At 67.8% G+C, this 56,613-nt stretch carries 52 protein-coding genes (2 of these 52 only partly in view); 24 read left to right on the top strand and 28 right to left on the bottom strand.

From position 1 onward, the window contains the following. Both ACWEGE_RS05925 and ACWEGE_RS05920 read right to left on the bottom strand, forming a co-directional pair. A protein-coding gene (locus ACWEGE_RS05925) for a hypothetical protein (protein ID WP_449659299.1) crosses the window boundary here: on the bottom strand, positions 1-1,884 show its 5' portion. It extends 732 nt beyond the left edge of the window; 1,884 of the gene's 2,616 nt are visible here — the first part of the coding sequence; its start codon is at positions 1,882-1,884; the stop codon falls past the left edge of the window. A gap of 161 nt (positions 1,885-2,045) precedes the next feature. Further along, on the bottom strand, positions 2,046-2,813 hold the full coding sequence (locus ACWEGE_RS05920; protein WP_449659298.1) for a hypothetical protein: 768 nt from the start codon (positions 2,811-2,813) through the stop codon (positions 2,046-2,048). A 935-nt stretch (positions 2,814-3,748) separates the two neighbouring features. Between ACWEGE_RS05920 and ACWEGE_RS05915 the strand changes: the two genes are divergently transcribed. From ACWEGE_RS05915 to ACWEGE_RS05900, 4 genes are all read left to right on the top strand, one after another. Continuing rightward, positions 3,749-4,129, top strand: a complete 381-nt coding sequence (locus ACWEGE_RS05915; protein ID WP_449659297.1) for a hypothetical protein — start codon at positions 3,749-3,751, stop codon at positions 4,127-4,129. Positions 4,130-4,347: 218 nt separating this feature from the next. Continuing rightward, positions 4,348-6,603 (top strand): tetratricopeptide repeat protein, encoded by a 2,256-nt coding sequence (locus ACWEGE_RS05910; RefSeq protein WP_449659296.1) that lies wholly within the window; start codon positions 4,348-4,350, stop codon positions 6,601-6,603. A 1,093-nt stretch (positions 6,604-7,696) separates the two neighbouring features. Beyond that, positions 7,697-8,062 carry a hypothetical protein gene (locus ACWEGE_RS05905; RefSeq protein ID WP_449659295.1) on the top strand — a complete coding sequence of 122 codons (366 nt, stop codon included), beginning with the start codon at positions 7,697-7,699 and terminating at the stop codon, positions 8,060-8,062. Between the two features lie 541 nt (positions 8,063-8,603). Then, positions 8,604-9,395: a tyrosine-type recombinase/integrase gene (locus ACWEGE_RS05900; protein WP_449659294.1), complete on the top strand. Its 792-nt coding sequence runs from the start codon at positions 8,604-8,606 to the stop codon at positions 9,393-9,395. Positions 9,396-9,438: 43 nt separating this feature from the next. Here ACWEGE_RS05900 and ACWEGE_RS05895 read toward each other — a convergent pair whose 3' ends face one another. Beyond that, positions 9,439-9,993, bottom strand: a complete 555-nt coding sequence (locus ACWEGE_RS05895) for a hypothetical protein (RefSeq protein ID WP_449659293.1) — start codon at positions 9,991-9,993, stop codon at positions 9,439-9,441. A 571-nt stretch (positions 9,994-10,564) separates the two neighbouring features. On the opposite strand from ACWEGE_RS05895, the gene ACWEGE_RS05890 reads away from it, so the two are divergent. Continuing rightward, positions 10,565-11,038: a hypothetical protein gene (locus ACWEGE_RS05890; protein WP_449659292.1), complete on the top strand. Its 474-nt coding sequence runs from the start codon at positions 10,565-10,567 to the stop codon at positions 11,036-11,038. A 151-nt stretch (positions 11,039-11,189) separates the two neighbouring features. Further along, positions 11,190-12,014, top strand: a complete 825-nt coding sequence (locus ACWEGE_RS05885) for a hypothetical protein (RefSeq protein ID WP_449659291.1) — start codon at positions 11,190-11,192, stop codon at positions 12,012-12,014. Here the strand turns inward: ACWEGE_RS05885 and ACWEGE_RS05880 are convergent. After that, entirely contained in the window at positions 11,953-12,261 is a 309-nt protein-coding gene (locus tag ACWEGE_RS05880) for a DEAD/DEAH box helicase family protein (RefSeq protein WP_449659290.1), read from the bottom strand. The two genes, ACWEGE_RS05885 and ACWEGE_RS05880, sit on opposite strands and share 62 nt — an antisense overlap. Before the next feature lie 560 nt (positions 12,262-12,821). On the opposite strand from ACWEGE_RS05880, the gene ACWEGE_RS05875 reads away from it, so the two are divergent. From ACWEGE_RS05875 to ACWEGE_RS05860, 4 genes are all read left to right on the top strand, one after another. Continuing rightward, a complete protein-coding gene (locus tag ACWEGE_RS05875) occupies positions 12,822-12,983 on the top strand; it encodes a hypothetical protein (protein ID WP_449659289.1) in 162 nt (53 codons plus the stop codon). Positions 12,984-13,232: 249 nt separating this feature from the next. Further along, on the top strand, positions 13,233-15,230 hold the full coding sequence (locus tag ACWEGE_RS05870; RefSeq protein ID WP_449659288.1) for a hypothetical protein: 1,998 nt from the start codon (positions 13,233-13,235) through the stop codon (positions 15,228-15,230). A gap of 67 nt (positions 15,231-15,297) precedes the next feature. Further along, the gene (locus ACWEGE_RS05865) at positions 15,298-15,783 is read left to right on the top strand and encodes an SMI1/KNR4 family protein (protein ID WP_449659287.1); all 486 of its coding nucleotides are present in this window, start codon (positions 15,298-15,300) and stop codon (positions 15,781-15,783) included. 442 nt (positions 15,784-16,225) lie between these two features. Further along, positions 16,226-16,936 (top strand): hypothetical protein, encoded by a 711-nt coding sequence (locus ACWEGE_RS05860; RefSeq protein WP_449659286.1) that lies wholly within the window; start codon positions 16,226-16,228, stop codon positions 16,934-16,936. A gap of 996 nt (positions 16,937-17,932) precedes the next feature. Here the strand turns inward: ACWEGE_RS05860 and ACWEGE_RS05855 are convergent. Continuing rightward, a complete protein-coding gene (locus ACWEGE_RS05855) occupies positions 17,933-18,343 on the bottom strand; it encodes a histone-like nucleoid-structuring protein Lsr2 (protein ID WP_449659285.1) in 411 nt (136 codons plus the stop codon). Between the two features lie 1,374 nt (positions 18,344-19,717). Between ACWEGE_RS05855 and ACWEGE_RS05850 the strand changes: the two genes are divergently transcribed. From ACWEGE_RS05850 to ACWEGE_RS05830, 5 genes are all read left to right on the top strand, one after another. Further along, positions 19,718-20,164: a YbaB/EbfC family nucleoid-associated protein gene (locus ACWEGE_RS05850; protein ID WP_449659284.1), complete on the top strand. Its 447-nt coding sequence runs from the start codon at positions 19,718-19,720 to the stop codon at positions 20,162-20,164. Continuing rightward, positions 20,161-20,538, top strand: a complete 378-nt coding sequence (locus ACWEGE_RS05845; RefSeq protein ID WP_449659283.1) for a hypothetical protein — start codon at positions 20,161-20,163, stop codon at positions 20,536-20,538. Before ACWEGE_RS05850 ends, ACWEGE_RS05845 begins: the two co-directional genes overlap by 4 nt. 627 nt (positions 20,539-21,165) lie before the next feature. Further along, positions 21,166-21,906, top strand: a complete 741-nt coding sequence (locus ACWEGE_RS05840) for a hypothetical protein (RefSeq protein WP_449659282.1) — start codon at positions 21,166-21,168, stop codon at positions 21,904-21,906. A 20-nt stretch (positions 21,907-21,926) separates the two neighbouring features. Continuing rightward, positions 21,927-22,064 carry a hypothetical protein gene (locus ACWEGE_RS05835; protein ID WP_449659281.1) on the top strand — a complete coding sequence of 46 codons (138 nt, stop codon included), beginning with the start codon at positions 21,927-21,929 and terminating at the stop codon, positions 22,062-22,064. Between the two features lie 616 nt (positions 22,065-22,680). Beyond that, on the top strand, positions 22,681-22,827 hold the full coding sequence (locus ACWEGE_RS05830) for a hypothetical protein (RefSeq protein ID WP_449659280.1): 147 nt from the start codon (positions 22,681-22,683) through the stop codon (positions 22,825-22,827). Positions 22,828-22,873: 46 nt separating this feature from the next. On the opposite strand, the gene ACWEGE_RS05825 is transcribed toward ACWEGE_RS05830, so the two are convergent. Beyond that, on the bottom strand, positions 22,874-23,623 hold the full coding sequence (locus tag ACWEGE_RS05825) for a hypothetical protein (protein ID WP_449659279.1): 750 nt from the start codon (positions 23,621-23,623) through the stop codon (positions 22,874-22,876). Positions 23,624-23,775: 152 nt separating this feature from the next. Between ACWEGE_RS05825 and ACWEGE_RS05820 the strand changes: the two genes are divergently transcribed. Then, complete coding sequence (locus ACWEGE_RS05820; RefSeq protein WP_449659278.1) at positions 23,776-24,696, top strand: hypothetical protein; 921 nt, start codon at positions 23,776-23,778, stop codon at positions 24,694-24,696. Between the two features lie 401 nt (positions 24,697-25,097). Here ACWEGE_RS05820 and ACWEGE_RS05815 read toward each other — a convergent pair whose 3' ends face one another. The 18 genes from ACWEGE_RS05815 to ACWEGE_RS05730 form a co-directional block, all read right to left on the bottom strand. Further along, a complete protein-coding gene (locus tag ACWEGE_RS05815; protein ID WP_449659277.1) occupies positions 25,098-27,998 on the bottom strand; it encodes a BTAD domain-containing putative transcriptional regulator in 2,901 nt (966 codons plus the stop codon). Between the two features lie 282 nt (positions 27,999-28,280). Continuing rightward, entirely contained in the window at positions 28,281-28,559 is a 279-nt protein-coding gene (locus ACWEGE_RS05810; protein WP_449659276.1) for a hypothetical protein, read from the bottom strand. An 842-nt stretch (positions 28,560-29,401) separates the two neighbouring features. Further along, on the bottom strand, positions 29,402-30,535 hold the full coding sequence (locus tag ACWEGE_RS05805; RefSeq protein ID WP_449659275.1) for a hypothetical protein: 1,134 nt from the start codon (positions 30,533-30,535) through the stop codon (positions 29,402-29,404). 597 nt (positions 30,536-31,132) lie between these two features. Then, positions 31,133-31,612, bottom strand: a complete 480-nt coding sequence (locus ACWEGE_RS05800) for a hypothetical protein (RefSeq protein WP_449659274.1) — start codon at positions 31,610-31,612, stop codon at positions 31,133-31,135. Further along, positions 31,609-32,652, bottom strand: a complete 1,044-nt coding sequence (locus ACWEGE_RS05795) for a hypothetical protein (RefSeq protein WP_449659273.1) — start codon at positions 32,650-32,652, stop codon at positions 31,609-31,611. The genes ACWEGE_RS05800 and ACWEGE_RS05795 overlap by 4 nt, the downstream gene beginning before the upstream one ends. Before the next feature lie 333 nt (positions 32,653-32,985). Continuing rightward, complete coding sequence (locus ACWEGE_RS05790; RefSeq protein ID WP_449659272.1) at positions 32,986-33,306, bottom strand: hypothetical protein; 321 nt, start codon at positions 33,304-33,306, stop codon at positions 32,986-32,988. 244 nt (positions 33,307-33,550) lie between these two features. Then, a complete protein-coding gene (locus ACWEGE_RS05785; protein WP_449659271.1) occupies positions 33,551-34,057 on the bottom strand; it encodes a hypothetical protein in 507 nt (168 codons plus the stop codon). 155 nt (positions 34,058-34,212) lie between these two features. Beyond that, on the bottom strand, positions 34,213-35,190 hold the full coding sequence (locus ACWEGE_RS05780) for an NADPH:quinone reductase (protein WP_449659270.1): 978 nt from the start codon (positions 35,188-35,190) through the stop codon (positions 34,213-34,215). Between the two features lie 154 nt (positions 35,191-35,344). After that, the gene (locus tag ACWEGE_RS05775; RefSeq protein WP_449659269.1) at positions 35,345-36,352 is read right to left on the bottom strand and encodes a right-handed parallel beta-helix repeat-containing protein; all 1,008 of its coding nucleotides are present in this window, start codon (positions 36,350-36,352) and stop codon (positions 35,345-35,347) included. Between the two features lie 12 nt (positions 36,353-36,364). Further along, complete coding sequence (locus ACWEGE_RS05770) at positions 36,365-38,284, bottom strand: hypothetical protein (protein WP_449659268.1); 1,920 nt, start codon at positions 38,282-38,284, stop codon at positions 36,365-36,367. A gap of 543 nt (positions 38,285-38,827) precedes the next feature. Then, positions 38,828-40,225: an SMP-30/gluconolactonase/LRE family protein gene (locus tag ACWEGE_RS05765; protein ID WP_449659267.1), complete on the bottom strand. Its 1,398-nt coding sequence runs from the start codon at positions 40,223-40,225 to the stop codon at positions 38,828-38,830. Next, entirely contained in the window at positions 40,222-41,997 is a 1,776-nt protein-coding gene (locus ACWEGE_RS05760) for a ricin-type beta-trefoil lectin domain protein (RefSeq protein WP_449659266.1), read from the bottom strand. The genes ACWEGE_RS05765 and ACWEGE_RS05760 overlap by 4 nt, the downstream gene beginning before the upstream one ends. Positions 41,998-42,171: 174 nt before the next feature. Further along, a complete protein-coding gene (locus ACWEGE_RS05755; protein ID WP_449659265.1) occupies positions 42,172-43,062 on the bottom strand; it encodes an SLAC1 family transporter in 891 nt (296 codons plus the stop codon). 189 nt (positions 43,063-43,251) lie between these two features. Continuing rightward, the gene (locus tag ACWEGE_RS05750) at positions 43,252-43,959 is read right to left on the bottom strand and encodes an alpha/beta fold hydrolase (RefSeq protein WP_449659264.1); all 708 of its coding nucleotides are present in this window, start codon (positions 43,957-43,959) and stop codon (positions 43,252-43,254) included. A gap of 132 nt (positions 43,960-44,091) precedes the next feature. Further along, complete coding sequence (locus ACWEGE_RS05745) at positions 44,092-44,316, bottom strand: alpha/beta fold hydrolase (RefSeq protein ID WP_449659263.1); 225 nt, start codon at positions 44,314-44,316, stop codon at positions 44,092-44,094. 20 nt (positions 44,317-44,336) lie between these two features. Further along, positions 44,337-44,750: an alpha/beta fold hydrolase gene (locus tag ACWEGE_RS05740; protein WP_449659262.1), complete on the bottom strand. Its 414-nt coding sequence runs from the start codon at positions 44,748-44,750 to the stop codon at positions 44,337-44,339. A gap of 128 nt (positions 44,751-44,878) precedes the next feature. Further along, on the bottom strand, positions 44,879-45,334 hold the full coding sequence (locus ACWEGE_RS05735; RefSeq protein ID WP_449659261.1) for an SRPBCC family protein: 456 nt from the start codon (positions 45,332-45,334) through the stop codon (positions 44,879-44,881). 40 nt (positions 45,335-45,374) lie between these two features. Then, on the bottom strand, positions 45,375-48,137 hold the full coding sequence (locus ACWEGE_RS05730) for a helix-turn-helix transcriptional regulator (RefSeq protein ID WP_449659260.1): 2,763 nt from the start codon (positions 48,135-48,137) through the stop codon (positions 45,375-45,377). 125 nt (positions 48,138-48,262) lie between these two features. Between ACWEGE_RS05730 and ACWEGE_RS05725 the strand changes: the two genes are divergently transcribed. Beyond that, positions 48,263-48,748 (top strand): MarR family winged helix-turn-helix transcriptional regulator, encoded by a 486-nt coding sequence (locus ACWEGE_RS05725; protein ID WP_449659259.1) that lies wholly within the window; start codon positions 48,263-48,265, stop codon positions 48,746-48,748. A gap of 70 nt (positions 48,749-48,818) precedes the next feature. On the opposite strand, the gene ACWEGE_RS05720 is transcribed toward ACWEGE_RS05725, so the two are convergent. From ACWEGE_RS05720 to ACWEGE_RS05705, 4 genes are all read right to left on the bottom strand, one after another. Then, entirely contained in the window at positions 48,819-49,442 is a 624-nt protein-coding gene (locus tag ACWEGE_RS05720; RefSeq protein ID WP_449659258.1) for a hypothetical protein, read from the bottom strand. A 158-nt stretch (positions 49,443-49,600) separates the two neighbouring features. After that, on the bottom strand, positions 49,601-49,945 hold the full coding sequence (locus ACWEGE_RS05715) for a UBP-type zinc finger domain-containing protein (protein ID WP_449659257.1): 345 nt from the start codon (positions 49,943-49,945) through the stop codon (positions 49,601-49,603). Next, positions 49,942-50,541, bottom strand: coding sequence for an NADPH-dependent F420 reductase (locus tag ACWEGE_RS05710; protein WP_449659256.1), 600 nt, complete (start codon positions 50,539-50,541; stop codon positions 49,942-49,944). Before ACWEGE_RS05710 ends, ACWEGE_RS05715 begins: the two co-directional genes overlap by 4 nt. Positions 50,542-50,645: 104 nt before the next feature. Beyond that, positions 50,646-51,380 carry a GntR family transcriptional regulator gene (locus ACWEGE_RS05705; RefSeq protein WP_449659255.1) on the bottom strand — a complete coding sequence of 245 codons (735 nt, stop codon included), beginning with the start codon at positions 51,378-51,380 and terminating at the stop codon, positions 50,646-50,648. 311 nt (positions 51,381-51,691) lie between these two features. On the opposite strand from ACWEGE_RS05705, the gene ACWEGE_RS05700 reads away from it, so the two are divergent. The 7 genes in view from ACWEGE_RS05700 to ACWEGE_RS05670 are tightly spaced (at most 32 nt apart) and all read left to right on the top strand, a layout consistent with a single transcriptional unit that may run on beyond the window. Beyond that, positions 51,692-52,771 carry a quinone oxidoreductase family protein gene (locus ACWEGE_RS05700; RefSeq protein WP_449659501.1) on the top strand — a complete coding sequence of 360 codons (1,080 nt, stop codon included), beginning with the start codon at positions 51,692-51,694 and terminating at the stop codon, positions 52,769-52,771. After that, a complete protein-coding gene (locus ACWEGE_RS05695) occupies positions 52,768-53,673 on the top strand; it encodes a fumarylacetoacetate hydrolase family protein (RefSeq protein ID WP_449659254.1) in 906 nt (301 codons plus the stop codon). The genes ACWEGE_RS05700 and ACWEGE_RS05695 overlap by 4 nt, the downstream gene beginning before the upstream one ends. After that, the gene (locus ACWEGE_RS05690; RefSeq protein WP_449659253.1) at positions 53,670-54,410 is read left to right on the top strand and encodes an SDR family NAD(P)-dependent oxidoreductase; all 741 of its coding nucleotides are present in this window, start codon (positions 53,670-53,672) and stop codon (positions 54,408-54,410) included. The genes ACWEGE_RS05695 and ACWEGE_RS05690 overlap by 4 nt, the downstream gene beginning before the upstream one ends. Before the next feature lie 15 nt (positions 54,411-54,425). Then, positions 54,426-55,334: a VOC family protein gene (locus tag ACWEGE_RS05685; RefSeq protein WP_449659252.1), complete on the top strand. Its 909-nt coding sequence runs from the start codon at positions 54,426-54,428 to the stop codon at positions 55,332-55,334. A 32-nt stretch (positions 55,335-55,366) separates the two neighbouring features. Next, complete coding sequence (locus tag ACWEGE_RS05680; RefSeq protein WP_449659251.1) at positions 55,367-55,828, top strand: AtaL-like protein; 462 nt, start codon at positions 55,367-55,369, stop codon at positions 55,826-55,828. Beyond that, the gene (locus tag ACWEGE_RS05675; RefSeq protein WP_449659250.1) at positions 55,825-56,211 is read left to right on the top strand and encodes a nuclear transport factor 2 family protein; all 387 of its coding nucleotides are present in this window, start codon (positions 55,825-55,827) and stop codon (positions 56,209-56,211) included. The genes ACWEGE_RS05680 and ACWEGE_RS05675 overlap by 4 nt, the downstream gene beginning before the upstream one ends. Positions 56,212-56,214: 3 nt before the next feature. Beyond that, on the top strand, positions 56,215-56,613 hold the beginning of the coding sequence (locus tag ACWEGE_RS05670; protein WP_449659249.1) for an FAD-dependent monooxygenase. Its footprint extends 759 nt past the window's final position; only the first 399 of its 1,158 coding nucleotides appear in the window; the start codon lies at positions 56,215-56,217; the stop codon falls past the right edge of the window.

The following is a 56,613-nucleotide window of genomic DNA, read 5'->3' as shown; positions in this document are numbered from 1 at the left end:
TCTCTCATCGGCGCCCCATACCGCGGAGGCGAGCAGCACCAGGTAAGTGCGGGTGACGAGCATCCGTAGTTCGAGAGGGGGGCGCGGTGTGGCGGTCGCGGCGCGTGTCCACCGGCGAGCCCAGGACCGGTACTGAGCTCGCTGTGACGCGGGAATGTCGGGTGCAAGCCGTGCGGAGCCGGCTGAGGCGGCTTCGGTCAAGTCTTCGACCGCGTCGTCCCTCTCGCCCTCGGCCAGCTCTGTGTCGTTGACGTCGGTATCGACGGACCAGCTTGTGGTCGCCAGTGCGGGAGCGGCGAGTACGCCGGGAAATAGCAGTCCGGTGAGGTGCGGGCCGAGGCTGCGTTCCACGGACTCCAGCCACACACCCCACCGGTCGTCGGGCGGCAGCGCGGTTGCCGTCGTGCCGGCGACTGAACGCAAGGCCGAGGCCCCGGTGGTCACCTTGCGCTCGTGGACGTGGCTGAGCAGCCGGAGCAGGTCGGCGTTGAACCGGCGCGCGAGAACCTCGTCGGTCAGGACGGTGTCGTCCTCGGCGATGAACGTCATCCGCGGCTGGTTGGTGGTGTCGTCGCGGGGCTGGCATCGGGCTGTGTCGGTGAGGAAGACGACGGGGGAGACGAGACGTTCGCCTGGTTCTTCGGCTCGGGCGCGGACCGCGCCGCCGAGCGCTTCCGGTGCCGCGAAGCTGACGGCTTGGGCGGCTGTGCTGGTGGTGGTGAAGACGTGCAGGGGTGTCCAGGTGCCGGGGGTGCCGTCGGGTGAGGATTCGATGGTGATCGGCGCGCTTGTGGTGGTGACGAGCTCGACGAGGATCGTGTGCTGTATTCGTCGTGCGCCGAGCACGACGAGCGTGTGCTGCTGCGCGCGTGAGTCAACGGGGATCGTGTTGTTTCCGATGATGGTTGTGCGGTCGACGGCTGTGCCTTCTGGCAGCAGGGATGCGGGCACCGGCATCGTGGTGACGAGTTCGCAGTTGCCACCGTCTGCGGTGGTGGCGAGGAGCGCGGCGGCGCTGAGGTTGGCGCTGCCGGTCATGGCGATCGTCGTGTCGTCGACGGTCCATTCGACGAGCTTGCCGTGTCGGGTACGTCCCTCGTCCAGGTAGCGGAACCGGGTGAGGGCGACGGATGCGGTGGCCGCGGCGAGGGCTTCTCCCGAGTACTGGGTGATTCGCTTCTGAAGTGCCAGGTCGACCTCGCGCGGCTGCAGTCGGTCGATCAGCGACTGGACGCCGTGCCCGCGTGCGTCGAAGAACGGCGCTGTTATTCGCAGCGAGCGCACCGGCCCGGGCGGCAGTTGCCCGACTAGGGAATGCCGCAGGTTCCCGAAGATCCGCAGGTCAGGTAGGGAGCCGTCGAGCTCGCCCGGGGTGATCCAGTGTCCGACGTGCGTCACGGTGTCGGCGATCCAGGACGGCATCTTGACCACTTGGGGCAACTCGGTAAGCCATGCACCGAGATCGCGCATAGCTGCCGGCCCTCGGTGCCGGGAAGCCCGCAGGACGAGCCACAACTCGTGGTTGTGACCCCAGCCGGACATGGTCGGGTTCCCGGAGCCGATCGCCGCCCAGACGTTGTCGTCACCGGCCAAGATCACGACCTTCGGATGAAATGCACCGGTGCAGCCGACGTGGGCGTGTTGGTAGATCCGGCCCGCCTGTCGGACGTCGACCGCCTCGTGCACGGCGTTGCCCGCATCGCCCAGAACGGTGACACGAGCACCCAGCGCGCGAGCGGTCGGCACGCAGTGTCGCTCGAAGAAGCCCAGGTCGAGGGTGTAGCCGGTGACGAGGCACTCGCGCAGTGGTGCGCCGTCGGCTCGACCGTCCCACTCCTGCAGCAAGGTCAGCGGGGAATGGAACTGGTGTGCGGCCTTACTCATGCCGCCAGCTCCAGTACCTGCACTGCCAGTGGTGTGATCACGAGACCGGTGTCGTTGCGCTCGGCAAGTCCCAGCTGGCGGGCGATGAACTCGAACTGATCGACGCGCAGCCCGACGTTGCCGGCACCTTCCGTGCCGGCCGCGTAGTACTGGCCGTTGCGTTAGTGCAGCTTGGTGAACAGCTTCATCCGCCCCTGAGCGTCTAGCCGGAGTTTGCGGAGCGCGACTCGTCGGGACTGCGCGAGCATGTCGTCGACGAAGGCCCGCGCAAGCTCGGCCATCGGCTGGCCTTCGTGCTCGCGGTGCCGGTAGGACACCCAGTGCGGATCGAGGAACTGCTTCCGTTCGGGGTAACGGCCGAGGAAGGCGGCTTGGCTACGGCCCGTGAGCTGGTTCTTGCGCTGCCCCCCGAACAGCAGCGCTGCCAGGTCTGCCGTGATGGCGGTGTGGCCGTCGCGCACTTGCCGTTCGGCTGGATTCGGCTCTCCTTCGGCGTCGACGAGGCTCGGGCACCCTGCCAGGAAGGCTCGCACTGTCATGGTCGGCACTTCGGCGGAGATCCACTGGTAGAGGTCGTCCTTGGTCGCCGAGCCGTGCGTGGTGACCTGCTCGACCAGTGCTGCCCACAACCGCCGCCAGGCTCCGACGGACAGCCGCCGCAAGAGGGTGCCGCGCCACGCTTCTGCTCGGTCTTCGGCCGACAGGACGGGGTCGGTTCGGATCCGGTTACCGTAGGCGACGCAGTCGTGAAGGGCCTCCGACCAGCTGGAAGCACCTGGCTGGAGCATGGCCGAGCGAGCCAGGACCCGCAGCGTCGACAGTCGAGTTCGGTCGTTGCCCGTCCATTCCTGCGGGTCGTGCCGGCCGTCGCGGGAGGCAGTGATGAGGTCACGGAGCGGCCCGAGGTCCGCGGCTTCGTTCGCGTCCATCGCCAGTCCAGAGAGGCGAGCGACGTCGTCGGGGTGGACTGGACGGTCGTGTGCCAGCTCCAGCAGGGGCCGGAACATCTCCCTGACGGCGGGGGGGACACCCGCGGGGGCCGGGCCGCAGGGCGCCGCTTTCCACGGTGACCGTGCCCAAGACGGCGCTGGGCCCGTTGTACTGCGACCAGAAACCCCACGGGCGGGGTGAGTAGGAGGTGCGGCCGATTTCGGCGAGTTCGTCGATCTGTCCTCGGCTGACCATGGCTTCGACCCGGTCGGCTCCGTGCGCGGCGATCGTCTTGCCGCGGGAGACCAGGGCAAGAGCGACTTCCGACCGGCGGAGAACCGTCTGGCACGTGCGGGTATCCCAGTCCCGCCGCCCCGCGACGTCGGCGAGTGCCCAGTAGAGGGAGTAGTACCGAGCCAGTGTGGTCAGCGTCGACACGCCCGGTACCAGCGTGTCCACCATGCCCATCACCGGCGACTCGACCGAGAGAGGGTACCGCCCCCCCCTCAGATCCAGGCCTGGCTCGCACCAGACCGGGCCGGCAACCTCGGCTGACGTCATCGCAGCCACGGCAGCAGCCTGGATCGATCGCTCCTGAACATGATCTTACTGTCGCCGTTCGTCGCCGTTGTGTTTCAGTTGCGTGCTCCAAGACCGCTGGCCCTGGCCGTGCGTCCATTGGGATGAGCCACGCAGATGTAGTGGCCCGTGGGGCCGGAGACCTTGAGCCCACGGTGGGCGTCCACCGGCTTTCGATGCCGAGGGTCTACAAGCAGCGCAACGTGGTCGAACGCTGCTTCAACCGCCTCAAGCAATTCCGCAACCTGGCCACCCGCTACGCCTAACGCGCCGCCTACTACCAGGCCGAACTCGCCATCGCCGTGATCATCCTCTGGATCCGATGACTTACAGGACGGCTCCTAGGAGACCGTCGATGCCCTCAACCCGGTTCCGCCAGCTGGACAACCTCGACCAGCATCGCCAGGACATCGCGGCCCGTGTGCTGCCCGCGCTGCGCGAGGTGACGGTCGAGTGGATCGACCGCGGGAACGACATGGGCGTGCTGGTCATCAACATTCCGGTCCAGCCGCGATCGAACCACCTGTTCGCCGTTCCGGCTCCGAGTAAATATGCCGAGGTGAGCAAGATCGCCGTTGCCGTCCCGATCCGCAACGGCGACGGCACCGACTGGCTGCGGCAGCACGAGAATCGGCACTTCATCGGCCTGGGTTACGCCAAATCCGGCGACGGGGAGAACAAGTTGGCCGTCGCGCTCGCGGCCGTCCAGGGCCCGCGCGACGAGCAGTCGAAGTAGGACCGCCTGCCTGTGTCCAAGGCGCCCGTTGAGTAGCTTGGCGCGGCTCATGGCGGCGTCCCGCGCATGCCGTACTCCGGGACAGCGATGACATGTCGTCTGAACGGCGGCTACCTACCGGCCGCCGGCTCCCGCACTATCGGGTGTCCATGGGCGAGGCAAGATGGGTTGCCACTGTGATCTGGTTGAGGGATTGTGCGCGGCGAGCGAAAGGCTGGGTGCTGATCGGGTTCGCGGCCGTTCTCAGCGTGATGGTTGGTTTCACAGTGAGTAGGTGGCTCTCGGGTCCGGTCGCAGTAGCTATTGGTTCTACGTTGGCAGCGGCGCTGTTCGGCTTGGTCAGCGGGCGGGGGACGTCGGTACTCGAGAAACGAGCGCAGCATCGCGACGAGCTCCCTGGTCACGTCGCCACTGTCGCGCCGTCCGGACGGTTGCGGCGGGTACGAGAGTTCGACGACCCGGTTTCCCTTCGCATCCATCCGGCGGCAGCCCTCGTAGCGGACCGGGACGCAGGCGAACTGGACCGAGTGCCGCCCTACGTACCCCGCGACGTCCATGCTCGCCTCACCGACGTCGTCAAGCGGGGTGGTTTCGTCCTCGTCGTCGGTGAATCCACGGCAGGCAAGTCCCGTGCGGCATACGAGGCGATGCGAGCGTCCATCCCCGACCACGTCCTGATCGCGCCGGTCGCGCGGGAGTCCCTGAGCTCGGTCGTTCCGACAGTCGCCGAACAAAGGCGCTGCGTGGTGTGGCTGGACGACCTCGAGCGATTCCTCGGCGCGGGCGGGATCACCGCCGGCCTGGTGTCAAGAATGGTGGACTACCCGGCTCGAAACATCCTAATCCTGGCGACATTACGTACCGCTGAATTCGATCGCTTCAGCCTACGCGAGGAGCCGTCGCTGTCGAGCTCGGAGCGTGAGTCCTGGCACGTCGCACGCGATGTCCTGCAGCTGGCCGAGGTCGTGGACATGCAACGACGCTGGACCCGGGCAGAACTCGATCGCGCAAACGCGTTCGCCGACGACCCTCGTATCAGTGCCGCGCTCCGGCAGACCGCTCAGTTCGGGCTGGCGGAAGTTCTGGCAGCCGGTCCTCAACTGGCGAGGGAGTGGCATAACGCCTGGCGTCCTGGTGCGCACCCGCGTGCCGCGAGCTTGATTGCTGCTGCCGTCGACTGTCGGCGGGCGGGTATGCATGAGCCGGTGGCAATCGAGCTGCTTCGTGAGTTGTCGGAGATGTATCTGACGCGTCGTGGAGGTGCCCTCCTTCGACCGGAACCCATCGACGACGCGATCGCTTGGGCTACTTCGGCGAGCCACGGGGCGAGCAGCCTGCTCCTCCCGACCGGGAGCGATGGCTACTACCTCGCGTTCGACTACCTGATTGACCTGCCCGAACTCGACAGCGTGCCGCTCAGCACGTGGGAGACCATCGTCAAACACGCCACGCCAGAGCAGGCCCATCACATCGGCGAGGCAGCTCAACTGCGCGACCAGCCCGACGCCGCTGTCCTGGCCTACCGCAAAGCTGCAGATCACGCCGTCGAACATGCCGAGGAATCATGGGCGTGCGCAATCGGAAGTTCAGGCGACCACGCGTGCGCGGCGAGGATCATGGCGAAGCTGCTAGAGCGGTCCGCTGCGCAGCTCGGCCCGGAGCACGTCGACACCCTGCACCTTCGCCGCCACCACGCCCGACATGCATGGCTGGCCGGAGATCTGCCAAAAGCGGCGGAGCGGTTCCGGCAGCTGGTGGAGCACTACAGCGCGTCGCTGGGTAACAATAACCCCGATACATTGGAAGAACGATACTGGCACGCCCGCTGTATCGCAGAAATGGGCGACTTCTCTTCGGCCCAACGGTTGTTCGACGAGCTTCACGCCGATCAAGTGCAAGAGCTCGGAGCTGAACACCCGCATACCCTTGCGACGTTGCAGCAAGTCGCTACATCGATCGGCCATCACGGCGATGCCGCCGAGGCCCTCCAGCTTGCCGTTGACTTGCTCCCGCGCCGGGAGAAAGTGTTCGGTTCAGCCGATCCGAGGACGCTCCGGACCCGCCACCTCGTCGCGGAGTTCACCGGTCGCTCGGGTGACCCGGGACGGGCTGCCGAACTCTTCCAGCAGTTGGCGGACGATCGTGCGCGGATATTGGGCGCGGAACACAAGGTCACCCTGTTGACGCGGTTGCAGTTCGTCCGTTACACCGCCCTGGCCGGAGACCGCGACACTGCGGCGGACGTATTCAACCTGCTGCTCGACGAGAGGCAGCAAGCGCTGGGGAACTCGTCGGCAGCGACGATTGCGGAGGACCTGGTACTCAACTTTGGCATGCGAGCGCCCGTTCACACCAGGCTGGGCAGGCAAGACCTCAGCGAATCGCTTGAACTATGTGAACAACTGCTGGGGCCCGACCATCACATAACAGTGGCCGCGGAACGCATCGTGCGGCAGGCCCGAGTTGTCGATTAGAAGGTTCAAAGGGTCCGCCTGCCCCCGTGCGGGTTGCCAGCGGAGTACGGAGCAACACCCGGGTTCCGTCCTCGGTCCGCATGTGCTCGGCGACAGTGATCGCACCGCCCGAGGTCAGCAGCTCCCGCAGGTACTCGACAGGGTGGCTATCCAGGGACATTGCTGGTGGCCCAAAGGCCCGCCGCGGCTGCGCCAACGGCCCAGAGGTCCTGGTGCCGCCGAAGCCATCGAGCGCGCCCGCGGTGGGCAAAGCTTCGGCGGCATTCTTCTTCAGCTGCACCAGGCCAGTCAGGTGGCCGATGCTCGTGAAGGGCCGTTCACGTGGCGTTCGGGACGATCGCCTCGGCGACCAGGGTACTGTGCGCCATAGAAGCCCATTAGCCGGGCGCGCAGCAGGCCAGCGCAGAAGGCTGCGGGGTAATCGCGCTTGGACCATGCGGACGCGTAGATCACCTGCGCGAACGACATTGAGTGCCATTCGGGGAAGCCGCAGCCGGCGGCTCCCCTTGTAGCGCGCAGGCTTCGCATAGTAACGCGAAGTTGCGAATTTCTTGCGGAGTCACTCATTCGCGGTTTATGCACTGAAGCTATTCACTGCTGTAGACAGCTGAGGGGATAGGGCAAGTTCAACGCAGTACTTCATGGGCAGCGGGTTGTATGGAGATGGCTTCATGGGCCACCTCCGCGATACCGGTCAAGACGGTGCTTTGGTTACGATGTGTCGCTGGTCTCGGCGGGGCTCGGAGTAGGGCAGGGGGCAGATGACCTGGTGGCAAGTGGTGGTAACCGCTGCGGTGGGCCTGATTGCGACAACCGGCGGGTTCGTGGGTGCCCGGCTCGGAGTCCGCGCGAACGATCGGTCGACCTTTCAACGTGAGGACGCCGCTCGGCGCGAGGAGTGGTGGCGCAGGTTCACCTGGGCAGCTGAGCTTGCACTTGACGACTCGGCTGTGAAGCGTGCAGCTGGCCTTAAGCTCCTGGCCAAGCTGGGACGGTCCCGGCTTGCCACCCATGACGACCACCAGTTGCTCGATGTTTTCCATCACCATGCGCTCGATAGACTGGTTCGAGACGCGGATGGAGGTGGATCACTGTGAGCTGGCTGCATCACGTCACGGAAGAGGAGATCGCAGCAGCGCAGCTGCGCCTAGTCAGTGACGAGAACCTTGGTCGTTCGTCACCTGCGGTTGTCTACCGCCTCGCAGAGATGCTTCCTGGTGATCTTCTGGAGTTGCCTGGCGACCCACGGTTTGAAGGTACTGAAGCCCTCGGATCTCCTGGTGAGGCGCAACGTCTTCAGGAGAGTGATGTCCGCCAAGGCAGTTGGAATGAGACTGTTCAAAGGTATGCTGAAGACGTCACCCAATTCCAAGCAGCACTGCTTGGGCATCGACTGATGCCCGCCGCCGAAGAACCGTGGTTGCCTTCGGAGGATGAAGGACCAGCGGCCTTGTGGTAAACATCCGGATTCATGCATTCGCCTCTCCGATCAGCACGGTCAGGCGGTTCATCGACGTATCCGCTGCCTTGCTCGACGAGGTGAGAATGGTGGGGGCCAGCATGTGGAAGCGACGTGAACCCTGGGTGCGGTCGTCGTGAAGGGAAGGAGGGATGGTCAGCCGATCTCGAGGCGGCCGCAGATGGAGTGGCGGACGAGGGTGCGGGGGCGGGTAGTGAGTAGATACCTGACCCGTGATCCTCAAATTTGGGGCCGCCCCTCGGCATCGGCGCGCTCCGCCGTCCGTCATCGGCCGTGGCGGGCGAGCGGATCGAGCTCATGACTTTGGCCAGCTACCTGCCGCTGGCGCTCTCAGGCGTGGCAGCTCTGGCGGTGGAAACCTGTTGTTCACGTTCGCAATCGGTACCGTGGTGCTCAGGTCCTCATATCCGGCCGAGATCTGCACGACCCACGCCCGCGGGACGGCTGCCGTGATCGGCATCGGCCGCTTCGGCGGCGCGGAGGCGCCGCTTGTGGTCCCACGGCCACCGAGATCAAGGCGATGGCCGAGCACGTCCGCAGCACCGCGCGTGTCCGCCGCAACTCCCGCGGTGGCCGCAATGCGGCGGAGAATTTCGTCGCCGCCATGCGCTGTCTCTACAAGGACCTGGTCAACGACGGACGCCTCGACGAGCGGGCCAACCCCGCCATGCGGGTCACCAAGCCACGGCGCAACGCCTCCACCCGCCGCGCCCTCGCCTCCGATCGGATCAACGAACTCAATGACGTCGTGACCAGCACAGGCGACGACCCGGAGCTGGATGCGCTCCTCTGCCGGCTGCACGAGGAGAGCGCCTGTCGACGCGGCGGCGCGCTCGCCTTGCGCCGCCGCGACCTAGACCGCAGCCAATGCACGATCCTGCTGCGGGAGAAAGGCGAAACCGAACGCTGGCAACCGGTCTCACCCACGCTGATGCAGCATCTCCTCGCACACTTCGACGAGCGGGGCGACGGCCAGCCGGAGAGCCAGTTGCTGCGCTACGCCACCGGCAAGCCGATCACCAAGCGCCGCTACGACTACATCTTCGGTCGGGTCCAGAATGAGTTGGACTGGGCCAGAGCACTACAGGTCAGCGCCCACTGGCTGCGCCACACCACACTGACCTGGGTCGAACGCAACTTCGGCATCGGCGTCGCCCGCGCCTACGCAGGACATGCCGAGTCCGGCAGCGACCTGACAACCACCACCTACGTCAAAGCTGACATCAGCGAGGTGGCCGAAGCACTGGCCGCGCTCACCGGCGAGCCACATCCGTTGGCGCCAGCTCGTCCACAGAGGTCAGCAACGGAGTGAGTGGCAGCGGGCGCAGTCACGGAGACTGCGCCCGCTGCAGGCGTCAATTGCCGGGGTTCCCGGAAGTGGTGGTCAGCGTGTCGTGGTAGGTCGCGAGCATCGTGTGGAGGACGTGCTGCGGGTAGACGACCAGCAGGTTGTGCTCGACCACGGAGGCAAGCAAAACCTGGTCGCCGGCGCGAACGCGGCACCGCGACCGCAACCGCGCCGGCAGAGTGAGATTCATCGTCGGCAGCACGAATGCAGCCGTCGGCTTCTCTCCGGGCGCCACGATCAGCAGACCCGAGGACACCGAGAAGCGCAGCGCCTGCCCTGGAGGCCACGCCAGCTGCTGCGGTGCCATCCGCGCTGCCACGACGCCGTTTCCGCCGACCTTTACCAGGCTGAAGGCGATCGAACCACCGTCCATTAGCGGGCCGAGCTCAGCAACCGGCAACGGGATCACCGGCTCGGTGCTGCGCCTTCTCTCCGGAAGGAGCAGCGACGTGACGATCTTGTCGGCAGCCTTGTTCGATGTGGAAGGCCACGATTCAACGAACGCAGCACCGGCGGGATCTGTGAGGCCTGTCCCGGTTTGGCTCACTTGGCGGTCTGCCATGACTATTCCAAGAGCATCTCGCAGCGGGAGGGCGAGGCAGCGTTCAACGGCGTCTAGCGTGCCGAACTGAACATGATTGAGTCTAGCCGTGATCGATCACGAGGATGTGAGGACGGTAAGTGGTTGCCGTCGGGATATCGCTGGAGTCGCTCGTGACCCGGCTTGTCAAGGGCGTTCGCACGAAGCGCGCTGTGGAAGTGCGCCTGCGACTGTCCGAGGATCGGCGAGGCTGTGCTGGCCCAGCTCCGAAGACCAGCGGTATCTGAACCCGCTGATTAAGAGTCCGAACTTTGGTGTATCGGATGGTGTCGAGTGATGCCGGACAAGACCTTTTCGTCTGCTCAGAGCGTTCCGTCGTCGACCGTGGATGTCGGGGAGTGTCGTCGTGTCTGAGACCTCTCGGGCTCGTCTCGGGCTCGCAGGTGTCGGATTCTGTCGCTGAGTTCGCCGAGGTCATGAGCGTCTCCGGATGGGCGCGGACTAGCAGCTGCTTGACATGGCGACTGGGTTCTCGGGGCCGGCTGAGGTGCGTTAGTCGGGTGCCGTGGGCTCGGTGGCAGCGGTGACGTCTATGGGGGAGACGCGCGATCCGGTGGTGGGGACAGTGGCAACGATCGTGGGCGTGATCGTAGGGTTGACGTTCTTGTTCGGTTTCGGGAACGTTTTTGCTCTTGCGGTGCCTCTGGGTGTCCCGGTGTGGTTCGCGCCGTTGGTTGCTCCGGCGGTCGACTTGTCGGTGGGGGCGTTGTTGGTCGCGATCCGGCACTTGACGACGCAGAGCGCCAGCGCTGAGGTGATCCGGCTGGCTCGTCGCTTGCTGATCTTCGTGAGCGTGGTGACCCTCGCGTTGAACGTGGCAGAGCCTCTTGTCGCGGGCCAGTCCGGGAAGGCAGCGTTCGACGCCGTTGGGCCGCTGTTGCTGATCGGCTGGGCGGAGGTCGGTCCGGGTCTGCTGCAGGCGGTCGGCGCGACGAGGCTCGCGTCGGCCGGGTCCTCCGCTGAGGTGCCTGGGGTGGCTGGTCGCGTGGTCGTGCAGGGCACGTAGGACCTGCCACAGCGTGGTCCACTCGCCGGTACTGCCGACCTCGGTCAGCTCCTGAGCATCGTCGGGCAGCAGGATCGGCACCAGCACGATCGCCGTTCCGCTGCCGCCGGCGTGGCGGCGAAGCGCCCGGCCGACCGCTTGCACGACCCGGATGGTCGACTTCGACGGCCGGGCGAAAGGCGACCGCGTCGACGTCGACCCCTTCGCTGAGGCAGCGGGCGTTGGCCAGCACGGTCCACCCGCCTTGCGGTGGCTCGGCCAGGTGCTGCAGGTGCAGCCGGCGTTGCTGCCCGCTCATCCGCCCCGATACGTGCCCGGCGGTCAGCCGCCCCGGCGGGCGGTCCCGGGCGGGGAGCAGGTCCAGCACGTGCGGCAGGGTGCGGGCGAAGTCCGCGGCCTCGGCGATCAACCCGGTGAACACCAGGATCCGGCACAGCTCGTACCGCCGGGCAGCCTGCGCCAGCGCGGCCCACTGCAGGAAACGCAGCGACTCGTGCCGTCGGATCCCGACCACCGCCAGGCGGTAGTCGTCGACCCAGCCCTCCGCGATCGCCCGGGCCAGCGGGTAGGTCGCCAGGACCGGGCCGAACACCGCGTCGTCCATCGACAGCAGCGTGTCGACGTCCTCGGCGCTGCCGGTGATTTTCGCGGTGGCGGTCGCGTACAGCCGCCGCCGCGCCGGGAACCCGTCCTCGTCGTGGACCAGGGCGACCTGTTTGTCGCCGCGTCCGGCGGTGTTGTGCGCCTCGTCCACCACCAGCAGCTCGGCCCGCGTGCCGGTGGCGCGCAACGCCTGCGCGACACGCTCGGCGGATCGGTGCGTCCCCATGATCACCCGGCGGCGGGAATGGTGCGCGGTCAGGGTCAGCCATGCTGCGACCTCGCCGACCTGGGTCGTGGCGGCGCAGCCCAGTTCATCGGGGCGAGGAATACGCGGCGGCGACGTCGTCATCACTGCACACCGCGATCGCGGTGACCGCGAGATGACGGCTCCACACCCGCAACGTCTGCCCAAGAAGATCCAGTGTCGGGCACAGCACAACCACCACAGCGCCCGCGGCGATGAGCCGCTGCGCGGCCGCCACTGTCACGAACGTCTTCCCCGTGGCACACGCCATGCGCAACTGGCCACGGCCGCCCTCGCCCAGACCGTCCACGATCCGCTCCACCGCGTCGCGCTGGTAGTCCCGCAACGTGATCGGCTGAACGGTGAAAGCAGGCACGGCAGCCAACCTTCAGCACAACTCAGCGCGCGATCAACCTCGGCAATCCGCCTCTAGACGCGCGACAAAGCCGCACCCCACACCAGCTCTGACCAGCAACGACCGCCGATCACGCACGGACCGACTGCTTGCCTGTTGGGGGCTGCCGATAGACCCGATCGTGCGAACAGCGCCCCAGGCTCAGGGACGCGTGCAGGGCAGCGAACCTACCTCCGCTTGTAGATAGGTCCATGCCGGGCCGACTGGGAGGAGGTAGCGATCCGGGGAGGCCAGCACCGTTCCACCCAGGCGGGCATATTTCGGTGGAAAATCACCGATGTAAAGGACAGCGACCGTGCAGCCACCGGTGCCGGCATTGCAGTGCCAACGCCTCGCAGGACCGCAAGGGACAAGATCGAAACTGTCGCTGTCAAGCGCGGTCCGGCATTCACGTCGATCAGCCGCTGCTCTACGCCAGCTCTGGGATCGTCGCCACGGCTGAAGACTTCGTCAAGCCGCCCCTCGGTGTCGTTTTCCCGTGGTGCCTCTCCTCCGGATTCGCCCACGGCCGCCGGTGGGCAATGCTCGCGTTCGCCGACCGCATGCAGCAGACATCTACCCACGGAACGATGCAGATCAAAATGGAGAACGATCACACACGCGCGTTGCCCGTCGGTCTCGCCGCGACAGGCGTGGTCAAGAAGGCGGACCAGCTGTTCGACCGGCGCAGCGCCCGACCGTGATATGCGCGTGAGTGTCACCCGGCTGATCATCTGAAGCTGGGTGATTGTTTTCCTGAGGGGGGTTTGCGAGGGCACCCTGTGCTGCCCGCAAGAACGGCTTTACGAACGTTGTCTACCTCGGTGACGGCTGGCATATTCGGCGCAATGGAGGCGCGCATTGAGGCTCCTGCGGCGCAACAACCCGTACAGGGCCGGTGCGCTGCCGAGAGGCAGCGATCACCGCGGGAATGTCCGGCGAGCATTGCTGCGGTGCTGCGGCTCCAAGCATTGGCGGGCAATCGAGCCGTGGCAGCGACGATTGCGCAGCGGAACACCAATCAGTCTGGAGCATCGGCGGGCGTCGTCCAGCGCACGATAATGTCGGCAGACGAGATCACCGGACTCACGCTGCAGCAGGTCACAGCTCGGTTGGCTGCCAACGAGCGGGAGGCGGCTCCACTGGTCCTCAACGAAGACTACCGAGCTGCGCTGGGGGTAGAGAATATCCGGCTTAAGCAGCGCTACGTCGACCTGGTTCGTGGCGAGCGGGAGGATCCGCGTCAGCAGACCAGCGTGCAGGACGACCCAGTAGCCTCGATCACCGAGGAACTTGCCGAGGTGGAGCAGCTGGTAGCGCGAATGGTTGCCGAAGTTCCGGCACACCCGCGCGATCAGGCGTTGAATGTGGTGCGAGGCGTCGCCGACCGACTGCGACTGGACCAGGAACTCATAGCTCAGTTCACCGCCCGTGGCGGAGCGCAACGGACGACCATGACAGCTGCCTTGGCACGGATTCGGCAACTGCACACAATGTTCACGCCCGTTCTTGCGCAGGCTGAGCAATGGCACACGACCAACCCGGCTGGGGACAGTCTCGGCATGATGAATGAGGCAGCGGGCACGCAGCTGGCCGGTCATGGGCTGGCGCATTGGGCCCGCGGCGGGTGGTACTACATCAGTGGCACCGTGGCGTTCATCGCCGCCGGCGCGGTCGCGGTGGTCGACGCCGGGGAGCAGATGTTGTCCTTCGGATTCCATGACGCTGCCACGGCCGTTTCCCGCGCCTACACGCGTGGTGACATCTCCTGGAACGAGGGCGAGAGCATTCTGCGAAGTGCTGCCTGGCGAGCGCTGTTGACGGCGGCGATTACCCGCGGCGCGGGATCGGCGGTCAGCAAGCTCAGTGGAGCCGCGGTGCGAGGCATCGGTCTCGCACCACAGTCGGTCAACGCCGGACTGGTCACGGGAGCCATCGCCGGTGGCGCCAACGCCGCCGTGTCGTTGGGTGCGCAGTCGTTGCTGACTCTGCTGTTACGCAGCCATTTTCACAGTCCCCAGGCCAGGATGATCTGGCGTCGCGGATTGCCTTCGGGCAGCGATTGGGCCTTGGCGATACCGCTGGGGATGTTGCTCGGCGCTCGTAGCGGAGCGAGGACGGTGCGGCTGGGCAACGCCGAGCTCGTCGGTTCGACGTTCGAAACCTCCGACGGTGCCACATTCCGCATCGTGGCCATCACACCCGACGGACAGGTTGTCGTCGCGCCGGTGGGCAGTGTACGAGCGCCGCCCCCACCCCCGCCGGCAGTCATCGAGATGGTGTTCGACCCGGCGACCGATTCGTGGGGGCCGACGGACGCCTCGACCACGAGCTTGCCGCCTGGGAGGACGTCGGGTACTCCAGGTCCGGCCGGGCACACCGGTGCTGCGGCGCCGCTCCTTCTGGGCGGTTCGGCACCGAGGACGCTGCCTGCGCCAGCGATGACGAGTAGACCCGCCGTCGGCGTCACTGGCCAGGTCTCCGGCGCCGAGGAAGGCTGGTCCCCCTCCCGCAGTTGGAATGGTCCGGTCAATCACGGCCGCTGGACGGGGGTTCGCGGTAACTCTGGTTGGATTGACGACCGGCCGGAGGTGATGCGCGTGGTCGGACGCTCCAATACCGGCGAGGCCAACGCGATCTTCTTCAACGGGGGCGTCGTGGACTTCAGCCCGTGGTCACAGGGCGAGATCGTGGTATCAGGCCTGACCGGTGTACACGCCCAGGACATGATCAAGATTCGGGTAGCGATCGCCGAGCGGCAGAATCTGCTTCCGGGCGGTAGCCGCACCGCGCGCGCCAATGCTGCCCTGGAGTGGCTGCGCGAAGCGCCGGACGGGTTCGGCGGGGTCGGGCTTCGACCGCATCACGCCGGCGGCAACCGGATCCAGCTCATCCCGCGAGACCTGCACAAGGTGCAGCACACCGACCTTGCCATCTATCCCCGCGAATAGAATGCGTAGATTACGGACACACCGAGCGTTGTGCTGCCCACCACGGGCCTAGGCTGAGGAGCTGCACATGGAGTACGAGCAGATCGAGGCACACCTCGCTGACCTGGGCATCACATCGCTCGGCGACAGTGCCCCTGCGCCGACGGACAAGCAGGTGTGGCGCGAGATCAGCGAACGCACCGGGGGCGAGACGCCGGATATGCTGAGCCGCCTGTCCCAGCGCTACAACGGGTTCCGCTTCCCGAACGGGGCGTTCTACCATGACCCATGCTACGGCCACGACGTTATGGTGGGCTGGTTCCTCGACAGTGCAGAACTGCTACAGACTTTCGAGGATACCCGCGACACCCTCCCCGACGACGTAGTACCCATTGCCAACGATGGCAGTGACAACCACCTTGCCATCGGCGTCGGGCCGTCCAACTCGGGTGTCATATACTTCCATATACATGACGCACCGACTGATTCCCATCTCTACCGCCTAAGTGATTCCGTCGAGCACTTTCTGCTGTCTCTACACCGTGAGGACGGCGACGGCGTCCACGTGGACTAACTGTGGCCTGCCAGATAGTCACCATTGAGTGAACAGCCTGCTTCGCGACCTCCGCCTTCACCATAGACAGCTTGCCCATCGGCAAGTGGTCAGGCACATTGGGCATCGGCCCCGCAGCAAACCGGCCGGTTCCTCGACTACACGGTCAACGATCCGCTCTACCCGTTGCTCCATCTGATCGCCCATGTCGGCCTGCGTCGCGGGGAGGCGTGCGGGCAGCGGCGGGCTGACACGTATCTGGATTCGGCGGCGCTGGGGACGCTGTCTGGGAGTGGGCGGGTGACTGCATCTCCTGTAGCTCGCGATCCCGCAGTGTTGATCTTTGGTCCGCGTGTCCTTCGCGGTCATTCAGGGATGTGAGCCAGGCCGGGCAGGAGCCATTCGGTCTTGCTCTGGCGGCCGAGGTGAACTTCGGCGCCAGTGTCGGATGTGTGGACTCATCGTGACTGCCAACACTCAGACGGTATCTAGATTCGTCACGGTCGTCATGGGCCTGGTCATCGGGCTTACGTTCCTGTTCGGGTTTGGGAACGTCTTGCACCTGGCGCTGAAGCTCCAGGTGCCGGTGTTTGTAGCGCCGTTGGTGGCGCCGGCTGTCGACCTGACGGTGCTGGGGTTGCTGGTGGGTACGCGGCATCTTGCGCTGTCCGGAGCCGACGATGACATTGTGCGGCCGGCGCGGCGGTTGCTGCTGGCGGCCAGCATCGTGACCCTGCTGTTGAACGTCGCCGATCCGGTGTGTGATGGCCAGTGGGGTAAGGCGGCATTCGACTCGATCGGCCCACTGCTGCTGATCGGTTGGGCTGAGACGGGGCCTGGTCTTCTTCGAGCACTGACTGCTGTGAATGCCGATTCCGAGTCGGTCCGGTCAGCCGCGGCTTCCTCAGACGTCCAGCCTGACAGCGCCAACCGGGAGATGCGCGGGCGGGTGGTCCAGCCGGGTTTCGAGGAGTTGGAGACTGCGATGGCGCGTGTCTCGTGTCTCGATGAGGAGCTCGTGGAGCGGGCGCTACGTGCGGACGCCGAGCATTGGAGACGGCACGGCCGTCCCATCTCCGCGGAGACGTTGCGGAAGCAGCTTCGGGTCGGCGCGACGACATCGCGGACATTGGTGGCGCGGGTCCGCGCCCAAAACGGGCCATCGCATACGTAACGCCCTCGGCTTCGCTGGAGTCCAATCGCAGGGCTGGGCACCACGTTGGCAGTGACGCGCCGGCGTGGTGCCGGGGCCCACGTAGAAGGCCCTGACAAACGATGTGGCCGCCGGTTGGCCGATGTCGAGGCTTTATGGTCGGTCGGTGTCGCACCGCCGACGCTGGCGAACCTGGTGATCAGGATCATTACCCGGCCAGCGAGTTGCTGCATGACCGCTGGAAGTACGTCTCAACTCATTGAGGCTGAGGCGGCTTCCGACTCCAATGCTGGCCGGCGAAGTCGTCGCGGTTGTCCACCCCTCGCCAGTGCTGCTTGGGCAAGTCGCCTCGAAAGTCACATCCAGGGCACACGTCCTCACCCGGGATGTGGCCTTCGTACCAGGCATGCACCGCTGCGTGCGTCACGGCGACCCGGACATCCGCTTCGCCCGACTCATACGCCGCCACGGCACCTTCGATGATCATGCCCAGGACCGGCGAGTCCGGAGCAGGAAAGGCGGTGACGGGAACCTCTCAACTTCCATAGCCGTCCAGACTACTGGAGTTCAGGTACTCCTCCGCGCCCTTTCCCTCCTGCGGGCACTCCCCGACAGCTGCTTACCACTCGCTCCGCTGGCCCTCACCGCGTGAGATCGACCGCGCCGGCGTGGATGCAGCGCTGACCAGGTCGGCGCATGGCGATCCGGGCTCGGAACGACTGCGCCACCGGGCCGTCCGGTAGCGGCGCCGTCCACCGGTAGGACGGGGCACGAGCTACCGCAGCCGCCACCAGTGTCCGGCCGAAGCCCAAGCGCCGACACCCGGCGGCGACATGGACGTAGTCGAGGGTGGCCGTCCGGCAGCTCGCGCACGGGCTCGCGGTGACGGCGCCGACCTCGGTACCGTCGAGATGGAGTTCGATTCGACCGGCCAGCGTCCCCGCGGCCGGTGGACAGGCGACCAGGCCGACCGAGTAACCACGGCGATCTCTCCCCAGCGGTCGGCTGTCATGGGCGCTACTTCTTCGCGGCGGCGACCTTCCTGCGCGGTGCGCGCTTGCGGGCCGGCGCCGGGGCTGGTTCGGCTGCTTGCTGCTGTGCTTCGTCGTAGGCGGTGACGATCTCGGAGGAGAGACGGCCCCGTTCGGAGACCTCGTAGCCGTTCTCGCTGGCCCAGGCGCGGATCGCGCGTGAGCGTTCGCGGTCCGTGGTGCCGACTGTTGCCTGGCCGGTTGCGACGCGCAGCTTGCGGCCGCCGGTCCTGCGTCCTGCGCTGATGAAGCGGGCGAGCGCGTCGCGCAGGGCGGCGGCGTTGTCGTCGGACAGGTCGATCTCGTAGCTGATGCCGTCGAGACCAAACGGAACAGTGTGGGTCGCGGGGCTGGCGTCGAGGTCGTCCAGCATCTCGACGGAAACCTTCTGGGCCATGGGAATTCTCCAACTGGTTGGCTGTGCGACTGCTGTGAACAAGCTCACGATCTGCAGGAATCCACTGTGGATCATACATACCGGTCGGTATTGTGGTAATTGTCCTCTCCGGCGCTGAATAATATGCCCGCCGCGGGTGCATGAACGTCGGGCGACACGTTGTGGCGATCGTGCAGACGACAAGCCGCCGGACACACGGAACACTACGTGCAGCGACGGAAGGTCAGCGTTATCTCGACAGGTCGCACGTGCTGAACTTCGCACTCATGGGGCCGGCGCACGTGCCACTGCAGGCGCTGCGGGCCAGTCCGTACGATCCGTTGCGGGCCAGGGGAGAACGTCCTCGGTGACGTTCCACCTGGCCTTGGTGAGACCGACCACTGTCTTGACTGGTGTCACTCCCCGAACGTATTCGCCGCCACGCGCTTCGTGCCGAATGCGAAATCTTGGCCGCGACATCGGGGGACTGGTCTGTTCGGCGTAATCGCTGAACGGTCTTCCGAAATCACCGATGAGTTTCTGCTCATCGCTCGCGGCACCGGCGGGCGGCGGCCGGCTGGGCGGGGAGAAGCCTGGAGGGCGGTGAACAAGTTCGTGACCGACAAGGTGGGCTTCGCTGTTCGAATCTGCCTGTAGTGTGAGTCTGAAATCGGGACGAGCTGAGGCGCATCGGCGGAGCCTGACCGGTGCGTTCGACGTCCGCTGGAGGGCGTGAAGTACTGGCGTGTGCGTCGCTCTGGGAGGCCCTGAAGTCCAGTCATCGGCAGGTCCGCCCCGACAGACCGATTGGAGCCCGTCCGGCCGGGCGGAGTTGCGGCCGAACTGGGCGACCGGCTTCTCCGTCCGGCACGACGGGTACCGCTTCGCCGTCCGGACGATCCGCGGTCCGCTGGCCGCCTCGGCCGCGCGGAGCCAGCGAGCTACCGCGTGCCGGAACACGACGGCGTGCTCGCGCTCGGCCGGGTCGGTGCCGCACTCCGGTGACGAGAACTCCTACAGCAAGGACCCCCGTCGAGAATGCCGTGAAGAAGGCGGTGTGCGCCGGTCAGGTCACCCTGGCTGCGGGGTAGGCGGCGATGCTGGACGCTGGACCACCGCGAAGTCGATGCTCGGCATCGGCTGACCGAACCCGGGTCGGCCCGACATCGATTGAGAGAAGCGCTGACGCCGTCGGAGCATCTTATTCGCCGCGAAGGTAGATGGTGGCGTCGAGGCCGCCTCCGGGCGCACGGGCGGCGGTTGATTTCGCTGCCGGCGGCGCGCGGGCGGGTGGCACGCGGTCCTTGGTGCGGGTTGTGGTTGCGTGGTCTCCGGGGCGCAGTAGGGTGCCGGGTGGGGCACGTTCCGTTACGTTGACGGGACCTGGAGTAGGGGATGGATGCGTCGCTTCCTGATGCGGTCATGACGGCACCCAGGCGGGATGCGCGGCTGATGCAGCAGCAGGCCGGTGAGCTGGACGCCCGGCTTGCCGCCGCCCGGCACACCGCCGGCTCGGGCGACCGGCTGGTGACCGCTGTGGTCACGGGCCAGGGAAAGCTGCTCGACCTGCGGATCGACGACCGGGCGCTGCATGGCGCGCACGCGCAGAAGCTCGGGCTGAGCATCGTTGAAGCCGTCCGCGCGGCCCGCGCCGCGGCCAACGCCGCAGCACTTCCGCAGCTGAACGCCCTGTTCGGCAAGCAACCGCCACCGGCCACACCTGCGTGCCCGCCGGTCGCTGTGGTGCCGGTCCGGCGCGAGGCTCCGCCGGAGGATGAGGAGAACTTCGCGGAGCTGGACTTCCTGACCGACGAGCCGGAACCAGGAGGTGGACGCTGGTGACAAGCGAGTCGGCGATTCAGGCTGGAACTGTTTATGGCGGCGTCCACATTCGTCACCATGAGTGCACGCCAGTGGTGCCTCGGCAGCTGCCGACTGCGGTACCGCACTTCGTCGGACGGCATGCCGAGTTGGCCGCATTGACAGAGGCCGCAGGAATCGTGGTGATCTCCGCGATCAACGGCACGGCAGGAATTGGCAAGACCGCGTTGGTCGTGCATTGGGCTCAGCAGGCTGCGGAGCGTTACCCGGACGGCCAGTTATACGTCAACCTGCGAGGCTTCGACCCGACCGGCGAGCCGATGCACCCCGCAGAGGCCATACGCGGGTTCTTGGATGCCTTCGAGGTTCCGCCAGAACGAATTCCGGGCACCTGAACGCGCAGGCGGCCCTGTACCGAAGCCTGATGGCAGGCCGGAGAGTACTGGTGGTCCTGGACAACGCACGCGATGCCGAACATGTGCGGTTACTGCTTCCCGGCAGCCCGACCTGCCTGGCCCTGGTCACCAGTCGGGATCGCCTGTTGGGGCTAGTTGTAGCGTGTCTTCGACGAATTCCGCACATTCGAATATGTGCACTGCACCGGTAGCCGGGCAACCTCACCCCCGCCGCGCCGCTGCAGCGTAGGGTGCTCAGATCCATACCCGCTGTCACCGATCAGGGGTGTGGGTGCCGCTGGCCGACCGCTACGGCGTCGACCTGGACGCCTGTGGCCGAACGATTCGGTGTCGCCGGCGGCGACACCGACAGGTTCAGCCGCCCGCGCCTGGAGGCAGTACTGGCACACCAGGACGCGGCCAGCCTTACTTGACCTGTGGCCGAGCGACCTCGCCTCTGGGCAGTGAGCTGCGCGGTCGCTGCCGGCCCGGGCCGTAGCCCGGGCGCTGACGCGGAGACCTGCCGGCGACCGGCTGACGATGCCTTATCTGCATCCGTAGTCGCCGGACGTCGACCTCGGCGGTCGATCGTCAACGCTGCGGTCCTGAGTGCACTACGATCGTGAGATGGACTCCGGTGAACCATTGGATGCCCATGGCATGCGCTTGCGGGGGACGGCACAGTGGCAGCTGATCAGCAAAGGAGGGGTTCGAAACGACATCTTCATCCAGGTGGGTGGCTTGCCCGGCGGAAGGTGGTATGTCGATCATCTTGGCTTCGGTGCACGCCGGTTCGGCACCAAAAATGCAGCATGGCAGGCGATTCAGCGATTAATGTCCTACCATGTCGGCAAATGGGATCGAGTCAACATCGATCGACGCCCTTGGTTCAAACTGCGCCGGTCCGACGGTTCGCGACTGCTTTACGATACCGATGGAACGTGCCTATACGAATGCTGGGGAAAGCTCGCCGAGTCAATGTGGGATAAGTATCTACAAGCAATTAACTCTGGCACCGAGTTACGGTGCACAACGGGCCACGAGCCCTTCAATGCACGCTATGCAGTTACTGAATATGTTGCTCCGTCCGAATCGGTCAGGCGGTTTGTGCTGGAAATGTCGCGCGAGTCAGGTAGCGACTATCGGGTTATCGACTATCCCAACTTGGACCTGGCGACAGAACGCTATGAGCAAAGAGTACGTCGCGGCGCGAACGATCGATACCCTTACAAAGCCAGCGATGTAAAGAGCGTTCCTATTGGAACCGGCCCCGCGGTTCCCCCGGGGATACGCCGTCTCGCCAATGGCACCTACGTCGCCGCTGCCGACTTAGCCGAGTACGAGAAACTCTACGGTCCTTCGACCTGATAGGTAAATGATCGCCGCCGATGGTGCAGAGCACGAGCACCGGCGAAGCGACGCACTTGACCAACCCGCTCGTCCACTACCACATTATCTTCGGGCTCGCCCTCATCGTGCTCGCCGCCACCGCGACCGGGGACACCTGGAGGCTGGAACGGCGCTAGGCCGACACCGTCGGCGACCGCAAGTGGCTGATCGCGGCGCGCGCCCCTGGCCTCACCTGCACTTCAGCGAGACCGGACGGTAGAAGGCGGAGACGTACCCGAGGCGGTTTGCGAATTCTGGCCGGGACGCCGGCGGCCTGCTTGGCGCGGAGCCACTCGCGTAACCGGTCGCGGCTCATCTCGGTGAGCGGGTTGATGCCGGCCTGCTGGCACCAGGGGAAGAAGGTCAGCGGGTTCGGCGTGGCGGGGGCGCCAGGGGTGGGGTGCCGCACCAGCGCTGGTCGGCGCGGGGATGCCGAGGGCGTTGGCGGCGGTGGTGCGAGAGGACTCGCTGGTGTAGCGGGTGAGCAGCCAGTTCGCCGTCTCGTCGACCAGCGGCCGCGCCCACACCGGCGCCGCCAGCTCCTGCTCGTCCGCCCGGTCGCCGCCGTCCGGCGCGGCGAGCTCGGTGCCCGGGTGGTGTCGGTGAGCACGGTGCCCGCGGCCGCGACCCGTCCACCTCGCCCGCGGCCAGGTCATCGCCGGCGGCAACCGGGTCGACGACAGGCTTGGACCAGGCGAGCAGCTGGTCGGCGGGGTCGGGGTGCCGGGCGCTCCACTCGCGCAGGGCGGAGTCGTGGGCGCGGATCTGCACGGCCATCGCGGCCAGCGACACCGCGACCGGATCCGGATGCTGGAGCGCCATGGCGTCGGTCACGGCACCTTGGAGCAGGTCGGCGGCCTGGCGCAGCAGCGCGGAGTTGCAGGCGAGCCGGTGTGGTGAGATGTCGCGGGTGCCGGGTTCGGTGCGGGGGCGTCGGCGCGGGGGATCAGCTGCGCGGCCCCGGCGGCCAGCTGCCGGAGACGGGCGGTGAGGGCGTCGACTTCGGCGCGCCGCTCGGCCAGGAACCCGGGTTCGGCGCCGCGGTCCCCGGACCCTGGCGGGGCGACCGCGGCGCGCAGCAGCCACTGCAGCCGCCGGCCAGCTCGACGTCGGCGCCCGCAGCCGCGGCGAGCCGGCCGGGTTCGGTGGCCACGGTGGGGTCGGTGCCCAGCGCGGCCGCCAGCGCCCGGCACACCGCGGCGACCTCGGCCAGCCGCGCCCGCGCCCACACCAGGACCTCGCGGTCCCCGGTGAACCGCTCGCCCGCGGCCTCGTCCTCGCAGGCGGTCGCTGCCGCGCGCATCTGCTGCGTGATCTGCGGCTGGTCGGGTCCGGTCACGGCGGTGGTCGCGCGCCCCGGGCTCATCGCGACGTCACCGTCCGGCGCCGGGCGGGAAGGCTGGCGCCGAGGTCGCCCACGACCGCGGCCATCGCGGTTTCCCTCTCCTCCAGCGCGGCTTTCACCGCCAGGCGCCGGGTCGTCAGTTGCTCGGCGGTGCGGGCAACGTCCTGTACCGCGGGTGTCCACGGCGTAGACCGCGTCCACCGCGCGGTCGGTCTGCGGATGCAGCTGCGGGGCCAGCACCGTGAACTGCGCCTTCTTGACGATCTCGACCTCGCGCGCGTTCGGGAAGCGGACCCAGTCCGCTGCGGACCAGGGGTCGAGCTTGATCTTGTCGATGTAGCCGGCGACCATCTCCGGCCGAGAATTCGCTCTGGTGATGTTGGCGCCCGTGACGCGTCGTACATCGCGCGCATGGCAGCCATGCTGCACGCAAGGTGTCACCTCGACCTGTAACACCGCAGTCCTGGGGGTCGACTTAGATTCACCGGAGAAAGGACCCGACCATGGACGAGAAGAAAAGGTCGCAAGCAGAACACGCGAGACTACTTCATGAAATGCGCGAACTAAGCAGTGCCATCGACGGCCTGGAAAACATGGTATCCGATTACCACAAAATGGGTATTAGCTCAGTATCAGATCTCCTTCCAGAACTCGCCGACACGCTCGACCAAATGGCTGCATTTGTAAAATCTGTAGCCGGATTCTTCTCAGCGAGGCATGAAGTTAACTACTCGCTGATCGAAAACATAATTCGATCGTCGAAGTTGCAAAATGGATTCCGTTCCATGTTGCCCTTACCTGTGCACCTATACCGACAGCGTGGCATGCAGTTCAACCTCAGCAACCCTCCCGGCGCAGAGACTTCCACACTTCAACCCCCATCCGGGGATGATCGAATTAGCGTCGACGTGTACCTCGACACGGACGATCAAGACACCATAGACAACGTGCTACGCCACTTGGACGATATCGTTCTGGCGCTCGGCTATGGTAAGCCGGAAGGGGTTACGGTCGAGCGCGGTTCTATCTTTCGGCGCTCATTCTCAAAGGCGAAGGAGACCCTTACTTCGGCGGAGATGAAAGAGCGGCTCGAAAAAGTTGAGAGGGCAGTTGAAGTACAAGGACTCCTACTGCCCCAAGCCGAAGTTGACTTCAAGATATCGCAGGCTATCAGCGGAATCATCGCAAACCTGGCAAACACTCCGTCGGCCTGCATCCGCGCAGGATCCATTCTGCTTATTAAATATCAGACCAACGACGGTCCGGTGATCCTGACGCGAAATTTGTCAGTTCACGAGATTAGAACCCTGGAACGCTTCCCAGGAATAACAAAGGAGCCGTCGAAGGCACTCGACTTACTGGCCACGACGATCCAGTCGCTCGAAAGCGAAATCTCAGCCCAAGTTGACAGCCCCGACGCCTAGGGTATCAACTTGAATCTGCAGTGCCCCGGTGGTTCGGCCTCCAGATCCTCATTTGCGCCCCCGCATGCCGATGCCCGTCAGGGCCGGTGGCTGGTGGGGGTGAACTCCACGGTGGACAGCATTGACGTCTCCGAGGGGTTCGTCCGCCGCCGTCCGAAGACCAGGACCTTTCCGGTTCGACGGCGAAGACCGCGACGTCGTCGTGGTCGCCTTGCCGGAATCCGGTGTCGGTCGCCTCGTAAGCCCAGTGAGGGCGATGCAGCTGGCCGCCGCAGTCGTCATGAAGAATGCCGTGAATCCCAAGGGTGAGCTGACGTCAGGTATCCGGACGACGCATCGTGCTGAGCCACGCATAAGGTCCTATTTGGTGCATAAAAGCTCGACGTGCTCTAACACGCGGCCTAAAATTCCGGCAGACCCAACGTGGCGAACTCTGCTTCGGCGGCAGCTCTGTGCTCTTCGGCGCTTTCGTTTCTACCCATCGCGTGGAGCGTTTGCGCGAGACCGCGATGGGCTCGTGCTCGGTAGGCTCGGTTGCCGTCACGCGTAGCCAGTTCCAATGCAGCTTTGCACGCGGCAAGTGCGTCGCGCAAGGCGCCTCGGGCGAACGCGGTCGCGCTCCGGTCAAGGTAGAGCTGTGTCCGTAGGTCTGCATCGGGCAGGTTCGAGGCGATAGCCCTCGCCCGGTCTTGGTGGCGCACGGCTTCGTCTAGCATCCCGCGTTGCCGGTACACGTTGCCGATGTTATTCAGGGCGTACGCTTCGAGGCATAGGTCGCCGACTTGGGCTGCGTTTGCGTGGGCGTCGGTGTAACTGGCCAGGGCTTCCGAATATAGGCCCTGGCGTTCCTGTACGGACCCCAGATTGTTTAATGTGTGCGCCAGTCCTTGCACGTGCCCGAGTTTGCGCAGCATCTGCGCGGCTGCGAAGTGCTGCTTGAGAGCAAGATCAAGCTGGCCGTGCAGTTCGTTGAGGTAGCCGAGCATGCTCAACGCATGGGCTTCACCGCGCCGGTCTTCGGTCTGCTTGTACCTTGCTAACGCGGCTTTGAGGTGAGCCATAGCCTGTTCGTAGTGGCCCAGCTGCATGGTCGGGATCGCGAGCGCACACAACGTTGCCGCCTCGCCTTGGAGGTCACCGAGGCGCCACCACTTGGGAAGAGCCTGTGCGGCCAGTGCTAACGCTTCGGAGATTCGTCCGCGACGGTCGTTCGCCGTCGCCAGACGCAGCAGTATGTGCGCTTGCCCGTAGTCATTTCCCGGATCGGCTTTCACAGTCTCCCAAGCGAGTTCAAGGGTGCCGATCCAGTCTTCGAATCTGTTTGTTGTGTTTGCGTGTCGCCACAGCAGTACGGCCAGTCGCCATGTGTGCTCTGGAAGATTATTCCTGGCTGCAAAACGGATCGCTGCGACGAGATTATCCCATTCTGCTCCGATCCATCGCAGTGCCGAGTCGGCATCGGCGAACGTGGGTGCCACGGAGCAGAGGCGGTCAGTGGTGGGTAGTTGCGACCGGTCGAACGGGTAAGCGGCTCCCACTGCATTCGCCAGCGTCACGAGGTAGTAGTCGAGCAGTCGCGCCAGCGCCTCTGAGCCGCCGGACAGCTCAGCAGCGGCGAAATCCTTGAGCGGATCGAGCATTCGATACCGTTCCGGTGCTACTTCTTCGAGGAGACTGACCTCATGCAGGTCGTCCAGAAGAAGGCGGGCCTCGGAGATTTCGGCACCGAGGAGAGCGGCGCAACCGAAGACGTCGATTTCTGGGCCGGGCAGATCGCCGAGGAGCCGAAAGAAGGAGCGTTGCGGCTCGTCGAGTTGCTGGTAAGACACCTGGATGGCGGCCATTCCGGCGGCGTGGCCGCGGTCCGCCCCCCACGCCCCGCTCTGTTCGATCAGGCGGAGCAAGTGATCCAACGGCCAGAGGGGATGCCGGCGGAACAATGCGGCTGCGACGCGGATCGGCATCGGCAAATACCCGCAGCGTCTGACGATCGAGGCGGCTACGGCCTCCTGACCCCGGATCCGCGCCAGCCCTGCGAGCGTGTGGAACAGTTCGGCTGCGTCCTCAGGCGGTAGCGGGGAAAGCCGCATGCTTTCGCCGTCGGCCATGTCACCCATCCGCCGGCTGGTGATGACGGCCAAGCAGCCGTCCGCCTCGGGCAGCAGCGGCCGAATCTGCTCGGGCGACGCGGCGTTGTCCAGGACGACGAGCGTGCGCGTGCCCCACAGGGTCATCTGGTAGAGAGTGACCTTGCGGCCTACGGTCGCCGGGATCTGTTCCGCGGGTACACCAAGTTCGATCAGCAGTTCGCTGAGGGCATCGCCGACGTCGACCGGGTCGACGCCGGGGGTGAAGCCGTTGAGCCGGGCCAGCAGCTGGCCGTCGGGGAACCGGTCGCGGAGCCGGTGTGCAGCCTCAAGCGCCAGGCCGGTCTTGCCGACGCCGGGAGCGCCACTAATCCAGACTGCGCGTCGCCCGGCTGCTACGGCTGCCTCGATGGACGAGAGCTCCGCGTTGCGGCCGGTGAATCCACCCGGCCCGGACGGCAATGAGCTGGGTGGGTCGCCCTGCTTGGCGCGGACGGCGAGGTTGCGCAGCACGGGACTAGGTTCCAAGCCGAGCGCGGCGAGTGCGTCACGGGTGCCGTGGAAGACGCGCAGTGCCGCCACCCGGTCGCCGCCGGCCAGCAGCGCGCGGATGAGCAACTCTGCGAGCTTCTGGTTGCTTGGGTCGGTCTGGACGAGCAGCCGCAGCCGGTCGCGCGCCGGGCGGTGATCGCCGGCCTCGATTTCCAGCTCGGCCAGGTCGCCAACGACGTCGGGGTAGCTTTCATCGGGCGAGATGACCTCGGGCCCGCCGACGCGGTCGATGTCGATGTCTTCGAGGAACTTCCCCCGCCAGAGCCCGGCGGCCTCGCGCAGCAGCGCGATCGCCCGGCGCGGGTCGTCGGCGCGGACGTCGGCGGCTTCGGCGCGCAGCCGGTCGAAGCGCATGGTGTCGAGCTGGTCTTCGCCGATCCGCAGCAGGTAGCCGGTCGGGGTGGTCTCGATGGTGGCGTCCCCGACGACGTCCCGCAGCCGCTTGATGTAGCTGCGCACCAGGGTGGGTTTGACTTCGCGGTCGGCCCAGACGATCTCGGCGAGCCGCGCGGGCGTGACCGGCTTGTTGGCGTGCAGGAGCAGCACGACGAGGACGAACCGCTGCTGCTGGTCGCCCAGCGGCACCGGCACGCCGTCGTGCCACGCCTCCAGCGGGCCGAGTACCCGAAATTCCACCTCGTCACCTGCGAGCCGGTCGCGCACGCAACCGGTCCCATATGGTCAATACCCTTTGCACCTCTGCAGGTGTGAGGCCGCATATCGACACCAACGCGTCCACCTGTGTACGGATGCGGGGAAGCCGTGAACGCTCTGCCCGCGTCAGCCCGTGGATCTGACTCCGCCGTATACCGGTTTTGATCTTCGCCTGCCCCAGTGTGAGACCTGATTGCTGCCAGATTGCGCGTATCAGCTGGCAAAACTCCTTCTCGTTGGCGACTTCCACGGTCCACACGTTGACCTTCGCAGTCTCGTCGATGGGCGGGGTCACAGGAACTTATCTCCATGCGACGTCTGAGCGATGTCGCGGATGATTCGAAGCCTGACGATATCCAGGACGCGATGCGGCGCGGTGACCGCCAATGTCAGTGCGGCGACCGCTGATCCACATTTGACGATCGCCGAATCGACGTCAAACCCCCTGATCCAGAGGACGTTTGCCGACAGAAGGGCGGCGACTACCAGAAGGGCTTCAGGCAGCGTTACGCGGACGCTCGGCGTGATCTTGTTAATGTGCGCAGGGTCGCGCTCCGAAGGGTCGGGCACATGTCAACCTTTCCGCCCACGGTCCGAGGGGAAGCCAGGGCTAGCGAGCTGATCGCGGTGAGGCATTTGTACTGCTGCGTCGGACGGCCTGCTCCCGTGTTTACGGCTGGGGTCAGTTGGACTCCGTGTCGACGTTGGCTCTCAGGATGCCCGATGGTCTGCGCGTCCGGAAGGAGCCGACCCAGCGGCTCGCCGAAGAACTGTCCACGTAAGTGACCAAAGAAGGCCCGATGTGCACTCTGCGTGAGATCAGCCTCGGCGCGCCGTAACGCTTGCTGGGCGTTGAGGAGTCGCTTGTGTCGGCGAACACGACGATGCCCCGAGGGCTACCGCTCCCGGGGCATCGTGATGTTAGGCAGTTCCGTGTCCAAGCGGAGCTGCCAGCCCACGCTCACCGCGATCATCAGCTCGCCCGGGCGACCGGGCGAGTCTGACAGACGGACGTGCATAGCTTGTAGAAAGATTGTTGATCGGCTCCTCGGCCTGCGTGTGCGGAGGAACCCTCTGCGGATGCGGCGTTAACCTGGTTCCGACCGCCACCATTGGTGGCGTACAGCGCTGCGTCTGCCCTGTTCATCGCCGTGTCCAGGGTCGGCGCCATGGGGCGGGACTATAGCTGTGCCGATCGAGACAGTCACTTCGATCACCACGGGGATCGCCACCCTTGGCCCTCGTGACCGGGACGCTGGGCAACTCCACCTCGACACGGACCCGCTCCGCCACTAGCCGCCGACCTGCAGCGAGTCGGCGTACCCCGGTCTTCCTGCGAGCCCCGCATCGAGCCGGGGTTGCTTCAGCTCGATGCGGTGTGCGGTTCTGCCTCGTCTGTCAGACGGCGGCGGTCATGGACGCGGTTGCAGAGCCCAGTCCCGCACACCCCTGCCCTCGACGAAGTGCCATTCCGCATGGCACTTGTCGCAAGCGATCCACACATCGTGCTCGCGAAAGCCCGGAATGTTGTCGTGCTCTTCGATGATCGTCCCGTCGCCGCAGGGGCACAGGTACTCGTAGCGCTCCGTCGTTCCAGAACCGGCGCCCCATCCTCCGTGGTCGTGCGAATCGCCGCCGATCTGCTCGGTGCGAATGGACGCCGACGAGGGCTCCGTCCTTATCCACTCCGCGATCGCGGTGACCACGGCGTCGTAAGCCTCGGGCGAGTGCGAGACCTCATGGAAGATCGTTAGAAGCTCACCGGCGGTGCGCGCGATGCGGTGGTCACTGTCGCGGACGCCAGCGGAGTAGTCGCCCGCGAGGTCGCCCACGACGTCGTTGCGGCCGACCTGCCGGATCAGCCAGTCGTGGAACGGAGCAGGCTCGTCGACCGGCGCCGGCGGGACCCAAGCGTCGGTGATGGACTCGCCGGCTGCTGCCCGCGTGAGCACGGTGCGTAGATGCTCATATCCAGCAGGACAGTAGTGGTGGACTTGCGGTCGAGTCTGCCCGGAGCCGACCATCCGGTGCACGTAATCGTGCTCGCGCTCAGACACACCGATCAGGAGGTTCGGGCCCTCACCGTCCGGGCCTGCGATCGGAAGTCCGAGCGCGGCTGCCGCCCAGATCAGTCGGCCGTTGGACACGTAGGAGCAGTGCGGGCTGAGGAACCACTCTGCGCTGTGCTTCAAGGAGTAGCTACCGACCTCTGCAGCCTTGGCGCCCGAGGTGGGCGTAAACATCCGGAGCATGTCCGTGATGAGGGCGAGCTGGATGTAGTCGCTCTTGCCGTTGAAGTGCCACGGCGAGTCCGAACGGACCCCGTCCTCGCCGAGGAGGGGGGCGCCGCCGTGTGCGCCGATCACCTCGTGATCGCTGAGGATGGCGATGAGGCGTCGGGCGCTGACCCGCGGACCGAGGAGGCCTTGGGCAAGAGGGGAACTCACTTGCCGCAGCGCGGCGGTGTATTTCGTGCCGGTGAAGGTTGACCAAGCGCGCGCGTCTTGCTGTAGCGCGCGGCTCGGAGTGTTGTTGTTCGGAGTCATCTCGATCTCTTGTTCCGGGCTGTACGCCCCACGCCTGCCAGCCCTGTGACACGAGAGAGCTCAAACCAACAGGTACTGCTCCTCTGAAATCCGCCATTGGCGATTGTCCTCGGCGTCTTCGTCGCGTGGGCACTCAGACTCGGAGAAAGGCAGTCCAGGCTGCCTGCCTCAAACATAGCACGGAGACGGCCTCCGCAGGTTCGGATCGGCCGCGATACGAACAGGGCGCTGCGGATTCAGTCGAACAGCAACGTCCCTCTTCTCCGCGGCGGCGGAAGCTTCTAGTACTGCAAGGCAGTTAGGTGAGTGGGTAGCCTCGTCGTTTGTAGTGGCTGAGGCGGGCTTGGTGTTGCCGTCGGCGGCGCCAGCGGGACCAGGCCCAGATGTGTTCAGCCTCGCGGGTGTCGCCCTTGCGCTCGGCCTCGCTGATCTGGTCCGCGACCGAGACGCCGCCCCGCGCGCCCTGGCCCGCGTCGGGACTGGGGCTCGCGGCGACCGGTGGCCGCAGCTAGGTGAGGGCACTCCTTCAGCACGGCCGCGACGTCGGCGGCGATGGCCTTGACGTCGATCTCGCCGTCCTCGCCGACGTAGCGGTCCTTATCGTCGAGGTAGCGGGGCGAGTCGCCGGGCGTGGCCCAGCCGTGCGCGGGCGGCCCGGATCTCGGCGTTGACCGCGGCGGTCAGCGCCGTCTTGGCGCGGGCTTCGGCTTGCTCGGCGCGGGCCGCGTTCTTCTCGGTCTCGGTGCGGTTGGCTTCCTCGGCCGCGTCCCACTGCTTGGCCTTGGAGCTGTTCTCCTTGGCACGGGACTCCCACTTGCGGGACTGGGCTACCGCCTGCTCGTAGAGCTTCCGGTAGTCCTTGTCCTCCTGCCCGGATGTAGTGTCCGTGGTCTGGCCGTCGGCCCGCTCCTGCTGCTGCTCGGTGCTGTCCTGCTGTGTGGTGTCGCTGTTCCCGCCCGTCGGTGGGTGCGTCGGTGGTGGTGTCGGACATGGGTGTTCCTCCTGTGTGGGATCACCGGGCGGTGGCGTGCGCTGCCCGGATAGCGAGGTGGTGTGAGCCTGGCGGCGCAGGTTCACAGCAGGTAGCCGTAGCGGCGCAGTGCTGCGATCAGCTCCGCGCGCGACGCGCCGGAAATGTCGGTGATGAACTGCCCGGCCGTGGGCCGGGAGAGCTGGGACATCCGGTAGCGGCGGCCGGGTTGCGCGCGCAGCTGGCCCATGCGAGTTCCAGCGAGGCCGCGCGAGCTGGTGCCCTGCGTGGTGCTCCAGTGTCCGGCGACGGGCATCGCGCCCCGACGGGCGTTGACCACTTGGGACAGGTCGACCCCGGCGCGAATCGCGGCGGCGTTCCCAGCACCGAACCTCGAGGTTTGCTCGGCTGTGGTCATCGCGTCGAACAGCGCGCGCGGATGATTGTCGAGGTTCGCGTCGCGCCACTGCTCGCGGGTGACCGGCAGCATCGTGCAGTCACACGGCGGGTTTTGTCGGAAGCCCTGGGAGTACCGGTAGAGGCGTCCGGTGATGATGATGCAGCGGTCGCAGGCTGGGAGCTTGACGATGCGTTCGTAGCCGGCCACCCGTGTGTCGGCGATGAGCTGGACCTGGGGCGCGGTCCGGCCGGCGTCGGTGATCTCGGTGGCGGTGTAGGTCAGCGCCCGCCGCAGCCCGGTCAGCAGGACGTCGGTGGTGGACATGCCCGCGCCGATGTCGGCGGGCAGGCGGACCAACAGCAGGTCCGCCAGTGACGCCAGCGGCAGCCCGGTCGTCGTCACCCCGGCGAATGCGGACGGGACGACGGCAGGCGGCTGCGCGGGGGCGTGCTCGGCGGCCAGGACGTCGGAGACATACGGCGTGGCCAAGGCTGCGGCGTTGATCTGCCCGGTGCTGACCGCGGAGACGAGCACCGGGGCGACCCCGGTGGCGAAGCTCGTCCGCAGGCCGCCCGGGTTCAGGGCGGGCCGGGCGCATTGCACCTGCTCGACCTGCCGCCGGACGATCACCTGCGTGCTGCGGAGGTGGCCGGCGGCCTCAGCCGGCGCCGAACGAGTCTTGACACTCTTGATTTTCAAGAAATACTTGAGACGTTCGCCATCTGAAGAGAGCCGGGAGAGAGCCATGTCAGGGACCGCCGCCCCCCTCACGCCGACCGGTGAGTGCTTCTGCGGATGTGGGCGAGAGACGCCGCCGGGGGCCTTCTTTCGCACGGGTCATGACAAGAAGGCCAGTGCTGATCTTGATGCCCTCCATCACGACGGAAGCGTTGCGCAGCGCCTCGCGCACTTCGGGTTCGGACCAGGGCTACGCAACCTGCACGAAACTGCGATCGAGCGCGGCGTGAGGGAGCGGTGCGGGATCGACGGGTGCAATGTATCTGGCGTCCCGAACGGAATCGGCATGAGACGACACCGCGCTACACATGCCAAGGGAACGCCGTCGGAGCATGGCTCGAACTAAACACCAGCAGCTGCCGATCGCGGCGTGACTTCCTGTGGCTCTGCCGTCGGCTCTACGCCGTACGCGCTGGCCGGGTCGTACACAGCCCGAGTGACGTCCTCACGGCCTTCGCGCTCCATGTCGAGGATCTGGGCCTGGGTGAAGTTCAGCGTCCGGCGGGCCATCCGGCGCGGCACCAGCTTGTCGGCCTGGTAGAGCTTCACCACGGCGTCGGACTTCTGCGCGAACGTCGGCGTGGCCGCGTCCGCCCACACGGTTTCCATCCACCGCGCGGGCTCGGGCACCGAGCCGTCGCGCACCAGCAGGACCAGTCGCATCACCCGCTCCCACGCCGTCTCGAAGCCCTTGATCCGGCGCTCGGCACGCTCGGTGTAGGCCAGGCGTGAGTAGCCGTCGACGGTGGAGTGCAGGTAGGTATAGCAGGCCCGCTGGTCTCGGTTTTGGCGGGGGCGACTTGCCTGTCCTGGTCGCCGCTCTTGCGTCCGGCGTGACGAGTCATTTTTGCTGGGACCGCGCTCCGGCCCAGCAGGGTGCGGCCGTCGCCTGGTCGACGGGCGACGATCAGATGTCGACCTGGAAGTAGAGACCGTAGCGGGTCTCGAACTCGACGAGGCTCAGCTTGGGGTGCAGGCGCAGCCGATCGTCGGCGTGCTCGCGACGCAGGCGATCGACGACGCCTTCGACGAGGTCACCGATCTTCCGGAGGTTGACGAGGGTCTCGTGGCCTCGGACAACGCTGTAGTCGTTGGGCCATGGCTCCTCCGGGAACGTGACCAACGGGGTATGCTCGTCGTGGGCGAGTCTGAAGAGGTGCGTCCGCTCCGGACGTTTGGACGGGCTCGCCAGCGAGTAGTCGTTGTGCATCGCTGCCAGGACGCGGTGCCGGGCGCGGAGGACCTCGCGCTGTGACTGGGTGGCCAGCAGCAACACCAGTGCCCGGTGATCGTGGTTGCTCAAATCGATCGGCCCGGCTGTCTCGGGGGAGCCATAGCTGAATACGGTGCCGGTGAAGGCGCGTGCGTATGCACCGACCACGATGGCGGACTCCGGGCTGGAGGTCTCGGTCATGAGCCGCGCAGGCTGCGGTCGCTGGCGCCATGGGACGCGGCGTGAGGTGCCGACGTCGAAATAGGTGGCGACCACCTGGCCGTGGTCGGCGATTAACTCATTGGATGGGAGTTCCGGACGCCGTCGGCGGGGTGGTCGGCCCGAGGGGGAGCCGGTCACCCGTCCCGGAGGTCGATGACGACTTTCCCGGTTACCCCGGCCTCGACGGCCCGGTGGGCCTCGGCGACTCGCGAGAGACTGTAGGAGTGGATCGGCAGTGAGGTCAGGGCGCCGCGCGCTGCCGCGGCCGTGACCTCCTGCGCGGCTTGAACGACCGCGTTGCGGGGGGCGCGGTAGATCAGCAGGAAGCGGAGAGTGACGAGCGACGTCAGGCTCGGCAGCAGCGGTAGTTCGAGGGTCGGGCTGTCCACCGAGTACGCGACGATGCGCGCGCCGGTCGCGCACACGGCCGTGTTGAGCTGCCAGTTCGCGGCGGGTGCCACCTCCACGACTCGATCGATACCGCCGCTGAAGGTGCGGATTTCGGTGGCCGCGTCCTGGCTGCGGTAGTCGACGACGAGGTCGGCGCCGGCTTGCGAAGCGAGTTCGGCTTTCGCGGGGCTGCTCACCGTGGTCACCACGCGGGCCCCGGCCCACTTGGCGAGTTCGACCGCGAAATGGCCCACCGCTCCCGCGCCGCCGGCCACGAGGACGTCGGCGCCCTGGAGCGGCCCGTCCGGGAACAGGCACTGGTGCGCGGTCAGCGCGGGAACGCCAAGGCACGCGCCGAGCTCGTCGGGCACCTGGTCCGGGAGCGGGACCGCCTGTTCCTGCGGGACGACGCAGTATTCGGCGGCAGTTCCCCACGGGGACGACAGGGCTGCCATCCACAGCCATACCCGCTGCCCGATCCGGCCGGGTGACACGCCGGGACCCGCGGCGTCGATCCGGCCCACGCCGTCCATGTGGGGCACCTGGAACCCGGCGATCCGGCTCGGCGTCTGCCCGTCACGGCGTTTGACGTCGCTGGGGTTGATGCCGGAGAGGGCGATCCGGACGCGCACTTCGCCCTGTCCGGGCTCGGGTACCTCGAGATCGCGTATCCGGAGCACTTCGCCGGCCTCACCGGTCCGGGTGTACACAGCGGCACGCATCGGGGTTTTCGCCATGGTGATCAGAGTGCCGGAATCCGTCCGGCACAGTGCCCGTCAAACGACCGGACCAGTGACGGTCGCCGGGCACGGACGCCGGATATGGCGTTCGTGCCCGGCGGACGGCAGGCTGCTTAACCACCCGTCGTGGCGTCGGTCAGCTGCCCGGGGTCACGGGCGTTTTCGACACCCCCTTGCCGCCGGTGGCGGTGTTGGACGCGCCGATCACGTTCGGGGACTTCTGGGACGTGCAGCTGCTCTGGTTGGTCGAGTTGATTCCGTAGCCCTGCGAATTGGTCAGGGTGAACGTGTTGCCGCTGAACGTGTTGCCGCAGCCGGTCTTGCCCCAGACGTTGTGCGTCTGGAAGCCGTCGAGGTACGGGTTGGTCACCTTGTTGCCGGTGATCCGGTAGCCGTCACCCTTGACGTCGATGGTGGAGTCGCCGGAGTTCTGGTTCTTCTCGCCCGTTCCGTCGAGGGTGTTGCCCGAGATGACGCCGTCGTGGGTGCCTTCCTTGATGTCGATGCCTTCGGCCGCGACGCCGGGGCCGATCTTGTTGTCCAGGACCTGGACGTAGTTGCTCGCGTCGGGCGCGGTGCCGCCGCCGGTTCCGTAGCATTCCCAGTTGCTGTTGGCCGAGCCGAGGTAGATGCCTTCGCCGTAGCCGGGCTGCTCTTTGCCGGTGTTGTAGACCGTCGAGTTCTTGATGACGCTGTAGGCGCTGCTTTTGCGGAAATGCACACCTTCGTAGCCGATGTCGTGGACGGTGACGCCGTCGATGGTGACGTGGGAGGCGCCGTCGAGGACGATGCCCTTCTTCGAGTCCTTGACGGTGAAGCCCTTGAGGTTCCAGTAGCTCGCGCCCTGCAGCCACAGGCCGTAGCCGGTTTGGCCGGAGGGGCAGTCGGTGTCGCCGGGGTTGAACAGCGGGTCGTGCAGCACCGCCTTCGCGCTGCCGGTGAGGGTGATCGGCGCCGACGCCGTGCCGGGCTTGGTCGCCACGAACGCGCCGCTGTAGTCGCCGTCGGCCAGCACGATCGTGTCACCCGCCTGCGCCGCGGACAGCGCCGAGGTGAGCTGCGCCGCCGTCGAGACGGTGATCGTGGTGGCCGCGGGGTGCACGACCTGCCCCGCCAGGGCCAACGCTGCGAGGAGCTTGATCATCGGGGTGTCCTTTCAGCCGATGTTCTTCAGGAACAGGGACCTGGCGGTGCTGGTCTTCGTGTCGTCGACGCCGTGGCCGTGGGTGTAGTCGCGTTGTTCGTTGTGGGCCCAGTCCGTGATCGGCTTGCCGCCGGCGTCGAGGTGGTGGAACGCCGTGCCGTCCCAGCCGAACTGGTAGATCTTCGTGTGGTCGGCGTAGTACGGCGTGTAGGCCGCGTTCGCGGTGATCTGCTTGGTCATCGTGTTGTTGAAGAAGACGTTGCGGGGACCGGACGAGCCGGACCACTTGACCGCCTTCTGCCCGGTCGACCAGTAGATCGGGAACCAGCTCGAGTCGTCCGGGGCATCACCGCCTTCGTCGCCGCAGTGCGCGGTGCAGTTGCCGGAGCGGTGGGCGTAGGAGACCTTGTTCGTGTTGTTCTCGAACAGGTTGTTGCGCTCGTAGCCGCCGTGGATGTTGAAGTCGGAGTCGATGTCGTTGCCGATCACGACGTTGCCCGACGCCGACCACTGGAAGGTGAAGTGGCGCAGGTCGCGGGTGGTGTTGCCGGCGTAGAGCGAGTCCCACACGCGGGAGCCGCGGAAGTAGCCGTTGCCGCCCTTGCCCTTGTTCCACGAGCCGTCCAGCTCGTTGTTGACGATCTGGAGGTTCTTGGCTTCCTCGGTGACGATCGGGTGCGAGCCGGTCATGCTCGCGTGGATACCGCGGACCCAGGAGTTGGCTGCCCACTTGAAGACGATGCCGTGCATGGCCAGGCTCGGCGCGAGGTTGCCGTAGTTGTCCTTGGCCTGTTCCGGCGTCACGCCGGGCGGTGGCGCCTGGGTGAAGGAGAAGTCCTCGAAGCCGACGCCGACGATCGGGTCCACGATCGGCGCGGCCTTCGACGCGTACGTCGTGCCGTCGATCGGTGCCGATCCGTCCGAAGTGGAGCCGACCGGGACGTCGTACTCGAGCGGCTTGTCGATGGACACCGTGTGGTTCTTGGTGTCGACCGCGGTGATGGTGAACCACTGCTGGCGCATGTGCAGGTTCTGCAGCGGCCAGGTGGTCGGGTAGGCGTTCATCGACTTGTAGAAGCCGATCGAGTTGGCCGCGCGGATGTTGATGAAGCCGCCGACCTTCAGGTTCGTGGTCTTGGCGCTGGTGGCCAGGTAGACGGTCTTGTCGCCGGTGCGGGCGGCGAAGCCCTTGTCACCCGGCTTCTCGCGCAGCTTCGCACCCGCTTTCCAGTGCGCGTTGATCGTGCCTTCGAAGATGTCCTTGCGGTTGGCGGGAGCGGACGCGTACTCGCCGGCGTAGCCGGGATCCACTCCGCGGGACTGGACGCGGAAGAGGCCGCGGCCCGGCCACAGCCAGCCGCCGGTGCCGTCCTCGTAGGTCATCTCGTGCTGGTCCCACTGGTCGCCGTCGGGTGTCACGACGTCGTACTCGGTGTTCTTGTCCGGCTGGTAGACGAACTTCGTCCGGTCCATGCCCGCGCCGCGCAGGATCAGGTAGTTCGCGTCGACGTGGATTTCGCGGCTGACGTTCAGTGTGCCGGCCGGCAGCGTGATCAGGCTCAGCTTGCCGTAGCTCGCCGAGGGTGAGCACGAAGTGTGGATCTTGTCGATGGCCGCCTGGATGCCGGCGGTGTCGTCGACCCCGTCGTCCGGCTTCACCTGATAGGCCGACGCGAGCTGGGCGGCGGTGATCCGGCAGCTCGCGCTGGGGTTCACCGCGTTGGCGCCCGGCAGGTCCTGCCCGCCGCGGAAACCGGCCTTGCTCCAGTCGTAAAGCCCCGGCACCGGTGCCGCGCGGTTGCTCGCCGAGGTGTCGAGGGTGGTCAGCGCGCCCGGACCGGGCGCGGCGGCGGCGGACCACGACGGCCCGGTGACGCCGATGGTGGCGCAGACGAACACCGCGAGGGTCGCGGCTGTTTTGTGGCGTGACAAAGAGACCTCCGGAAGAGGGAGCCCGGGTGGTCAGTGCGGCCCGGGAAGGTGGGTGACAAGCGGGCTGAGACGTCAGCGGCTGCTGGATTTCCTGCCCGCGACGAGTGCGGGGGCGAAGGCCGGTCTGCTCAAAGCTCCTCCATGGCTGGCTGGTTTGCACCAGGACTGCGTGAAGGCGGCGTGAGTGAAACGCTACAGCGTGTCTCCGCGTTAGTAAAGTTACCTTCCAAACTAAGGCGGTGACCGTCGCACAGCCGGCATTTGGCGGGCGCTGGGCGCCGAAGCCTCGGGTGAAGGTCCGGGCATGCCCGCCGCGACCTCGTCGACTTCATCCAGACCGGAAACAGGGCACGAGCCGACGTCGGCCTTGAGCCCGAGCACCACACCACACCACGCCCTGGGGAACGGTCCACGAAGCCGCGACGGTCATCGCGTTCGCGTTGTCTCGGCGCGACGACGTCCTCGGCCCGCAGTACGGCCGGCGCCCGGCCGAACTGTCCGAACCGGACGCTGCGTCTGCCCTCGGCCTGACCCCGAACGGGTTCAATAAGGCCAGCCCGGCACGTTCAGCTGGACGCTGTAGAGCGCGAAGTTTCCGCTGTCGCCACCGCCGGACGGCGTACCGGAGGTGATGTAGAGCGTCTTCCCCTCCGGACCACCGAAGGCGGCGTTGGTCGCGTTCGGCCCGGCGGAGATCGTCCCGAGGGACTGCCCGGACGGGGAGTGGACGTGGACGAGCCCGTCGCCGTAGGTCACCTGGTAGACGTTGCCCGCGCAGTCGACCGTGCCGCCGTCGGTGCCGGCCAACGACGCGAAGTCGGCGCGAGGCCCGGTGCTGCCGTCGGCGTTCACCGGGTACCGGTAGATCCTGCCGGTGGCGTTCCCGCCCACGTACAGCGTCTTCCCGTCCGGAGACAGCTCGATCCCGTTCGGCTCGCGGATCGTGTCGTCGATCAACGAGACGACGCCGTCGCGCACCCGAAAGACGCTGGTCTTGCCGCCCATTTCGTCGGGCCGGTCGGCGCGCTGGAAGTCAGGGTCGGTGAAGTAGACGGTGCCGTCGGGGCCCTGGGTGAGATCGTTCGGCGAGTTGAACCGCCGGCCTTGGTAGCCGGCCGCGACCGTGGTCCGCTGTCCGGTTGCCACGTCGTACGCGGAGACGGTGCGCTGGTCGTGGGTGGCCGCGAGGACGGACTTGCCGTCGCGGCTGAGCGCGAGCCCGTTGCTGCCCGCGTCCGGGATCACCGTGGTGAACGTTCCCGTCGCGGGGGTGTAGCGCAGGATGTCCGATGGCTGGACGTTGTCCTCGCCTGTCCCGTCGTGCATGTTCGTCAGCAGCAGGCTCTGGGTTGCCTTGTCCCAGGTCGGTCCCTCGAGGAAGTTGTAGCCGTCCCGGATCTTGACCGCGGTGAGGTGTCCTGATGGCAGCGGCGGCCCGAACGGTCCCTCCGGGCAGAAACCGGTCGCGGGGACGGTCGTGCCGCCCGGCAGCGTCCACCGCTGGTTCGTCCCGGCGGTGCAGGTCCACAGCTGCAGCAGCGTGCCGTCTGCCGAGGACACGCCGGTGGCGTCCAGGCACTTCCCGGATGCGGTGTTGACGAGGGTGCCGTTCTGGGGTCGCCATTGCTGGGCGCCGGTGCCGTTGCAGTCGTAGACCTGGACCGCCGCGCCGTCGGCGCGGGAACCGCCGGCCACGTCGAGGCACTTGCCGGACGCCGCGGTGATCGTGCCGTCGGAGTGGACGGTCCACTGCTGTGCCGTGCCGCCGGTGCACGACCACAGCTGTACCGGCGTGCCGTTGGCGTCGCCCGGGGCGTCGAGGCATTTGCCGCCGATGCCGGTGACGGCACCGGTGGCCGCCTGCGCGGCCGGGGCGGCGAACGCCACCCCGGCCGCGAAGAGGGCGGCAACGGTCAACGCGCGTCCGGTGTGGATGGTCACGCCGGGACCGTCCACCGCTGGTTGGGGCCGCCCGTGCAGGTCCAGAGCTGGACCTTGGTGCCGTTGGCGGTGCCGCCGCCGGTCACGTCGAGGCACTTGCCGCTGCCGGCGTTGACCAGGGAGCCGTTCGCGCCGGTCGACCATTTCTGGTTCGGGCCGCCGAAGCAGTCCCACAGCTGGACCGCCGTGCCGTCGGCGGTGCCGCTGCCGGTGACGTCGAGGCACTTGCCGAGGCCGCGGACCGTTCCGTCGGTGCCCAGGGTCCACTGCTGGTTCGGGCCGGACGTGCAGTCCCACAGTTGCGGCCGGTTGCCGTTGGCGGTGGAGCCGTCGGTGACGTCGAGGCACTTGCCCAGCGCCGACACCGCGCCGGTGCGACCGGCAGGCGGGGGAGTGGTGCCGCCGGTGCCCGGCCAGGTGAACGTCGCCATCGAGCCGCCGGGCAGGGAGTAGCCGAACGACTGGCCGCCGTAGGAGACCTGGAAGTTCTGCGTGCCACCGCTGTTGAAGGCGACGAGCGCGATGGTGCCGTCGGGGTTGCGGAAGGCGACGTTCTGTATGCCGCCGTCGCCGTAGCCGGTGGAGTCGATCCGCACGGCGCCGGGCTGGACGAACTTGCTCAGGTGGCCGAGGACGTAGTACTCGGCGTTGTAGGTCACGTTCGATCCGCTGGTCGTCACGACGCCGGTGCAGTTGGTGCAGCTGCCGATGACCGGGCCGTGGTTGTTGTCCAGGGCCAGGTTCCAGAGCGCCACGGACTTGGCCCAGTTGCGGGTCGAGCCGATGGCGAGGTTGATCCCGTGCCAGCGCAACGTGTCCCGGAACGTGCTGGCCTCGTCGCCGGAGGAGGTGCCGGAGCACTCGGTGAAGAAGATGTCCTTGTTCGGCTGGGCGTTGTGCACGACCGACTGCCAGTTCGGGGTGTCACCGCCGTAGCAGTGCCAGGCCGAGCCGGCGACGTTGTTGCCGGCGCCGTTGTTGACCTGCTGGGGGTAGTCGACGTCGTCCCAGTTGTGGTCGTAGCCGAGGATCTTGGCGTTCTGCCCGGCCGCCCGCAGCTTGGGTGCGAGGGTGTTGATGACGTTGACCTGCTGGCTCGCCGACATCGGCATGCCGGGGTAGCCGGGTGGGGAGAACTTGGGTTCGTTCTGCACGCTCAGGTAGTCGATCGGTGCTCCGGCAGCGCCGTAGGCCTGGGTGAACTTGACCAGGTAGTCGGCGTAGGTGCCGATCTGGCTGTCGTTGAGGTTGCCGCCGATGAGGTTGTTGTTGTTCTTCATCCAGGCGGGCGCGCTCCACGGCGTGGCCATGATGGACAGTTTCGGGTTCAACGCCTTGGCCTGCTTCACCAGCGGCAGGATGTAGGCGTTGTCGTGCGCGACGGAGAACCGCGACAGGCTCGGGTCGGCGGCTCCATCGTCGTAGGTGTAGAAACTGCGGGAAAAGTCCGTCGCACCGATCGGCTGGCGCAGGAAGCTGAGCCCGACTCCGGTGCCCGGGTTGAACAGGGCGTTCATGATCTCGTCGCGCCGCGGCGAATTGAAGACGTTCCACGCGGCGGCGTCGGTGAACGACGCGCCGAACCCGACCATGGACTGGTAGGTCGTGTTCGGGTTGACGGTGATCACCGGTCCGCTGCCGCCGCTGCCGAAGGCGACGCTTCCCTGTTGCCGCAACAAGTTCGAGCGGTCGGCGGTGGTGAGCCAGACGTTGGCGCTGGCGGCGGCTTGCGCGGTGCCGGCCGGGAGGGCTAGCAGTGAGCCCGCTGTCATGGCGCTCACGACGGCCGTTGCCGCGGCCACCCTCCACCACTGTGTTGTCGACATACCGCTCCTTGGAAGCTGGAAGCGATCGCCGCGCGGATGCACGGGATCGGCTCGTCCGCTGCCACAGTGGCGGCTGTCAGGCAGTGCTCCGGTGAGCGTAAGGAAGCAATATTTGAACTGTCAAGCTTTCCGCAGGGAGCGAGCGGCGACGGCGCCGATGAAGATCGTGACGAACGCCAGCAGTGCACCGGTGACCGGTACCCACCCGGCCGGGCGGACCACTTCGAGCCACTCTTCGGCCAGCGCCACCGCGGCGGCCAGCGGAAAAGTGAAGGACCAGAAGCCGACGGTGAAGCGCAGCCTGCGATAGCGTGGCAGCATCGCGGCCTGCACCAGCACCAGCAGGACGCCGAGGCCGGCGATCGCCTGGGCGACGGGGTCTGCAACGTGCCCGTTGAGCGAAAACCAGGCGATTCCGGCGACCGCCGGTGGGGCCAGGAGAATCGCCGTGGTGGGGACGAGGGCATCCGGCAACGCGGAGCGGAACGTCAGGCGCAGGAGGACCATCGCCGTCAGGGTGACGGCGAAGAACGTGCCGACGCCGAACAGTGCCCACGCCAGACCGTGGTAGCCCACAGCGTGCGCCACATCGGCGCCGACCAGCCCCGGCGCCACCGTCGGCAGCAGGTAACCCGGGTGCAGTGACTCGAGTTCGAGCCGCCCTTCGAGCCACGAAGCGAACAGCCATGCGGCGAGGATTGCGGCGGCGGCCAAGGCGAGCAGGAACAACGTGCGTCCGCCGCCGGGTGACCACGTGAAGAGATCCGCGGCGAGCAGCATCGCGGTGACCGGGGCCAACGCGGCGATAGGACCTTGCGCCGGGTGCCGCAGCTGTGAGCTCAGTCGTTCACCGCTGCGCGCGCCGCGGACGAGGTGAGCGATGAGCAGCGACACCCAGGCGATCGTCGCCAGGGCCCAGAATGCCTGGGGAATGACCCGCGGCAAGGAGAGAGCCGCACTTGCGTCGGTCCACGCCTCGGCGAGACCGGCGAGACCGAAGCCGATCGCCAAGGTGTTGAGCGGGAGCCGGGCCGGGCGCGATCCGGCGGTATCGGAGTGGTGGACGGGCGTGGGCGGGGAAACGAGTGTGCTGGTCATGATGTTCTCCAGGCGCGACGGCACCCGTCCGGACCGCGGGCACCGCGGCCCGGACGGGCCGGCACCGCGGGTGGCGGTGCGGTTGAGGGAACGAGGACGGGTTCAGGCGCCGGCCGCGCGCAGCACGAGATCGGCGACCTCGGCCGGGTGCGAGGCGAACACGGCGTGGGACGCGCCCTCGATGCTGACGACCTCGCCCTTGGCCCGCTCGGCCATGAAGTGGTGCGCGGCGGCCGGGATGTTCTTGTCCGCTTCGGCGATCAGGAAGTAGCTCGGGATCCCGGCCCAGGCCTGCGGGCCGTCGGCGGCCTCGTTCAGCGCCGCGGCGGTGATCGGCCGCTGGGTGGCCGCCATGACCCGGGTCGTCTCCTCGGGCACGTCGGCGGCGAACTGCTGCCGGTAGAGCTCCTGGGCGACGTACATGTCCTGGTTGCCGTCGGGCAGCGGGACCGGGCGGAGGGTTTCGGCGAGGGTGCTGCCGGGGAACTGGCCGGACAGGTCCGCGGCGCTCTCTCCGGCTTCGGGGGCGAAGGCCGCGATGTAGACCAGGGCCGTGACGTTGTCGGCGCCCGCGGCGGCCTTGCTGATCACCATCCCGCCGTAGGAGTGGCCGACCAGGACGACCGGGCCGTCGATGGTGTCGACCAGGGCGCGCAGCTGGGCGGCGTCGTAGGCCACCGAGCGCAGCGGGTTGGCCGCCGCGACGACGCGGTGCCCCGCGGCCTGCAGGCGCTCGACGACGGGGCCCCAGCCGCCGGACTCGGCGAACGCGCCGTGCGAAAGGACGATGGTCGGCTTGGTGGTGGCCATGGTTTCCTCCGTGAGGATCGGGTTTCCGTTCGTGCTGATGGAAACCATGGTTGTCCGCGCAGCCGCTGGGCAGCGCCCGTCAGATGACCGTGACCGTGACGGTCGCCGGGTGACCAGTCGCCGTCAGGGGAGCTAGGCGAAGAGTTCGGCGACGCGGCCCGGGAAGGACAGGAACGCCGAATGCGACGCGGTGAGCTCGACGACCGTCGTGGGGTTCGCGGGGAAGGCCGCGTCGGCCTGGCTGATGAACAGCCGCTGCAGCGGTGCCGGGATGGTGCGGTCCTCGGTGCACACCACGTAGGTGCGGGGCAGCGATCCCCAGCCGTGCTCGGTGAGTTCCGTGCTGTCGGTGACCATCGCCAGTGGCGCGTCGCAACTCAGCAGTGCGTTCGCGGCCGCGGCGGTCGAGGGTTCAACGTCGCCGTAGAAGGCCTCAGGTGGGCGAGGAGGCCCGGTTCCCGCTCGGCGGCCCTCGTCAGCACCGCCCCGCCCATGCTGTGGGTCACCACCGACACCGGATTTCCCCGGCCTGCTCGCGACAGCTGGGCGAGCAGCAGGTCGGCGGCGGCGTCGAGCCCGATGCCGGCGACCGGCGACGGCTCGGTGGCGTAGGCCGCCGGGTCGAACGGGCGGCGGTTCGCCGCGAGCGAGGCCTTCGCCAGCAACCCGTGCGCGGCCATGTCGACCGCGACCGCCGCGCGGCCGCGGGCGGCGAGCTCGGCGACGACGTCCGTCCACGCCCACGAGCCGTGGTAGAAGCCGCGCAGCAGGACGATCGGCGCATCCGCCATGGGGCCACACCTCCGAAACGGTTCGGCACCCGGACGATACGGGAGCCGGAACGCGGACAGGCGGGTCGCTCACCGTGGTGAGTGACCCGCCTGTGTCCGGACCAGCGTGCGGAGAACCCGGTACCCCGTCACGGCTCGGGCGGCAGCGTGTCGAGCCAGCCGCGCGTCAGCTCGGCTCGGCCGGTGGCGTGCAGCAGGGCCGCCAAGCCGCGAGACGCCTCCTCGAAGATCACCAGAGCGCCACCGCCGGGCTCGTCCAGCAGCAGCCACGACTGGTAGAAGCTCAGCTGGTCGCCGACCGCGGCCCAGCCGAACCGGGTCGGCGGCACGAATTCGCCGACGATCCCGTCGAAGGTGTGCGGCGGGGACACGACCACGAACCGGCTGCCGACGGCCAGGTCTCCGGCGACCTCGGTGCGGTCCACCGCGCGCTGCCACTTCGGCCACTCTTCGACGGCGGCCAGCCGCGCGAAGACCGTGTCAACGGAGGCGGAGGTACGGCGCCGATGGTTGACGAAGCTGTCGCAGCGGTCCGGTCCCCAGCCAGGAGGCCAGTGGATCCCGGGATACGGGTCTGGGTTCATACCGTCCAGGGTCACCGCGCCCGGCCGGGGACAGCACCCGTCACATGACTGTCGTGTCCACCTGCTCGTCCTGCTGGTAGGCGGTCAGCGCGTCCCGCAGCGCGGCGCGCGAGGTGATGCCGAGCTTGGGGAAGATCTTGTACAGGTGGTCGCCGACGGTCCGGTGGGAGATGAACAGCTTCTGCCCGATCTGCTTGTTGGTCAGGCCGGCACCGGCGAGTTCGGCGATCTCGCGCTCCTGTGGCGTCAGCTCGGCCCGGCCTTCGGGCGCCGACCGGCGGGTCAGTCCGGTCGCGCGCAGCTCGTTGGCGGCGCGATCGCGCCACGGGACCGCGCCGAGCGCCGAAAACGCGTCGTGCGCAAGAGTCAGCTGTTCGCGCGCCGCGCCGGTGTCCCGCAGGCGGCGCAGCCGCACGCCGTACGCGAGGCGCACCCGGGCCACGTCGAACGGCCACTGGTCCGGGTTCGGGAGCGACAAGGCCGTTTCGAACCAGTCGCGGGCGCCGTCGTCCTCGGCCGCCAGCGCGTTCGCCGCGGCGCTCAGCAGGCCCAGCCGTGGCGACACCGTGTCCAGGTGAGCGTCGCGGAGGGTGGCGGCGTGCGTGGCGGCCTCGGCGCGGCGTCCCGTGTGCAAGGCGGCTTCGACGAGGTCGAAGCCGGCCCACAGGGCGGTGGGCCGGTACGGCGCGAGCTGTCCGGCCGGGCTGAGCCGGGTCGCGTGGTGGTAGGCGGACTCGTAGTCACCGGCGGCGATGTCGGCGAGGGTGCGGGCCTGCAGGGCGAAGTAGGTGACGCCGGCGGCTTGGTGGGCGCCGGCCCAGCGGATCGTGTCGTCGGTCAGCTGCCGGGCGGCCTCGACACGGCCTCGCGCGGCCGCGACGAGCGCGTGCACCCAGTCGAAGTACCAGCGGAAGAACCGGAACCCGTGTTCGGCGCAGACGACGAGTCCCTCGTCGGCCCACTCGCCGGCCTCGGTCCAGCGGCCACCGTGGAAGGCGTCGAGCGCCAGGTGGATCAGCGCGCCGAGGTGCCGCCGGGCCGAGCCCTTGCCCTGCCGCCGGGTCTCGGCCAGCCGGCGTTCCTGCGCACGCAGGCGGTGCAGCCGGTCGGCGAAGAGCGCGGCGGTGCCAATTCGGACGAGCTGAGTCGGCTCGGGGTCGGTGCCCACGGAGTCGATCAGGCTGTCGAGGGTGGCGATGTCCTCGGCGGAGGCGCGCGCGGGGTCGGTGAAGACGACCGCGTTCACCCGGGTCACCGGGGTCGGCGCCGGTTTCAGCCGGTCGACCAGGGCCCGGTACGCCCGTCCGGCTTCCTCGGTGCCCACCCACCAGCTGATCAGCATCAGGCTGTGCATGGCTTCGGCCAGGACGGGGTCGTTCGCGTCGAAGCCGTGTTCGCCGGCCTCGATCGCCCCGGCCAGCAGCCGGTGTGCCGTGGTCACGTCGCTCTCGGAGTTGATCAGCAGGTGCGCAGCGGCCGCGGCGGCGTGCAGCGAGTGGGTCTCGAGGGATCCGGTGCGCCGCGCGTCGCCCAGCAGCCTGCTCGCGGTGGCCATCTCACCGCCGGCTTCCGCGCCGATGTACGCGGCTTCGGCCAGTCGGCGGCTCCGGTCGGCGGCCGCGGGGCTGAGCTCGGCCGCGCGGGTCAGCGCGGTGACGGCACCGAGGGCGTCCCCTTGCCGGAGGATGTCCTGCGCGGTGGCTTCGAGCTGACCGGCGATCTCCTCGTCCGGACCGACCGCCGACTCGGCGAGGTGCCGGACCCGCCGCTCCGGGGCGTCGACGACCGCGGCCAGCGCGCCGTGCGCCCAGCGCCGGTCCCGTTCCGACGCCGCCTCGACGACGGCCGCGCCGATCAGCGGGTGGCGGAAGCTCAGCCGTCCCGCGCTCACGTGCACCAGCCGGCTCTCCGCCGCCGGGGCGAGATCGTCGAGATCGCAGGCGCTGCCGCCCGCCGTGCGCAGGCGCGCCGGGTCGGTGGTGCCGCCGAGCGCGCCGAGCAGCAGCATCAGCCGACACCGCGGCGGCAGGTCGCGCACCCGGGAGGTGAACATCGCCTGGAGCCGCTCGGACAGTGGCAGGACCGCGGGCAGCGCGGTGAAGTCGGTGCGCTGGTCACCGTCCAAGGCGGACGGCAGTTCCAGCAGGGCCAGCGGATTGCCGGCCGCTTCGGCGAGCAGCCGTTGCCGCACCGCGGGCGCCAGGTCGGGAAACCGGCGGTCGACCAGGGTCCGGGCCGCGGCGGTCGGCAGTGGCGGCAAGACGACTTCGGTCAGCCCGCTGTTGCGGAAGAACCCGCGCTCCGCGGACCGGCAGGCGGCCAGGAACACGATGGGGCTGCCGACCAGGCGGCGGGCCACGAAGCCGAGCACCTCCGCACTGGCCCGATCCACCCAGTGGAGGTCGTCGACGACGAGCAGGATGGGGTTTTCGGCCGCGGCGGCGCGCAGGCACAGCAGAGCGGCGTTAGAAACGACGAGCCGGTCGGGGACCTGGCCGATCTCGAAGCCGAGGGCGCACCGCAGGGCCGTCCGCTGCCCCGGGTCGAGGGCCGTCATCTCGTCGCCGAGCGGGAACATCAGCTGGTTCAGCGTGGAGTAGTTGACGTCGGCTTCGAACTGCACGCCCGCGGCCCGCAGGACGCGAACGCCGCGCCCGGCCTCGCCGTCGGCGAATTCGTCGAGCACCGCTGTCTTGCCGACACCGGCGTCGCCGACCACCAGCACGGCCCCGCCGCGGACGCCCGCGCCGTCGAAGAAATCCCGCAAGGAAGTGATGTCCTGCTCTCGGCCGATCAGCTCCACCGGTCGATCCTCCAGAAGTACGGCGGTCCGGGCAAGGGACCCGTTCGTGACGTGCCGAGCCGCAATCGGAGCCGGTGGCTAAGGTGTCGGCGACAGCATCGGCGGCGGAGAGGGGAGTGCGGCGGATGGCGACGCGCGCGGACCGGAACGCGACCGACCCCGACCTGGGCGTCCTGTCCGGACGGCTCCTCTTCGCGGTCCAGCGCGAGTTGTTCACCAGGCTGGCCACGCTGGGCTTCGGCGACACGAAGCACCGGCACGGCGCGGTGCTGGCGTACCTCGACGAGGAAGGGACGCGGGCGACCGACCTGTCGCGGCTGTCCGGCCAGTACAAGCAGATCATCGGGACGCTGGTCGACGAGCTGGAGGCCCTCGGGTACGTCGAGCGGCGACCGGATCCCAGCGATCGCCGCGCGAAGCTGATCTACCCGACCGAACGAGGTCTGGTCCGGATGCGGGCCGCGGACGAGATCATGGCCGACATCCAGCGACGGCACGCGCGCCGCCTCGGCCGGGAGAACTACCGGCAGTTCAAGGCCATGCTCACCGACATCACCGACCATCAACGCGCTCACCTCCGCACCCTCGGCGAGGACGACGGATCAGCCTGAGCCAGGTTCCTCCCGTTTGTCCAAGTGCATGACTATCATGACTCTGGTCCAACCGGCAACGCCGGTCGGCTCAGCGGCGGACCAGTTCGCGGCCGAGGTCCTTGCGCAGGTGAACCTCGATGAACACCCGGAGGTACGGGTCGTTCGCCAGGTCGTCGAAGGCCGCCGCCAACGCGGCGTCGGGCCTGTCGGTCAGGTTGACGATGCGCCAGAGGTTGAGCGGATCGTCTTCGGGGCCGGCGACGGAGTGTTCGACGTGGAAGATCGGCTGCCCCGAGCCGGCGGTGAAGATCCGGCCGTCGGGTGCCTCGAAGCGGTCGGCGCCGATGAAGAACGCCCGCCGGTTCTCGTGGTCCAGCCGGACGTGTTCGATGACCGTCGTGTAGTGCTCCGGGTCGGCCCACAGCCGCTGCTCGGACACCCGGGTGAAGTCTTCGAGCTGCCCGTGGTGCACGCTCGGGAACTTCTCGGCGCTGCCGGGTTTGACGACCGTAGGGATGTAGACGTCCGGGGCGGCCGCCTTGCGCACCTCCATGTCCCACAGCTGAGCGCCGGTGTAGGCGAACGGTGGCCGAACGTCGTAGCGGTCGCGAAGCACGTCGTTCACCCGTACCGGGGGTAGATCCACGGCAGTGTTCTCGGGTGTGCTCCACGCCTGCTCGAAGACTGCTTGGTGGTCGAGTACCTCGGTCATGTCGTCTCCGTCCCGTAGTAGGCCAGCTTCATGATAGTCAAGATTTATGACTAATCTACGCCACGTGAGCGGCGACACGAAGGTGGGAACAAGCAAGGGGGCGGACCGACTTCACGTCGGCCGCCCCTGGCGTCCCTGTCATGTCCGCGCGGATCGGGTCATTCGTGCAGCTGGTCGACCCAGTCGTCCGGTACCCGGCCGGCCGGGCCTGGCGCGGGCTGGCCGGCGGGGTGGTGCGCGGGTCCGGTGAGTTCGGGACCCCGCTCGTACATCACCTGGATCCGGTAGTCCCAGAACCACTCTTCGCCCGGCTCGAAACTCCGCACGAACCGATGCCCGAATTCCGCCGCGTGGCGGCCGGCGTGCTGCCCGGGCGAGGAGTCGCAGCAGCCCACGTGACCGCACGGCGCGCACCGTCGCAAGTGGAACCACCAACTCTGCGTCACTTCGCACTCGACGCAACCGGGGCCGCTGGGTGCCCGGCTCGGATCGATCCCGTTCATCGCGCGGACGCCAATCGGACGAGGTCGTGCCCGACGAGCGGTCCTCCGCGAGCCTGGTGCAGCCGGCCTCCCGCGGCCAGGCCGCCGAGGTCGATCGGCGCGTACCCGAGGTCGTCCAGCACGGCGGTGAACGCCTTCTTCGCGCCGTCGTCGTCGCCCGAGACGAACAGCACCCGCTGCCCGCCTGCTTGGCGAGGATCAGCGGCGAGGCTGGCGGCGAACAGGTGGTTGAGCGCTTTGAGCACGCGTGCGCCGGGCGCGAGTGCGGCCACCTGCTCGCTCGTGGTGGCCTGGCCGGGCCCGGGCGGTGGTGCGGCGAAGTCGTTGGTCGCGTCCACCAGGATGCGCCCGTCCCAGTCGGGCAGGCCGCCGAGCGCTGCGGCGACCTGAGCGCGGGGCACGGCGAGCACGACGATGTCCGCTCGGGCGGCCTCGGTCCGGGTGCCGGCCGAGGCACCGGGGCCGAGCTCGGCCACGACGCCCGCGAGCGTCTCGGGCCCCCGGCTGTTGCTCAACACGGCTTCGTGGCCGCCCGCCACCAGGCGGCGCGCGAACGCCGTGCCGATCGCGCCCGCTCCCAGAATACCGATCCGCATGATTTTTCCTCCCGTGTGTCGCTTTCGGACACTGCCGAGGATGTCTGGCGGAACGTCTCCGGGGCACCCGTCATTCGACCGGCAGGGCGACCGGTTCCAGCGGGCTACCGGTCGGCCAGCACGAGGTTGAGGGCGGCGCGGGTGGCCACGGCGTCGAGCCGGGGGGCGATGTCGGCCATGGCGGTGAACGCGGTGCGCGCGAGGTGCTGGGCGATGGTGGCGACCGCGAGGTCGTGGTCCCGGGTGCGGAAGGCCTCCACCAGCACCTCGTGGTCGGTGTCCCAGCGGCCGGTGGCTTGGGGGTGGCCCAGTTTCGCCAGGCGCAGGAACCGCTCGGCCCGGTCGCTCAGCCCGGCGAGCGTGTCCAGCAGCATGGGCGCGCCCTCGGTGGTGAGCTGGTGGAACTCGCGGTGCGCTTGCTGCCAGCGGTCGATGTCCTCCTCGGTGGCGTACTGGCGCATCTGGGCCAGCGACTTCGCCAGGCGCTCCACCAGTTCCGGGGTGGCGGCGCGGACGGAGATGCTGACCGCGACCGATTCCAGCATCACCCGCGAGGTGTAAACGGCGTCGACTTCGCCGGGATCTATGGCCCGGACGACGGCCCGTTGGTCGGGCTTGTTCTCGATCAGCCCCTCCTCCTGCAGCAGGCGGAAGGCCTCGCGCATCGGCGTCCGGCTGACCTTGAGCGAACGCGCCAGCGCGGCCTGCAGCAGGGGAGTGCCCGGAGCCAGCTCGCCGCTCAGGATCATCGCCCGCACAGTCGCGTGCACGTCGAGGGCGAGCCGCCGTCCCGGCCTGCCTTCATCCGCCTCGCACTCTTCGGCAGCGTTGTCGCTCATGCGCACAGTGTATCCAGCTTGCGGCGGCTTTGGTGGTTGCAAACCTGATCTCCAGCCAGGTCGCACCTAGGGGCGACGGTCAGGAGTGGTTGTCGCCGTCTTCCCTCAGGTCGCCAAAGTGTGTACAGTTTGGCGCAGCGTGAGACTCAGCCGATCGCCTGAGTTTGGGTGAAAGGCCAGCTCAAGCCGATTGGTGGCGGCAGAGTCCACGTCTGCTCGAAGCAAGGAGGACACAGATGTCCCGATCGCTCGCCGAGACGCAAGCGTCTTGGCCCGTCGTGGGCCTCGGCAACGATGGCTCGCCGCGCCGGATGCGGGTGATGGCATTCGATCACTTCGGTGACCCGGACGTTCTTCAGGTGCAAGAGGTGGATACACCTCGGCCGGGCCCTGGCGAGGTGGCCGTCCGCGTGGCAGCCGTGAGCGTGGGCCGGCTCCTGGACCTCAGTGCCCGCGCCGGGACCCACCCGTACGCCCGGATCACGCTGCCGCACGTCCTCGGGGCCGAGCACGCGGGCACCGTCGCCGCGGTCGGTGCCGGCGTGGACTCGGTGCGGCCCGGCGACCACGTCGCCGTGGTTCCCATTCTGACCTGCGGATCCTGTGCGGCCTGCGCCGCCGGTGCGCTGGAGGCCTGCGAATCCGCGCGGATCATGGGCGTGCACACCCGGGGCGCCTACGCCGAATACACGGTGGTCCCCGCCGAGAACGCCCTGCTCGTTCCGGATGGCGTGGGGCCCGCGGAGGCGACGGCCCTCGTGTGGTCCGGAGCGGTGGCGGAGAACCAGTTCGAGCAGGCCGGGCTCGAGCCCGGCGAATGGGTGCTTGTCCACGGGGCCTCGTCCGCGCTCGGATCGCTGACGGCGGCACTGGCCGTGCACCGGGGCGCGCGGGTGATCGCCGGGACGCGGTCGGCGGACAAACGGCAACGCCTGCTCGACCTGAACGTCGAGGCGGTGGTCGACCCCACCGATCCCGGCTTCACCGAGACGGTGCGCGCGCTGACCGGCGGCGCCGGGGTGGACCTGGTGATCGACAACCTCGGCGACCCCGGGATCTGGACCGCGACGATGGCGGCGCTGGCCGTGCGCGGCCGGGTGGTCACCTCGGGCGCGTTCCTGGGCGGCAAGGTCGAGCTGGACCTGCTGCGGCTGTACTCCCGCTCGCAACGCGTGATCGGGGTCCGCAGCGGAAACCTGCGCAGCGCCCGCCGGATCTGGACGGCCGTGGCGGCCGGCTTCCGCCCGGTCGTCGACCGTGCCTTCCCCATCGCGGAGGCCGCCGAGGCCCACCGTTACCTCGAAGCCTCCGCCAACACCGGCCGGGTCGTGCTCACGACGGCCGACGACGACTGGGCCGCGGCCCCGGACACCCCAAGGAATCCCTCATGACGTGGTCACTGGTCACCTATCGCAGCGCCGGCGAACCGGCCGTCGGCGTCCGGGATACCGACGGCACAGTACGTTCCTTGCCGCAGTACGCGGGACGGACCCTGTTGGACCTCCTGGAAGACTGGCCGGCGGTGGGAGAGCAGTTGCGCGCCCTCGACGTTCCGGGTCTCCCCGTGGTGGGGGACGTCCAGCTCGAAGCGCCGATCCGCTTCCCGCGCAAGGTCGTCTGTGCCGGCGCCAACTACTTCGCGCACCTGGCGGAGATGAAGGTCGACCGGCCGGATCCGGTTGGGGCGCCGTACTTCTTCCTCAAGCCACCGTCCACTTCGGTCATCGGGCCCGGCGACCCCATCGTGCTGCCGGACCGTCCCGGCCGGCGGATCGACTGGGAAGCCGAGCTCGCCGTCGTCATCGGCAGGCGGGCCCGTGACCTCGACGAGGCGGACGTCGCCGGCCACATCGCCGGCTACACCATCGTCAACGACGTGTCCGCCCGCGACCGCCTGAGCCGCCCTGACGCGGTGGCGCCGCCTTTCGGGTTCGACTGGACCTCGGCCAAGGGCGAGGACACGTTCTGCCCCACCGGACCCGGCGTGACACCGGCGTGGTTCGTGCCCGATCCGCAGGACCTCCGCATCACGCTCACCGTGAACGGTGTCGTGAAACAGGACTCCAGCACCAAGGACATGATGAACAGTGCCTTCGCCGTGGTCGCCGCGGCGAGCCGGATCATGACGCTGGAACCGGGGGACATCGTGGCCACCGGCAGTCCCGCCGGCGTCGGTGCTCCGCGGGGAGAATTCCTGCAGCCCGGCGACGAAGTCGTGATCGAGATCGAGGGTCTCGGGACGCTGCGCAACCCGGTGGCCGAGGCCGTCGCGAGCCCGCGGCGGATCGCATGAACCGCGAATTCGACGGCAAGGTCGCCTTCGTCACCGGAGCGGCCGGGGGTATCGGGCGTTCGAGTGCCCTTGCGTTCGCGGCTCGCGGCGCTTCGGTCGTCGTCTGCGACCTGGTGGACCCGAGCGGCACCGCCGCCGAAGCCGCGGAGCACGGCATCGAAGTCCGGTCGCTGCAGGTGGATGTGGGCGATGCGGCCGCGGTGCGCGACGCGGTCGCCGCGACGGTCGAGGCGTTCGGCCGGCTGGACTTCGCGCACAACAACGCCGGGACCTTCTCGCCCGCGCCCTTGGCGGATCTCGGCGAGGACGACTGGCACCGCGTCATCTCGGTGAACCTGAGCGGCGTCTTCGCCGGGATGAAGTACCAGATTCCGCACCTGCTGGAGACCGGCGGCGCCATCGTCAATACCGCGTCGATCTGGTGCGAGCAGGGGTCGGCGGCCCAGGCCGCCTACGTCGCGAGCAAGCACGGCGTGGCCGGCCTGACCAGGACCGCGGCCATCGACTACGGCGGCCGGGGCATCCGGATCAACGCCGTCGCCCCGGGCCCGATCCGCACCGCCATGACCGCCGCCGTGCCGACGGAGGCCATGGCTCCCGTCATCGGCCGCACGACCCTCGGGCGCTACGGCGAAGCGCCCGAAGTCGCCGAAGCCGTCGTCTGGCTCTGCTCGTCCGCCGCCGCTTACGTCAACGGCGTCGTGCTGCCCGTCGACGGCGGCTACCTCGCCGCCTGATCCGAAGGAGTTCCCATGACCACGGACAACGCGGCCGCCCGCGTCTCCAAGCTCGGCTACGTCGAGTTCACCACGCCGGACGTCGACCGCCTGACCGAGTACTACCGCACGTGCCTCGGCCTCCACGTCGAGGACCGCTCGCCCGATCTCGTCTACCTGAACACCGGACTCGACCACCACAGCGTCGTGATCCGCAAGGGCGAGGCGGGCGCCCGCACGTCGGTGGGTTACGAGGTCGTCCGCGACCTCGACGACGCCCACAAACGCCTGGCCGACGCGGGGTACCAGGTGTCGCGGCGCAGCGACATCGCGCCGAGCACCCCGGACGTGCTCGTCCTGGCCGAGCCCGGCACGGACGTTCCCCTGCACCTCTACGAATCGCAGGCACCGGCCGAAGGCGACGCCGAACCCAGCCCCGCGTACCGCCCGACGAAGCTCGGCCACGTCGCGGCGTTCAGCCCGAGCCTGAAGCAGATCCAGGGGTTCTACCAGGACCTCCTCGGCTTCCGCTGGTCGGACACCATCGGGGACTTCTTCGTCTTCCTCCGGTGCAACGCCGACCACCACGCGGCGAACTTCCTGGAGAGCACGAAGTTCTCCGGCATGCACCACGTCGCCTACGAGATGCGCGACCTCAACCACCTGCAGACGACCCTGGACCACCTGGCCCGCAACGACTTCCGGCTGCACTGGGGACCGGGCCGGCACGGTCCCGGGCACAACGTCTTCACCTACCATCGCGACCCCGACGGCAACACCATCGAGCTGTTCACCCAGCTCGACCAGATGATCGACGAGGCGAACGGCTACTTCGAGCCCCGGCCGTGGCACGAAGACCGGCCGCAGGTCCCCAAGACGTGGGAGGTCGACATCGCCACCGCCAACGCCTGGGGCCCCGTCCTTCCGGAGATTCTCGATCACTGATCCAGCAACTCGCACAACGACGTGGAGGAACCATGATCTTCAGTGAACTGACGCTGCCCGCCAACCCGCCGGGTGCCCGGCCGCTCGACCGCGAGCAGATCTGGCAGGGGCTCGAGCAGAAAGCGGTGAACGCCGTCCCGTACGTGGAGGCGATCACCTCCTGCCGCGAGATCGCCCGGCTGAGCCCGACGGTGTTCGACCGGGAAATCGAGCTACGCGGCGCGCGGTACGTGGAGCGGGTCTGGCTCGAGCAGCCGAACCGCGTGGTATTCACCCGGCTCGAAGGCCCGGTGCTGGGCACCATCACCAACGAGATCCTCGAGGAGAACGGCGGGCTGTCGCTGCGGTTCCAGTTCGCGCTGGCCGTCCGGCCGGGCGACGAACTGCCCGTCACCGACCAGGAACTGGCCCGCGACATGGCCACGGCGTACCAGGCGGCCGTCGAGTCGACCCTGGCCGCGGTCCGGTCGCGGATCGCGGAGCCGGTCCGATGACCGGCGCCGCGGCGACGGCCGTCCAGATTCCGGCCTGGCTCAACGATTTCTACGCCAAGGTCGACGCCTGCGACACCGAGGCCGTGCTCGCCGGGTTCGCGCCGGACGCCCGCATGACCTACGGCGCGAACGCCCCGATGCCCGGTCGCGATGCCATCCGCGCGGGTCTGGACTGGTTGTTCACCAGTTACCGCAGGATCGAGCACGAGTTCCTCAACGTGTGGGCCAGCGGCCCGGTCCTGCTGCTGGAAGCGAACGTCACCTACGGGTGCCCCGACGGCCGCGACGTCACCGTCCCGGCCCTGACGGTGATCGAGCACCGCGACGGGCTCGTCGACGACCTGCGCGTCTTCATCGACCCGACCCCGACCAGGGCAGGCTGAGCCGTGGACCGTCCTGACATCGCCGTGATCGGCGCCGGCATCGGCGGGCTGACCCTGGGGCTGGCGCTGCGCCGGCACGGGATCCGCGCCCGGATCTACGAACAGGCACCCGAGCTCGGCGAGGTAGGCGCCGCGGTGGCGCTGGCCGCGAACGGCACGCGCATCCTGCGTGAACTCGGGCTGGGCTCCGCGCTCGAAGCGACCTCCGCGGTCCCGACCGAGCTCGTCTACCGCCACTGGTCCGACGCTCGCCGGGTGGCCGCGCACCCGGTGGGCAGGTGGTACGAAGACCGCTTCGGAGCCCCGTTCTGGGGCGTTCACCGAGCGCACCTGCAGCGGGCGCTGTCCCAGGCGTGGGGCACCGGCGATCTTCACCTGGGCAAGGAACTGGTCTCCCTGCGC

The organism is Amycolatopsis sp. NPDC004747 (assembly GCF_053601335.1).
Note: the sequence above shows the minus strand (reverse complement) of the source record. Positions and strands in the feature narration are given on the sequence as shown.

Excerpts from the sequence above, each read along its gene's own strand:
- ACWEGE_RS05890 (WP_449659292.1), top strand. The coding sequence starts at position 10,565 with ATGGGGGAGACGCGCGATCCGGTGGTGGGGACAGTGGCAACGATCGTG.
- ACWEGE_RS05760 (WP_449659266.1), bottom strand. The coding sequence starts at position 41,997 with ATGACAGCGGGCTCACTGCTAGCCCTCCCGGCCGGCACCGCGCAAGCC.
- ACWEGE_RS05715 (WP_449659257.1), bottom strand. The coding sequence starts at position 49,945 with ATGAACGGGATCGATCCGAGCCGGGCACCCAGCGGCCCCGGTTGCGTC.
- ACWEGE_RS05885 (WP_449659291.1), top strand. The coding sequence starts at position 11,190 with ATGGTCGACTTCGACGGCCGGGCGAAAGGCGACCGCGTCGACGTCGAC.
- ACWEGE_RS05840 (WP_449659282.1), top strand. The coding sequence starts at position 21,166 with ATGGACTCCGGTGAACCATTGGATGCCCATGGCATGCGCTTGCGGGGG.
- ACWEGE_RS05680 (WP_449659251.1), top strand. The coding sequence starts at position 55,367 with ATGATCTTCAGTGAACTGACGCTGCCCGCCAACCCGCCGGGTGCCCGG.
- ACWEGE_RS05900 (WP_449659294.1), top strand. The coding sequence starts at position 8,604 with ATGGCCGAGCACGTCCGCAGCACCGCGCGTGTCCGCCGCAACTCCCGC.
- ACWEGE_RS05865 (WP_449659287.1), top strand. The coding sequence starts at position 15,298 with ATGGAGTACGAGCAGATCGAGGCACACCTCGCTGACCTGGGCATCACA.
- ACWEGE_RS05700 (WP_449659501.1), top strand. The coding sequence starts at position 51,692 with ATGCGGGTGATGGCATTCGATCACTTCGGTGACCCGGACGTTCTTCAG.
- ACWEGE_RS05850 (WP_449659284.1), top strand. The coding sequence starts at position 19,718 with ATGGATGCGTCGCTTCCTGATGCGGTCATGACGGCACCCAGGCGGGAT.
- ACWEGE_RS05745 (WP_449659263.1), bottom strand. The coding sequence starts at position 44,316 with ATGGTCACCGACAGCACGGAACTCACCGAGCACGGCTGGGGATCGCTG.
- ACWEGE_RS05895 (WP_449659293.1), bottom strand. The coding sequence starts at position 9,993 with ATGGCAGACCGCCAAGTGAGCCAAACCGGGACAGGCCTCACAGATCCC.
- ACWEGE_RS05820 (WP_449659278.1), top strand. The coding sequence starts at position 23,776 with ATGGACGAGAAGAAAAGGTCGCAAGCAGAACACGCGAGACTACTTCAT.
- ACWEGE_RS05795 (WP_449659273.1), bottom strand. The coding sequence starts at position 32,652 with ATGGCTCTCTCCCGGCTCTCTTCAGATGGCGAACGTCTCAAGTATTTC.
- ACWEGE_RS05675 (WP_449659250.1), top strand. The coding sequence starts at position 55,825 with ATGACCGGCGCCGCGGCGACGGCCGTCCAGATTCCGGCCTGGCTCAAC.
- ACWEGE_RS05705 (WP_449659255.1), bottom strand. The coding sequence starts at position 51,380 with ATGAGCGACAACGCTGCCGAAGAGTGCGAGGCGGATGAAGGCAGGCCG.
- ACWEGE_RS05775 (WP_449659269.1), bottom strand. The coding sequence starts at position 36,352 with ATGATCAAGCTCCTCGCAGCGTTGGCCCTGGCGGGGCAGGTCGTGCAC.
- ACWEGE_RS05690 (WP_449659253.1), top strand. The coding sequence starts at position 53,670 with ATGAACCGCGAATTCGACGGCAAGGTCGCCTTCGTCACCGGAGCGGCC.
- ACWEGE_RS05875 (WP_449659289.1), top strand. The coding sequence starts at position 12,822 with ATGCTCGCGTTCGCCGACCGCATGCAGCAGACATCTACCCACGGAACG.
- ACWEGE_RS05835 (WP_449659281.1), top strand. The coding sequence starts at position 21,927 with ATGGTGCAGAGCACGAGCACCGGCGAAGCGACGCACTTGACCAACCCG.
- ACWEGE_RS05735 (WP_449659261.1), bottom strand. The coding sequence starts at position 45,334 with ATGAACCCAGACCCGTATCCCGGGATCCACTGGCCTCCTGGCTGGGGA.
- ACWEGE_RS05790 (WP_449659272.1), bottom strand. The coding sequence starts at position 33,306 with ATGCGACTGGTCCTGCTGGTGCGCGACGGCTCGGTGCCCGAGCCCGCG.
- ACWEGE_RS05825 (WP_449659279.1), bottom strand. The coding sequence starts at position 23,623 with ATGGTCGCCGGCTACATCGACAAGATCAAGCTCGACCCCTGGTCCGCA.
- ACWEGE_RS05695 (WP_449659254.1), top strand. The coding sequence starts at position 52,768 with ATGACGTGGTCACTGGTCACCTATCGCAGCGCCGGCGAACCGGCCGTC.
- ACWEGE_RS05725 (WP_449659259.1), top strand. The coding sequence starts at position 48,263 with ATGGCGACGCGCGCGGACCGGAACGCGACCGACCCCGACCTGGGCGTC.
- ACWEGE_RS05855 (WP_449659285.1), bottom strand. The coding sequence starts at position 18,343 with ATGGCCCAGAAGGTTTCCGTCGAGATGCTGGACGACCTCGACGCCAGC.
- ACWEGE_RS05920 (WP_449659298.1), bottom strand. The coding sequence starts at position 2,813 with ATGGACGCGAACGAAGCCGCGGACCTCGGGCCGCTCCGTGACCTCATC.
- ACWEGE_RS05720 (WP_449659258.1), bottom strand. The coding sequence starts at position 49,442 with ATGACCGAGGTACTCGACCACCAAGCAGTCTTCGAGCAGGCGTGGAGC.
- ACWEGE_RS05915 (WP_449659297.1), top strand. The coding sequence starts at position 3,749 with ATGCCCTCAACCCGGTTCCGCCAGCTGGACAACCTCGACCAGCATCGC.
- ACWEGE_RS05805 (WP_449659275.1), bottom strand. The coding sequence starts at position 30,535 with ATGACTCCGAACAACAACACTCCGAGCCGCGCGCTACAGCAAGACGCG.
- ACWEGE_RS05750 (WP_449659264.1), bottom strand. The coding sequence starts at position 43,959 with ATGGCCACCACCAAGCCGACCATCGTCCTTTCGCACGGCGCGTTCGCC.
- ACWEGE_RS05685 (WP_449659252.1), top strand. The coding sequence starts at position 54,426 with ATGACCACGGACAACGCGGCCGCCCGCGTCTCCAAGCTCGGCTACGTC.
- ACWEGE_RS05780 (WP_449659270.1), bottom strand. The coding sequence starts at position 35,190 with ATGCGTGCCGCTGTGTACACCCGGACCGGTGAGGCCGGCGAAGTGCTC.
- ACWEGE_RS05785 (WP_449659271.1), bottom strand. The coding sequence starts at position 34,057 with ATGACCGAGACCTCCAGCCCGGAGTCCGCCATCGTGGTCGGTGCATAC.
- ACWEGE_RS05740 (WP_449659262.1), bottom strand. The coding sequence starts at position 44,750 with ATGGCGGATGCGCCGATCGTCCTGCTGCGCGGCTTCTACCACGGCTCG.
- ACWEGE_RS05710 (WP_449659256.1), bottom strand. The coding sequence starts at position 50,541 with ATGCGGATCGGTATTCTGGGAGCGGGCGCGATCGGCACGGCGTTCGCG.